Annotated in this window: 41 protein-coding genes and 2 pseudogenes; 20 read left to right on the forward strand and 23 right to left on the reverse strand. The window is 71.7% G+C overall.

Features of this window, described 5'->3' with window-relative positions; translation table 11 throughout:
- The 3 genes and pseudogenes from ABZW32_RS00005 to ABZW32_RS00015 form a co-directional block, all read right to left on the reverse strand.
- Window positions 1-296: pseudogene (locus tag ABZW32_RS00005) on the reverse strand (hypothetical protein); the annotation flags it as partial.
- Window positions 293-1,114, reverse strand: coding sequence for an ATP-binding cassette domain-containing protein (locus ABZW32_RS00010; protein ID WP_356209518.1), 822 nt, complete (start codon window positions 1,112-1,114; stop codon window positions 293-295). The gene ABZW32_RS00010 and the pseudogene ABZW32_RS00005, both read right to left, overlap by 4 nt.
- Window positions 1,111-1,785 carry an AIM24 family protein gene (locus tag ABZW32_RS00015; protein WP_356209042.1) on the reverse strand — a complete coding sequence of 225 codons (675 nt, stop codon included), beginning with the start codon at window positions 1,783-1,785 and terminating at the stop codon, window positions 1,111-1,113. Before ABZW32_RS00015 ends, ABZW32_RS00010 begins: the two co-directional genes overlap by 4 nt.
- 71 nt (window positions 1,786-1,856) lie before the next feature.
- On the opposite strand from ABZW32_RS00015, the gene ABZW32_RS00020 reads away from it, so the two are divergent.
- From ABZW32_RS00020 to ABZW32_RS00035, 4 genes are all read left to right on the forward strand, one after another.
- Complete coding sequence (locus ABZW32_RS00020) at window positions 1,857-2,606, forward strand: aminoacyl-tRNA hydrolase (protein ID WP_356209044.1); 750 nt, start codon at window positions 1,857-1,859, stop codon at window positions 2,604-2,606.
- 204 nt (window positions 2,607-2,810) lie between these two features.
- Entirely contained in the window at window positions 2,811-4,136 is a 1,326-nt protein-coding gene (locus ABZW32_RS00025; RefSeq protein WP_356209521.1) for a DUF692 domain-containing protein, read from the forward strand.
- Entirely contained in the window at window positions 4,133-5,242 is a 1,110-nt protein-coding gene (locus tag ABZW32_RS00030; RefSeq protein WP_356209045.1) for a TIGR04222 domain-containing membrane protein, read from the forward strand. The genes ABZW32_RS00025 and ABZW32_RS00030 overlap by 4 nt, the downstream gene beginning before the upstream one ends.
- Before the next feature lie 109 nt (window positions 5,243-5,351).
- Window positions 5,352-6,983: an alpha/beta hydrolase gene (locus ABZW32_RS00035; protein ID WP_356209048.1), complete on the forward strand. Its 1,632-nt coding sequence runs from the start codon at window positions 5,352-5,354 to the stop codon at window positions 6,981-6,983.
- Window positions 6,984-7,093: 110 nt separating this feature from the next.
- On the opposite strand, the gene hemQ is transcribed toward ABZW32_RS00035, so the two are convergent.
- Together hemQ and hemG are read right to left on the reverse strand one after the other, a co-directional pair.
- Window positions 7,094-7,807, reverse strand: a complete 714-nt coding sequence (hemQ, locus tag ABZW32_RS00040) for a hydrogen peroxide-dependent heme synthase (RefSeq protein WP_356209051.1) — start codon at window positions 7,805-7,807, stop codon at window positions 7,094-7,096.
- Window positions 7,808-7,830: 23 nt separating this feature from the next.
- Complete coding sequence (gene hemG / locus ABZW32_RS00045; protein ID WP_356209053.1) at window positions 7,831-9,303, reverse strand: protoporphyrinogen oxidase; 1,473 nt, start codon at window positions 9,301-9,303, stop codon at window positions 7,831-7,833.
- A 138-nt stretch (window positions 9,304-9,441) separates the two neighbouring features.
- Between hemG and ABZW32_RS00050 the strand changes: the two genes are divergently transcribed.
- Together ABZW32_RS00050 and ABZW32_RS00055 are read left to right on the forward strand one after the other, a co-directional pair.
- Entirely contained in the window at window positions 9,442-10,461 is a 1,020-nt protein-coding gene (locus tag ABZW32_RS00050) for a DUF4349 domain-containing protein (protein ID WP_356209055.1), read from the forward strand.
- 74 nt (window positions 10,462-10,535) lie between these two features.
- Window positions 10,536-11,918, forward strand: a complete 1,383-nt coding sequence (locus ABZW32_RS00055) for an FAD-dependent oxidoreductase (RefSeq protein ID WP_356209058.1) — start codon at window positions 10,536-10,538, stop codon at window positions 11,916-11,918.
- Here ABZW32_RS00055 and ABZW32_RS00060 read toward each other — a convergent pair.
- Window positions 11,831-13,048, reverse strand: coding sequence for an NADAR family protein (locus ABZW32_RS00060; protein WP_356209060.1), 1,218 nt, complete (start codon window positions 13,046-13,048; stop codon window positions 11,831-11,833). The two genes, ABZW32_RS00055 and ABZW32_RS00060, sit on opposite strands and share 88 nt — an antisense overlap.
- A gap of 40 nt (window positions 13,049-13,088) precedes the next feature.
- Complete coding sequence (gene hemE / locus ABZW32_RS00065; RefSeq protein ID WP_356209063.1) at window positions 13,089-14,153, reverse strand: uroporphyrinogen decarboxylase; 1,065 nt, start codon at window positions 14,151-14,153, stop codon at window positions 13,089-13,091.
- Between the two features lie 91 nt (window positions 14,154-14,244).
- Here hemE and ABZW32_RS00070 point away from each other — a divergent pair, with 91 nt between their 5' ends.
- The 3 genes from ABZW32_RS00070 to ABZW32_RS00080 all read left to right on the forward strand — a co-directional run bounded on the left by ABZW32_RS00070 (window position 14,245) and on the right by ABZW32_RS00080 (window position 17,365).
- Window positions 14,245-14,901 (forward strand): DUF3000 domain-containing protein, encoded by a 657-nt coding sequence (locus ABZW32_RS00070; protein WP_356209065.1) that lies wholly within the window; start codon window positions 14,245-14,247, stop codon window positions 14,899-14,901.
- Between the two features lie 396 nt (window positions 14,902-15,297).
- Window positions 15,298-15,960 (forward strand): response regulator transcription factor, encoded by a 663-nt coding sequence (locus ABZW32_RS00075; RefSeq protein ID WP_030234764.1) that lies wholly within the window; start codon window positions 15,298-15,300, stop codon window positions 15,958-15,960.
- Between the two features lie 124 nt (window positions 15,961-16,084).
- On the forward strand, window positions 16,085-17,365 hold the full coding sequence (locus tag ABZW32_RS00080; RefSeq protein ID WP_356209067.1) for a ribonuclease D: 1,281 nt from the start codon (window positions 16,085-16,087) through the stop codon (window positions 17,363-17,365).
- A 20-nt stretch (window positions 17,366-17,385) separates the two neighbouring features.
- On the opposite strand, the gene ABZW32_RS00085 is transcribed toward ABZW32_RS00080, so the two are convergent.
- Window positions 17,386-18,561, reverse strand: coding sequence for an alpha/beta fold hydrolase (locus ABZW32_RS00085; RefSeq protein WP_356209070.1), 1,176 nt, complete (start codon window positions 18,559-18,561; stop codon window positions 17,386-17,388).
- A gap of 332 nt (window positions 18,562-18,893) precedes the next feature.
- Between ABZW32_RS00085 and ABZW32_RS00090 the strand changes: the two genes are divergently transcribed.
- Window positions 18,894-20,120, forward strand: coding sequence for an acetyl-CoA C-acyltransferase (locus ABZW32_RS00090; RefSeq protein WP_030234769.1), 1,227 nt, complete (start codon window positions 18,894-18,896; stop codon window positions 20,118-20,120).
- Window positions 20,117-22,255 carry a 3-hydroxyacyl-CoA dehydrogenase NAD-binding domain-containing protein gene (locus ABZW32_RS00095; RefSeq protein ID WP_356209073.1) on the forward strand — a complete coding sequence of 713 codons (2,139 nt, stop codon included), beginning with the start codon at window positions 20,117-20,119 and terminating at the stop codon, window positions 22,253-22,255. The genes ABZW32_RS00090 and ABZW32_RS00095 overlap by 4 nt, the downstream gene beginning before the upstream one ends.
- A 100-nt stretch (window positions 22,256-22,355) precedes the next feature.
- Here the strand turns inward: ABZW32_RS00095 and ABZW32_RS00100 are convergent, their stop codons facing one another.
- Window positions 22,356-24,095 carry a polysialyltransferase family glycosyltransferase gene (locus ABZW32_RS00100; RefSeq protein WP_356209075.1) on the reverse strand — a complete coding sequence of 580 codons (1,740 nt, stop codon included), beginning with the start codon at window positions 24,093-24,095 and terminating at the stop codon, window positions 22,356-22,358.
- Window positions 24,092-25,069, reverse strand: a complete 978-nt coding sequence (locus ABZW32_RS00105) for a glycosyltransferase family 2 protein (protein WP_356209078.1) — start codon at window positions 25,067-25,069, stop codon at window positions 24,092-24,094. Before ABZW32_RS00105 ends, ABZW32_RS00100 begins: the two co-directional genes overlap by 4 nt.
- 308 nt (window positions 25,070-25,377) lie before the next feature.
- Here ABZW32_RS00105 and ABZW32_RS00110 point away from each other — a divergent pair, with 308 nt between their 5' ends.
- The 4 genes and pseudogenes from ABZW32_RS00110 to ABZW32_RS00125 all read left to right on the forward strand — a co-directional run bounded on the left by ABZW32_RS00110 (window position 25,378) and on the right by ABZW32_RS00125 (window position 29,451).
- Window positions 25,378-26,652: a DUF6716 putative glycosyltransferase gene (locus tag ABZW32_RS00110; RefSeq protein ID WP_356209080.1), complete on the forward strand. Its 1,275-nt coding sequence runs from the start codon at window positions 25,378-25,380 to the stop codon at window positions 26,650-26,652.
- Between the two features lie 73 nt (window positions 26,653-26,725).
- Window positions 26,726-27,415: pseudogene (locus ABZW32_RS00115) on the forward strand (acylneuraminate cytidylyltransferase family protein); the annotation flags it as partial.
- A 72-nt stretch (window positions 27,416-27,487) separates the two neighbouring features.
- On the forward strand, window positions 27,488-28,405 hold the full coding sequence (locus ABZW32_RS00120; protein ID WP_356209524.1) for an N-acetylneuraminate synthase family protein: 918 nt from the start codon (window positions 27,488-27,490) through the stop codon (window positions 28,403-28,405).
- Window positions 28,402-29,451: a hypothetical protein gene (locus ABZW32_RS00125; RefSeq protein ID WP_356209083.1), complete on the forward strand. Its 1,050-nt coding sequence runs from the start codon at window positions 28,402-28,404 to the stop codon at window positions 29,449-29,451. Before ABZW32_RS00120 ends, ABZW32_RS00125 begins: the two co-directional genes overlap by 4 nt.
- Before the next feature lie 5 nt (window positions 29,452-29,456).
- Here ABZW32_RS00125 and ABZW32_RS00130 read toward each other — a convergent pair whose 3' ends face one another.
- Window positions 29,457-30,587 (reverse strand): hypothetical protein, encoded by a 1,131-nt coding sequence (locus tag ABZW32_RS00130; protein ID WP_356209086.1) that lies wholly within the window; start codon window positions 30,585-30,587, stop codon window positions 29,457-29,459.
- Window positions 30,588-30,722: 135 nt separating this feature from the next.
- Here ABZW32_RS00130 and ABZW32_RS00135 point away from each other — a divergent pair, with 135 nt between their 5' ends.
- Complete coding sequence (locus tag ABZW32_RS00135) at window positions 30,723-31,817, forward strand: LCP family protein (RefSeq protein ID WP_356209088.1); 1,095 nt, start codon at window positions 30,723-30,725, stop codon at window positions 31,815-31,817.
- 64 nt (window positions 31,818-31,881) lie between these two features.
- Here the strand turns inward: ABZW32_RS00135 and ABZW32_RS00140 are convergent, their stop codons facing one another.
- From ABZW32_RS00140 to ABZW32_RS00165, 6 genes are all read right to left on the reverse strand, one after another.
- Window positions 31,882-33,378, reverse strand: a complete 1,497-nt coding sequence (locus ABZW32_RS00140; RefSeq protein WP_356209091.1) for an amino acid permease — start codon at window positions 33,376-33,378, stop codon at window positions 31,882-31,884.
- Between the two features lie 97 nt (window positions 33,379-33,475).
- Window positions 33,476-35,392 (reverse strand): 1-deoxy-D-xylulose-5-phosphate synthase, encoded by a 1,917-nt coding sequence (dxs, locus tag ABZW32_RS00145; protein WP_356209093.1) that lies wholly within the window; start codon window positions 35,390-35,392, stop codon window positions 33,476-33,478.
- Window positions 35,393-35,646: 254 nt separating this feature from the next.
- The gene (locus ABZW32_RS00150; RefSeq protein WP_356209527.1) at window positions 35,647-36,867 is read right to left on the reverse strand and encodes a sugar ABC transporter permease; all 1,221 of its coding nucleotides are present in this window, start codon (window positions 36,865-36,867) and stop codon (window positions 35,647-35,649) included.
- Window positions 36,868-36,953: 86 nt separating this feature from the next.
- Window positions 36,954-37,742 carry an ATP-binding cassette domain-containing protein gene (locus ABZW32_RS00155; protein WP_356209530.1) on the reverse strand — a complete coding sequence of 263 codons (789 nt, stop codon included), beginning with the start codon at window positions 37,740-37,742 and terminating at the stop codon, window positions 36,954-36,956.
- 239 nt (window positions 37,743-37,981) lie between these two features.
- Window positions 37,982-39,094 (reverse strand): substrate-binding domain-containing protein, encoded by a 1,113-nt coding sequence (locus ABZW32_RS00160; protein ID WP_356209095.1) that lies wholly within the window; start codon window positions 39,092-39,094, stop codon window positions 37,982-37,984.
- Window positions 39,095-39,212: 118 nt separating this feature from the next.
- Window positions 39,213-40,427: an ROK family transcriptional regulator gene (locus ABZW32_RS00165; protein ID WP_356209098.1), complete on the reverse strand. Its 1,215-nt coding sequence runs from the start codon at window positions 40,425-40,427 to the stop codon at window positions 39,213-39,215.
- A 555-nt stretch (window positions 40,428-40,982) separates the two neighbouring features.
- On the opposite strand from ABZW32_RS00165, the gene mgtA reads away from it, so the two are divergent.
- A complete protein-coding gene (gene mgtA / locus ABZW32_RS00170) occupies window positions 40,983-43,703 on the forward strand; it encodes a magnesium-translocating P-type ATPase (protein WP_356209100.1) in 2,721 nt (906 codons plus the stop codon).
- A gap of 16 nt (window positions 43,704-43,719) precedes the next feature.
- The gene (locus ABZW32_RS00175; RefSeq protein ID WP_356209102.1) at window positions 43,720-44,445 is read left to right on the forward strand and encodes an MgtC/SapB family protein; all 726 of its coding nucleotides are present in this window, start codon (window positions 43,720-43,722) and stop codon (window positions 44,443-44,445) included.
- A gap of 6 nt (window positions 44,446-44,451) precedes the next feature.
- Here the strand turns inward: ABZW32_RS00175 and ABZW32_RS00180 are convergent, their stop codons facing one another.
- The 5 genes from ABZW32_RS00180 to ABZW32_RS00200 form a co-directional block, all read right to left on the reverse strand.
- Window positions 44,452-45,381, reverse strand: coding sequence for a carbohydrate ABC transporter permease (locus tag ABZW32_RS00180; RefSeq protein WP_356209104.1), 930 nt, complete (start codon window positions 45,379-45,381; stop codon window positions 44,452-44,454).
- A 12-nt stretch (window positions 45,382-45,393) separates the two neighbouring features.
- Complete coding sequence (locus ABZW32_RS00185) at window positions 45,394-46,338, reverse strand: sugar ABC transporter permease (RefSeq protein WP_356209107.1); 945 nt, start codon at window positions 46,336-46,338, stop codon at window positions 45,394-45,396.
- Between the two features lie 25 nt (window positions 46,339-46,363).
- The gene (ngcE, locus tag ABZW32_RS00190) at window positions 46,364-47,797 is read right to left on the reverse strand and encodes an N-acetylglucosamine/diacetylchitobiose ABC transporter substrate-binding protein (protein ID WP_356209110.1); all 1,434 of its coding nucleotides are present in this window, start codon (window positions 47,795-47,797) and stop codon (window positions 46,364-46,366) included.
- A gap of 301 nt (window positions 47,798-48,098) precedes the next feature.
- The gene (gene acnA, locus ABZW32_RS00195) at window positions 48,099-50,813 is read right to left on the reverse strand and encodes an aconitate hydratase AcnA (protein ID WP_356209113.1); all 2,715 of its coding nucleotides are present in this window, start codon (window positions 50,811-50,813) and stop codon (window positions 48,099-48,101) included.
- 154 nt (window positions 50,814-50,967) lie between these two features.
- Entirely contained in the window at window positions 50,968-52,035 is a 1,068-nt protein-coding gene (locus ABZW32_RS00200; protein ID WP_356209115.1) for a LacI family DNA-binding transcriptional regulator, read from the reverse strand.
- A 92-nt stretch (window positions 52,036-52,127) separates the two neighbouring features.
- Here ABZW32_RS00200 and ABZW32_RS00205 point away from each other — a divergent pair, with 92 nt between their 5' ends.
- Complete coding sequence (locus tag ABZW32_RS00205) at window positions 52,128-54,086, forward strand: amidohydrolase (RefSeq protein ID WP_356209117.1); 1,959 nt, start codon at window positions 52,128-52,130, stop codon at window positions 54,084-54,086.
- Window positions 54,087-54,256: 170 nt separating this feature from the next.
- Window positions 54,257-55,786, forward strand: coding sequence for a UDP-N-acetylglucosamine 1-carboxyvinyltransferase (locus tag ABZW32_RS00210; RefSeq protein ID WP_030234828.1), 1,530 nt, complete (start codon window positions 54,257-54,259; stop codon window positions 55,784-55,786).
- A gap of 132 nt (window positions 55,787-55,918) precedes the next feature.
- Here ABZW32_RS00210 and ABZW32_RS00215 read toward each other — a convergent pair whose 3' ends face one another.
- Entirely contained in the window at window positions 55,919-57,415 is a 1,497-nt protein-coding gene (locus tag ABZW32_RS00215; RefSeq protein WP_356209120.1) for an IMP dehydrogenase, read from the reverse strand.
- Window positions 57,416-57,671: the final 256 nt, after the last annotated feature.

Genomic DNA, 57,671 nt, shown 5'->3' on the forward strand with positions numbered 1-57,671 from the left:
GCGGAGGCGAGGTGGAGGATGTCGCGGTGGCCGTGGTCGAGGAGGTGGGTGCAGATCTGGCGGACTCCGTCGGCCATGGCGAGGTTGACGTGGGCCGGGGGCTCGGCGCTCACGCAGATCCGCACCAGCCAGGCCGTCTGCGGGACCAGCCCGGCGGCGGCGTAGCCGAGGGAGTCCAGGGCGCGGTCGCCGGGCCGGATGCCGACGGCCACGAAGCCGGCGTAGACGACGAGCGGGGCGATCCAGCGCTGCGAGCGCAGCAGCAGCGCGGCCTGGTAACGCAGCAGGGCGGTCATCGCAGTTCCTCCACGGCGCGGATGTGCCAGGGCGGCCGGGCCGTGAGCAGCTCGCGCAGCACGGCGTCGGAACGGTCCGCGTCCACCGTCAGCACGACCCCGCCTCCGGGGGCGGGCGTGGCGGCGAGGCCGGGGGGCGGGACGGCGCCGGGCGGTCCGGCCGCGTGGATGCGGACGGACGGTGGACGCGCCGCCCCGCCCGGGACGGGGACCGGGACCAGGGCGGCGGCCTCGATCCGGTGGTGGGCGTCCGGCCGGCCCGCGAGGCGCGCCGGATCGTGGTCGACGAAGACCACCGTGCCTCCGGCCGCCGTGCGTTCGGTGACGGCCCGGTCCAGCTCGGCGCGGGCCGGGGCGTCCAGCCCGGTCCACGCCTCGTCGAGGACGAGCAGCCCCGGCCCGGCGAGCAGCGCCTGGGCGACGGCCACTTTCTGGCTGGTCCCCTTCGAGAGTTCGGACAGCGGGGTGCGGGCGTACGCGGCGGCGCCGAACCGCTCCAGTCCCGCGGCCGCCCGGCGGGCCGCCTCCGCGCCCGTCAGGCCGTGCACCCGGCCCAGGTGGGTCAGGTAGGAACCGGCCGTCAGGGGCAGGGCCGCCGGAAAGCGTTCGGGAACGTAGGCCGTCCGGTGCGGGCGGCCCGCGACGCGGCCCTCCGTGGGGGTGTCGACGCCGGCGAGGATCCGCAGCAGGGTGGACTTGCCGCCGCCGTTGCCGCCCTCGATCCGGACCAGGGCCCCGGGCGGGAGTTCCAGTGCGACCCCGCGCAGCACCCAGGGCCGCCGCCGTCCGTAGCGGCGGCCCACTCCGGTGAGTTTCAGTGACCCGCCGCCGTTTCGGTGACCTCGCTCGGCCGCACGACGACGAAGCCCTCACCGCTCAGCCTGAGCTGGACGGCCTCGCCGGAGCCGCCGCGGATCATCGAGCCGACCGACTGGGAGCGGTGCAGCCCGGTGTCCAGCGAGGCGCTCCAGCCGACGACCGCGTCCGTGTCCACGTACACCGGTGCCTGCGGGGTCACCGGGATGATGATCGGGTGGCCGTCGCAGACGACGGCGAGCTTGCCGGTGCCGGTGAAGAGGCTGTTGAAGAGGCCGCCGCCGGTCATCCCGGCGCCCTTCACCATCCTTATCTCGTAGGACAGCGTCGGGTCGAAGCACAGGACGTTGCGCCCGTTGATGGTGAAGGCGTCGCCCGGCTCGAAGTCGATGATGAAGCAGTTGCCCGCCTCGTGGGCGAACCAGGCCTCGCCCTGCCCGCGTACGGACATCAGCGCCAGCCCCTCGCCGGTGACGGCGCGCTTGAGCATGCCGCCTATGCCCTGGCCCTTGCGCTCGAAGCGGAGGTCGCCGCGGAAGGCGACCATCGAGCCCTGACGGGCCAGCATCTCGCCGTTGACGGCGTACTTGACGGACTTGGCGTTCTGAAGGGTCATGCCCGGTGCGGTGGCCGGTCGGGCCAGGTTCTCGGACGCGAAAAGATCACTCTGCATGGGCCCGATCCTCGCCCGGAGCACGTACCCGGGACATCCTCCTGAAGGCGGAGGCTGGCATCCTTGGGCGGATGAGCACGAAGGACGCACCCAAGACCTCAGACGTACCCGCCGTCGGCGCGGACAGCCCGTTCCGGCAGGAGCACGCGGCACGCGACGAGGCGCCGCAGTTCGTCCTGCCGCTGGTCGTACGGATCGAGAAGGCGGAGCCGCCGGCCCGGACCGACGCTCTGGAGACGGCGGCCCGCGCGGTCCTGGTGCTGCTGACGGACGAACGGGCGCACGGCGAGGGCGAGTGGGCCGAGGCCGTGCGCGACTGGCAGGACGCCCGGATCCGCAAGGTGGTGCGCAGGGCGCGCGGGGCGGAGTGGCGCAAGGCGGGGACCCTCCCGGGCGTCACGGTGCACGGCGAGCGGGCCGAGGTCCGGGTCTTCCCGCCGGTGCCGCTCGACGGGTGGCCCAAGGAGCTGGCCAAGCTCCAGGTGTCGGGCACCGACCTGGACGACCCGGAGCCGGCTGCGCCCGCCGCGGCGGAGCTGCCCGTGCTGTGGATGAACCCGGACCTCGGCATGTCGGCCGGGAAGGCGATGGCCCAGGCCGGGCACGCGGCGCAGCTGGCCTGGTGGGAGCTGACCCCGGCGGAGCGGGACGCGTGGCGGGAGTCCGGTTTCCGGCTGGCCGTGCGCACGGCCGCGCGCGAGCGGTGGGCGGAGCTGAGCGGGAGCGGACTGCCGGTGGTCCGGGACGCCGGGTTCACCGAGATCGCCCCCGGCTCCTGCACCGTGGTCTCGGACCACCCGGCACTGCGGGCCCGGCTGTGAGCGTCCGGCGCTGAGCATCCGGTCCTGAGCGCCCGGCCCCGGGCGTCCGGCTTCGGGCCGGGAACCTCAAATGTTGCTCTGAACGTCCCCTCCTCACGGTTGGCCGCGCGCCGTCCGGGCCATCACACGGTCATACGGACCGACGGGCACGGATGCGGGCCGGTGAGTACCGGCGGGGGCCGGCGGAAGGGGGGCGAGGTGACCATGAAGCCCATGGCACGCCTGGGGGTGGGCATCGGCTGGCGGCCGGAGATCGCGGAGGCCGTGGAGCGGCTCGAACACCTCGACTGGGTCGAGGTCGTCGCCGAGAACGTCTGCCCGGGCCATCTGCCCGAGTCGCTGCTGCGGCTGCGCGAGCGCGGGGTGCGGGTCGTCCCGCACGGGGTCTCGCTGGGCCTGGGCGGCGCCGACCGTCCCGACCCGGCGAAGCTGGCCGCGCTCGGGGAGCGGGCGGTGGCCCTGGGGGCGCCCCTGGTCACCGAGCACATCGCCTTCGTACGCACCTCCTCCCCCGTGCTGGAGGCCGGACACCTGCTGCCGGTGCCGCGCACCCGGGACGCGCTGGACGTGCTCTGCGAGAACGTCCGGATCGCGCAGGACGCGCTGCCGGTGCCGCTGGCTCTGGAGAACATCGCCGCGCTGGTCGCCTGGCCCGGGGAGGAACTGACGGAGGCCCGGTTCCTGACGGAGCTGGTGGAACGGACCGGCATACGGCTGCTCATCGACGTGGCCAACCTGCACACGAACCGGGTGAACCGCGGCGAGGACCCGTCGGCGGTACTGGACGGGATCCCGCTGGAGGCCCTCGCGTACGTGCACGTGGCCGGGGGCGTGGAGCGGGACGGCGTCTGGCACGACACCCACGCGCACCCGGTGCCGCCGGTGGTGCTCGACGTACTGGCGGCGCTGCGGGAGCGGGTGGACCCGCCGGGGGTCCTGCTGGAGCGGGACGACGACTTCCCGGCGGAGGCGGAACTGGCCGCCGAACTGGTCCGGATCCGCGAGGTGGTGACGGCCGGCGCCGGCGCCGGGCCCGCGTCCCGCGCGGAGGACCCCGAGGGAGCCCGTGGCGGCGACGGGGGCGGCGCGGATCCCGGTGTGCGGGGCGCGCCGGCCCTCGACGCCGCCCGGACCCGCGTGGGGCTCGGGCAGGCGGCCCTGCTGTCCGCGCTGGTCGCCGGTACCCCGGTGCCCGAGGGCTTCGACCGGCAGCGGATCCGGGTCCAGGCCCGGGCCCTGGCCGCCAAGCGGGCCTCGGTCGTGGCGAAGGTCGCGCCCGAGCTGCCGGGGATCCTGGGCGGGCCCGGCCCCTACCGCGAGGCCTTCCTCGGCTACGCCCGCAACCGCCCCATGACCTCCGGGTACCGCCGTGACGCCCTGGACTTCGCCGAGCACCTGCTGATCCAGGACCTGCCCGCCGACCCGGCCGCCCGCCGCCGGCTCACCGCCTGGTGGCGGGACCGGACCGGGGCGCGGCCACCGGGCCGCCTCGTGCGCTGGGCCCGCGCCCTGACGGGGAGAGCCGCGTGAACGCCGTCGCCATCGCCGTCTGGGTCGCCGTCCTCGGCTCCGGCGCGCTGCTGCTGCGCGCCCTGTTCCGGGCGAGGCCCCGGGTGCCCGGGACCTCGCCCACCCTGCACGACCTGTCGGAGGCCGCCCTCCTGGCGGGCGGTCCCGGCGCGGTCGTCGACGCCGCACTCGTCTCGCTGCTGGGCGACGGCCGGCTGGCGGGCGGCGGCCCCGGCATCGTCCAGGCGCGGCCCGGGGCTCAGGCCACGGACCCCGCCGAGCGCGCCGTGCTGCTGGCGCTGCGTCAGGCACCCTCGGGGTGGCTGTACCAGGTGCGCTACGCCGCCATGCTCGACCCGTCCGTCCAGGAGACCGGGGACGGGCTGGCGGCCCGCGGGCTGATCGCGCCGCCCGGCACGGGGCGCGGGCTGCGGCGGTGGGGGCTGGTCCAGGCCCTGGTGTGCGGGATGCTGGTGCCGGTGTCGCTGCCGCTGACCTTCGTGGCGTGGGCCCTGGATCCGGCCCCGCAGGTGCCGTTCATCGTCAAGGTGCTGCCCGCGCTGCTGGCCGGGATCGCCGTCGGCGTCCTGTGCGCGAAGCGGGCCGGGCGGCGGATCACCCCGGCGGGCCGGGCGGCGCTGGCCGGGATGCGGGCGCGGTACGCGGGCGACCCGGCCGATCACGTGCAGACGGCCCTGTTCGGGCTGCGCGGCCTGCGGGATCCGGACCTGCGGCGGCAGCTGCTGCCCGCCGCCCGGAGCACGCGGCTGGCCGCGGCCCAGTCGCGGGCCCGTACGCGCACCGGGTCCTCGCACGGCTCGCGCACGTCGTCGTCCGCCTCGTCCACCTCATCGGACTCGTCCGCCTCGTCCGCCGACCTCATCCCGGTGCTGTGGTGCGCCGCGAGCGACGGCGGCTCCTCCACCGGTTCGGGCGGCTGCGGTTCCTCGGGCAGCGGTTGCGGGGGGTCCTCCGGATCCGGCTGCGGGGGCGGCGGTTCGAGCTGCGGCAGCAGTGGTTCGAGCTGTGGCGGCAGCGGTTCCAGTTGTTCCGGCAGCAGTTCCAGCTGTGGCGGCAGCAGTTCCAGCTGTTCCAGCAGCAGCTCCAGCTGCGGCAGCAGTTCCTGATCCCGCGTACGGCAACCGGGGGTAGCGGCGGCGACACCCGGGCGCGGGCCTGTACAGCGGTACGGCCTTGACATCTCATCGGATCGGACGATGAGACGAAGGGGTCGCGATGCGGACGAGGCGTGCACACCGTTACGGAGCCGCCGCCGCGCTCCTCTCCCTCGCCCTGTGCCTCCCGGCCCCCGCCGCGACCGCCGCCCCCCGGGACGCCCGTACCGCCGCCGAGGACGCCGGGGCCGAACTGGCCGCCCGCCGGGCCGGAGCCGCCCGGCTCGGCTTCGGGCCCTGCCCCGCCGTCGAGGAACTGCCCGGGGCCGTGCGCTGCGCGGCGCTGCGGGTCCCGCTGGACTACGCCCGCCCGGGGGGCCCGCAGATCTCCCTCACCGTCAGCCGGATCCCGGCCACCGGCCGCGGGAACGCCGTCCGGCAGGGCGCGCTCGTGTACAACCCGGGCGGCCCCGGGGCGTCGGGTACCTACTTCCCGCTGCTCGGGGGCCGGCCCGCGTGGAGCCGGATCGCGGCCGCCTACGACCTCGTCGGCTACGCCCCGCGCGGAGTGGGCCGTTCGGCCCCGCTGTCCTGCCGGGACCCGGACGAACGGCCGAAGGGCCCCACCCAGGTCCCGGCCGTGCCCTCACCGGCCTACAAGCGGGAGCGGCTCGCCGCCGCACGGGCCTACGCGCGGGGCTGTGCCCGGCACGCCGGGGCCGCGCTCGCGCACTACACGACCCTGAACAACGTCCGTGACCTGTACGTGCTGCGGGCCGCGCTCGGCGAGCGCCGGCTGACCTTCGTGGGGGCCTCGTACGGGACCTACCTGGGAGCCGTGTACGCGACGCGGTACCCGGAGCACGTGCGCCGCATGGTGTTCGACTCGGCCGTCGACCCCGATCCGCGCCGCATCTGGTACCTCGGCAACCTCGCCCAGGCGCCCGCCTTCGAGCGCCGCTGGGCCGACTTCCTCGCCTGGACCGCCCGGCACCACGCCGTGTACGGGCTGGGTGCCACGCCCGGGGCGGTACGGGCGGCTTACGAGCGGGTCCGCGCGACGGTGGCCCGCACTCCCGCGGGCGGGGTGGTGGGGACCGGCGAACTGCACGCCGCGTACCTCCAGACTGCGTACTACGACGACGTCTGGCCGGAGCGGGCCGCGGCCCTGGCGGCCTTCCTGCGCGGGGACGCGGAGCCGTTGACGCGTCAGGCCGCGCGCGATCCGCGGACGGCGGCGGAGGCGGAGAACGCGACCGCCGTGTACACGGCGGTGCTGTGCAACGACGCCCCGTGGCCCGCCGACTGGGAGACCTGGGACCGCGACAACACCGAACTGGCCCGCCGCGCGCCCTTCGAGACCTGGGCCAACGCCTTCCTGAACCTGCCGTGCGCCTCCTGGCCGGTGGCCGGGCGGCAACGGCCCGCCGACGTCGGGGCGGGTCCGGGGCGGCTGCCCCCCACGCTGATCGTGGCGGCGGAACGGGACGGGGCGACCCCCTACCCGGGGGCGCTGGAGCTGCAACGGCGGCTCGGCGGCGGGGCCTCGCTGGTCACGGAGGAGGGAGCGGGCACCCACGGGGTGGCCGGCGGACGCAACGGCTGCGTGGACCGGCGGGTGGAGCGGTACCTGCTCACGGGCGCCACCCCGGGGTGGCGCGTCACGTGCGCGCCGCATCCGGAGCCCGCACCGGTGTCGCTGGACGACCGGGCAGCAAGCGCTCCCAGGGCGCTGCTGCCGCCAGTCGTCTGAACTTCCGGGCGGGGTCTCCGGCTGCGTCGATTCGGGGGCAGGGCCTCCCGATCCCCGGAGGCCGCTCTTGTGTCACGAGCGGTCCCCCGGACCTTCCCCCCAGGGGAGGTCTAGGCGAGTCCGGCCACCAGATCGGCGACGGACTTGCGGCGCCCGGTGTAGAAGGGCACCTCTTCGCGGACGTGCATCCGGGCCTCGGAGGCACGCAGGTGACGCATGAGGTCGACGATGCGGTGGAGCTCGTCCGCCTCGAAGGCCAGCAGCCACTCGTAGTCGCCCAGCGAGAACGAGGCGACGGTGTTGGCGCGGACGTCCGGGTAACCGCGGGCCATCTTGCCGTGGTCGGCGAGCATGCGGCGGCGGTCCTCGTCGGGCAGCAGGTACCAGTCGTACGAGCGCACGAAGGGGTAGACGCTGACGTAGTCGCGGGCGACCTCGTCGGCCAGGAAGGCCGGGATGTGGGACTTGTTGAACTCGGCCGGGCGGTGCAGGGCCATGTTCGACCACACCGGCTCCAGGGCGCGGCCCAGCCTGGTGCGGCGGAAGAGGTTGTACGCGGTCTGCAGCTCGTCCGCGGTCTCCGCGTGCCACCAGACCATGATGTCGGCATCGGCGCGCAGGCCGGAGAGGTCGTAGGTGCCGCGGACGGTGATGTCCTTGGCGGCCAGCTGGTCGAAGAGCTCCTGGACCTCGTCGGCGAAGCCGGTGCGGTCCTCCGGGAGGACGTCCTTCAGCTTGAAGACGGACCACAGGGTGTAACGGATGACCTCGTTGAGGTCCTTCGCCTTCTTCCCCGCGTTGGGGATCTTCTCTGGTGCAGTCATGTGTCCATTGTCCCGTGTGCTGATCAGTGGTCCGTGCCAGGGGTGGCCATCGCCGCCATCCCGGCCGTCACCGCGTCGGCGGCCTTCCCGGCGCTCGCGACGCAGGCCGGGATCCCGACCCCGTCGTAGACGGCTCCGCAGACGGCGAGACCCGGCAGCTCGGCCACGGCGGCCCGGATCCGGGCGACGCGGGCGAGGTGGCCCACGGGGTACTGGGGCAGTCCGCCGTCCCAGCGGGTGACGGTGGAGGCCACCGGCCGGGCCGCGAGGCCGACGGCCTCGCCCAGGTCGGCGAGGGAGACGTCGACCAGCTCGCCGTCCTCCCGCCCGAGGTCGCCCTCGTCGCCGTGCCGGCCGACGGAGGTGCGCAGGAGGAACAGGTCCGGATCGGCTGCGGCCCAGGCCCACTTGTTGCTGGAGAAGGTGGAGGCCTTGATCGTCCGCCCGTCGACGGGCGGTACGAGGAACCCGCTGGCGCCGCCCCCGGCGATCGGGGCGGGCAGGTCGGAGCGCCGGAAGGCCATCGTGACCAGGGCCATGGAGGCGTACTCGACCTCGTGCAGCTCGGCGGCCGCGGCCGGGACGAGCGCGCCGAGCAGCCGGGCGGCGGGCCCGGCCGGGACGGCGAGGACCACCCCGTCGGCGTCGAGGACCTCGTCGGCGGTCGTGACCCGCCAGCCCCCGGGCGTCCTGCCGATCCCGCTCACGGCGGCGCCGGTCAGGATCCGCGCCCCGGCGGCCCGGCAGGCGTCGGCGACGGCGATCGGCAGCCGGCCGATGCCGCCGGAGATCCCGGCGAAGAAGGCACCGGTGGCCGCCGCGCCGGTGACGGTGGTCCGCTCCGCTGCCGCCGCCTGGACCGCGCGGACGCTCCCGGTCAGCGTGGGGTGGGTGCGCACGGCCTCGAAGAGCGCGGGGACGGCGGCGCGCATCGAGATCCGGTAGGCGTCGCCCGCGTAGACCCCGCCGAGGAGCGGTTCGACCAGCCGGTCCACGACCTCGCGGCCCATCCGGGCGGCGACGTACGCGCCGACGGCCACGTCGTCGCCGACCTCCGTGGGCGGCAGGCCGGTGTCTTCGGCGATGCGGGCGAGGCCCTCGGCGGACAGGACGCCGGATGCGGCGAGCGGGGCCGTGTCGCCGGGCACGCCCATGACGTGGCCGCGCGGCATCGGGCGCAGCGCGCCCCGGGTCCACAGGTGGGCGGTCGCGGTGGCGGGCGGCTGGAGCGCGTCGCCGAGGCCCACGGCCCGGGCCAGGTCCACGGCTTCGGGGCGGCGGGCCAGGACGGACTCGGCGCCGAGGTCGACCGGGACCCCGGCGAGCTCGCCCGCGTACAGCTTGCCGCCGAGGCGCGGGCCGGCCTCCAGGAGGGTGACGCGGACGCCGTCGGCGAGCAGCCGGTGGGCGGCCGCGAGGCCCGCGATGCCGCCGCCGATGACGACGACGTGGCGGGTGGGGGCCTGCCGGTCCGTACGCATGTCCGCTTCGTGCATGGACACATGGTCTCAGACCCCCCGGCGAGGCCGGAACGTGACCGCATCGGGACCGCTCCGGAACCGTGCGTACGAAACCCGCGGCGCCACCCTGAACGTCGAAGCGGCGACATCAGCCGATCCCGGGGGGTACTGACGATGAGCTCGACCCACACGTTCGACACCGGACGCCGTACGGCGGCGGCGCTGGCCGCGCTGTCGCTGGCCGGCGTCCTCCTGCTCACCGGCTGCGGGGCCGCCGGCTCCGGCGGGTCCGGCGCGTCCTCCGACAAGGCGGCCGTGGCCCCGGCGGCGCGGGGCGAGGGCGCGCCGGGCGGCCAGGCCCCGGCGGCGGCCCCGGCGGCGGCCGATGCCAAGGGCGCCGCCCAGCCGTCGGCGCCGGCGGCGGTCCGCCCGAACGTGATCCGTACGGGATCCCTGTCGATCGAGACGGCCGAACCGCAGAAGGTCCTCACCGCGGCCCGTACGGCGGCCGACGGCGCGGGCGGGTACGTGGGCAACGAGTCCACCCAGCGCGCCGCGGACGGCCGGCTCACCTCGACGCTGACCCTGCGGGTGCCGGGCGAACGCTTCGACGCGGTGATCGGCGCCCTGGAGGGCAGCGGAAAGCTGCTGGGGCGGAAGGTCGAGGCGCAGGACGTGACCCAGAAGGTCGCCGACGTCGACAGCCGGGTGGCGTCGCAGCGGGCCAGCGTCGCCCGGGTGCGGGAGATGATGGACAAGGCCTCGGCGCTCTCCGACGTGGTCATGCTGGAGGGCGAGCTGAGCCGGCGCCAGTCGGACCTGGAGTCGCTGATCGCGCAGCAGACCGCCCTGAAGGACCAGACCTCCCTCGGGACGATCACGGTGTCGGTCTCGGAGCCGGCCGCGGTGGAGCGCGGGACGGAGGAGAAGGGGGATCCCTCCTTCGGGGACGCCCTGCGCGGCGGCTGGTCGGTGTTCACCACGGTGGTGCGGTACCTGGCGCTGGCCGTCGCCGTGGTCCTGCCGTTCGCGGTGACGGCCGCCGCGGCCCTGTTCGGGTTCCGCCTGTACCGCCGGCTGCGCCCCGCCCCGGCGAAGCCGGGCCGCGTCCCGGCGCAGGTGCCCCGCCGGCCGGTCTCAGCCGGGACCGGCGGACCGGCCTCCGACGGGGCTGTGGCCGATCCTGAGGGCTGAGCGCGCACGCGCCCGTAGCGTGGACCCCGGTGGACGACGACCGCGGGACGAAACGGAACGGGACGGGGCGGACGATGGCGAAGGAACGACTGGTGGTGGTCGGCGGCGACGCGGCGGGGATGTCCGCCGCGTCGCAGGCCCGGCGGCTGAGGGGCCCGGCGGAGCTGGAGATCACCGCCTTCGAGCGCGGGCACTTCACCTCGTACTCGGCGTGCGGGATCCCGTACTGGATCGGCGGGCAGGTGGCCGACCGGGACGACCTGATCGCCCGTACGCCCGAGGAGCACCGGGCCCGGGACATCGACCTGCGCACCCGGACGGAGGTCGTGGAGCTGGACCTGGCCGGCCGGCGGGTGCGCGCCCGGGACCTGGAGAGCGGTGCGGAGTCCTGGACGGCCTACGACAAGCTGGTCCTGGCGACCGGCGCCCGCCCCGTGCGCCCCCGTCTGCCGGGCATCGGCGCCCACGGGGTGCACGGGGTGCAGACCCTGGACGACGGCCGCCGGCTGATGGAGACCCTGGAACGCACGCCGGGCCGCCGGGCGGTGGTGGTCGGCGCGGGGTACATCGGCGTGGAGATGGCGGAGGCCCTGGTGCGCCGGGGCTACGGGGTCACCGTCCTGCACCGGGGCGAGCAGCCGATGGCCACGCTGGACCCGGACATGGGCGGGCTCGTGCACGGCGCGATGAACCGCATGGGGATCGTCACGGTCTCCCGCGCCGAGGTGACGAAGGTCCTCACGGACGAGGAGGGCCGGGCCGTCGCGGTGGCCACGGCGGCCGGCGACGAGTATCCGGCGGACGTGGTGGTCCTCGGCCTCGGCGTGGAGCCCCGGACCGCCCTGGCCCGCGCGGCGGGCCTGGCCCTGGGCCCGTCGGGCGGCCTGCTCACGGACCTGTCGATGCGGGTGCGCGGCCACGAGGAGGTCTGGGCGGGCGGCGACTGCGTGGAGGTGCTGGACCTGGTCGCGGGCCGCACCCGGCACATCCCGCTGGGCACGCACGCCAACAAGCACGGCCAGGTGATCGGCTCGAACGTGGGCGGCGGCTACGCGACCTTCCCCGGGGTGGTCGGCACGGCCGTCAGCAAGGTCTGCGACCTGGAGATCGCCCGCACGGGGCTGCGCGAACGGGACGCCCTGGAGGCGGGCCTGCGCTTCGTGACGGCCACCATCAGCTCGACGAACACGGCCGGCTACTACCCGGGGGCGGAGCCGATGACGGTCAAGATGCTGGCGGAGCGCCGCACGGGCCGCCTCCTCGGCGTCCAGATCGTCGGCGGCGCCGGGGCCGCGAAGCGCGTGGACGTGGCGGCGGTCGCGCTCACGGCGGGGATGACGGTGGACCAGGTCGTCTCCCTGGACCTGGGCTACGCCCCGCCCTTCTCCCCGGTCTGGGACCCGGTACTGGTGGCCGCCCGCAAGGCGGTCTCGGCGGTCCGGGCGGCGGGGGTCTGACGCGGGGCCGCGGCACGCAGCTCGGAGCGGACCAGTTCCAGGAGGCGGCCCATCCAGTTGCGGCCGCCGCGGCGGCCCTCCTCCCGCCAGAACGGGGCGTCGGAGAGCCCGGTGTAGAGGATGCCCGCGTCGCCGGTGGCGAGCAAGACCTCGGCGAGGCGGGGGTGCTGGTCGAACTTGGCGCGCAGCAGGGCGGCCATGACGGCGAGCCGTACGGCGGGCCAGTCGGCCCGCCGGATCGCGAGGCCGCCCGCCTCGTGCGCCTCGCCGGCGGTGGTGGCGGCGCGGATCCGGTCGTGGTCGGCGGGGTCCGCGGCCGAGAGGGCCCAGTAGGCGTGGGCCACGCTGGGATAGGCCACCCCGGCGTGGACGAAGGGGGCTTCGTGGTCGTTGCGCAGGACGAAGGGGCCCGGCTCGGCGGGCGGGCCGCCGGGGTACACCGTCTCGTAGAGGACGACCGGGGGCCCGGGGGCCTCGTCCGGTTCGTCGGCGTACCGCAGGGCCAGCCACTTCTCGTGGCGGGCCTCGCCGTCCACCGCGTCGTCGAAGTAGGCGCGGGCCCAGCGGTGGCCCTCTTCCGTCGCCACCGGACCGTCGCCGTCCACGGGCTGCCCGAGGTCGGTCAGCAGCATCCGCAGCGGCCGGTCCTGGTGGTCCATGTCGCCGAGGACGTACACCCTGAGGTGGGCGGGGACGGCGAGGTAGGCGTCCCGGAGCCGGGCCCGGTGGGCCTCGGTCGGCTCCCGCCGGTGGTCGCGTATGGCGTCCCAGAGCCGGTCGCCGGCCCCCGGGCGGCCCGCCAGCCGGGTGATCTCGTCGGCGACCTCCAGGAGGAAGCCCTCCCGGGTCAGCGGCTCGGGGTTGCGCGACTCCCACTTCGTGGGCTCGGCCACGGGCCACTCCCGCGCGTCCGGCCGGTCCGGCTCGATCTTCCCGGCGGCCAGCCGCTCGCGCAGCCCGTCCAGGTCGGTGGGCCCGTACCCGCCGACGGTGATCCGGCCGTCCGCGTAGACGAAGAGGTGATCGGGGTAGTGCCCGCCGTCGAGCTCGTGGCGGCGCCAGACGAGGCGCCAGACCCCGTTGACGGTTTCCCCGTCGGATATGCGAAACGTCGGCCCGTGCCATGTCATGCACAGCACAGTACCGACGTCTCGGTGTACGGAAGCGGGATCAGCGCCGGGTCTTGGTGTGGACGTACTCCACCAGGCGGGTCAGCGCGTCGGGGTCCGTCGTCGGGAGGACGCCGTGGCCCAGGTTGAAGACGTGGCCCTCCAGGCCCGCCGCGGCGGCCAGGACCTCGTCGGTCTTGGCCTCGACGGCCTCGGTGGTGGAGAAGAGGACGGCGGGGTCCAGGTTGCCCTGGAGCGCCTTGCCGGGGCCGACGCGGCGGACGGCCTCGTCCAGCGAGACCCGGTAGTCGACGCCCATGACGTCCGCACCGGCCTCGCCCATGAGGCCGAGGAGCTCGCCCGTGCCCACACCGAAGTGGATGCGCGGGACCCCGTACGAGGCGACGGATTCGAGGACCTTCGCCGAGGCGGGCATCACCGAGCGCCGGTAGTCCGCCGGGGCGAGGGCGCCGACCCAGGAGTCGAAGAGCTGGACCGCGGAGGCGCCGGCCTCGATCTGGACCTTGAGGAAGGCCGAGGTGATCTCGGCGAGGCGGTCCAGCAGGTCGGCCCACAGCTGCGGGTCCCCGTACATGAGGGCCTTGGTGTGCTCGTGGTTCTTGGACGGACCGCCCTCGACGAGGTAGCTCGCGAGGGTGAAAGGCGCGCCCGCGAACCCGATCAACGGCGTGCCGCCGAGTTCACCCGTGAGCATGCCGATCGCCTCGGTGACGTACGGGACGTCCTCCGGGGTGAGGTCGCGCAGCTGTGCGAGGTCCTCGCGGCGGCGGATCGGGTTGGCGACGACGGGGCCGATGCCCGGCTTGATGTCCAGGTCGACGCCGATGGCCTTCAGCGGCACCACGATGTCGGAGAAGAAGATCGCCGCGTCGACGCCGTGGCGCCGCACGGGCTGCAGGGTGATCTCGGTGACCAGGTCGGGGCGCATGCAGGACTCCAGCATGGCCGTGCCCTCGCGCACCTTGCGGTACTCGGGGAGTGAGCGGCCCGCCTGCCGCATGAACCACACGGGGGTGTGGGGGACCGGCTCCCGCCGGCACGCCTTCAGGAAGGCGGAATCGTACGTCTGACTCGGCTGGCCCGTGGGGCGGGTAGTGGCGCTCACGCGGCAAATCTTCGCACGTATGAAGAAGTGCCCGACCCGGCGCGGGTGTCCCTGCGCCGTCGGGGCGCTCGTTCCGCCTAGTCTTCCCGGCATGGCTGCGGCTCAGGGACGATTTTCAGATGGCGCTGACGGTACGGACAGCGCGAAGGAGAGCTCGGTCCCGCTCCCTTTCCGCCGGGCGGTCGACGGCTTGAAGAAGGCACGGCTGCGGTCCGGGATCGAGATCGACCCCACGAAGCCGCCCCAGAGACTGGCCCCCTACGCGTACGCGCTGGAGGCGGCGGTCGTGGAGGGCGAGGACGACCTGGCCGACGGCCGGCTGATCCTGCTCCACGATCCCGCCGGGCACGACGCCTGGCAGGGCACCTTCCGGCTGGTGACGCTGGTACGGGCGGAGCTGGAGCCGGAGATGGCGGCCGACCCCCTCCTCCCGGAGGTGTGCTGGTCCTGGCTGACCGGGGCGCTGGAGGCCCGCGGGCTGGCGTACGGGGAGGCGAGCGGCACCGTGACGATGGCGAGCTCGCACTACTTCGGCGGGCTCAGAGAGCGGCGTCCGGCGACCCAGATCGAGATCAGGGCCTCGTGGACCCCCCGTGAGGGGGTGGGCGGGGTGCCGGACACCCCGGCGCACCTGTCGGCCTGGTGCGAGCTGCTGTGCCAGATCGCGGGACTGCCCCCGGTCGGGCCGACGGACACCGCCACGGGCGTGGTGTCCCTGCCACAGCGGCGCGGTCCGCACCACCCGTAGGAAGCGGTCCCCCCGCGCGGTCGGACGGGGCCGTCCGACCGCGCTCCGGAGGCGCTCCGGCTGAGTTCCGACGGGGTTCCGACGGGGTTCCGGCGGGGGTTCCGTAGTCGCTCCGGCGGCGGCTGGCGGCTTCCGGCGGCGCTCCCGTGGCGCTCCGGTGCCGGGAGCGACCGATCGCGTGCGCAACGGGCTGTCGAAACGGTGCGCGGATTGCGGCCTTCTGATCATCCCTTGATCGATCGTGCGTCCGAATTGCCCGAATTGTTACTCACCAAATCGTGATCATTCCCTAAAGCCGGGCGGGTGACGTGCCGAAGGAGTCAGTGACCATCCGCACGGTTCGCACCGGCTTCCTTCCCCGAGCCGGCCGTCCCGCCACTCCCCCAGGAGGCCTAGGTGTCCGTTCTTCTTGAGCAGCCCGCAAGCCTGGTCGCCTACCGCCCGACCAAGCCGACGGCCATGGTCGTCGTGGCCGACCCGCGCGTCCGTTCCACCGTGACCCGCCATCTGTGGGCCCTCGGAGTCCGTGACGTGATCGAGGCGTCGTCCATCGCGGAGGCCCGCCCCCGCGTCGGCAGCCCGCGCGACATCTGCGTGGCCGACGTCCACCTGCCCGACGGCTCCGGTCTCACCCTGCTCTCCGAGACCCGCGCCGCCGGCTGGCCGAACGGCCTGGCCCTGTCCGCCGCCGACGACATCGGCGCCGTGCGCAACGCCCTCGCGGGCGGCGTGAAGGGCTACGTCGTCACCGGTACGCGGACCAACATCGGGCTCCCCACCCGGCCCGGCGCCGCCCCCATCGGTGCCGCCGCCGCCCGTATGCACCGCCGCCCCCCGGGTGCCCCGAGCCACCCGGGCGGCTACCGAGAGCTCTCCGGCCGCGAGGTCGAGGTCCTGCGCCTCGTCGCGGAGGGCCAGTCCAACAAGGCCATCGGCGTCTCGATGGGCCTGTCCGCCCTGACCGTCAAGTCCCACCTCGCCCGCATCGCCCGCAAGCTGGGCACCGGCGACCGGGCCGGCATGGTCGCCGTCGCCCTGCGGACCGGAATCATCCACTGATCCTGCCCCGAAGCCCCCGGACACCGCTCCCGGAACCCCTGGAGCCGCCCGGCCCCTCCTCCTCGCGCCCGTCGACGGAACGTTCCGGCGACGGGCGCGTCACATCCACGGATACCCTTGACCGGTGACCGACGCCCAAGAGACCGCAGCAGGCCTGCGCACCACCACCGGGGGCGGCCCCCCGGACGAAGAGGTTTCGTCCGATGGGCTGCCTGTTCCGTTGCTAGAACCCCGCGAGGGGATCCCCCCGGTCGTGGCCGACGCGGACGGGCTGGCCCGGGTCGTCGCGGCCTTCGCCGCGGGCACCGGACCGGTGGCCGTGGACGCCGAACGCGCCTCCGGATACCGCTACGGGCAGCGCGCCTACCTGGTGCAACTGCGCCGCGAGGGTGCCGGATCCGCGCTGATCGACCCGGTCGGGTGCCCGGACCTCTCCTCCCTGGGGGAGGCGCTGTCCGGCACCGAGTGGATCCTGCACGCCGCCACCCAGGACCTGCCCTGCCTGCGCGAAATAGGCATGGCCCCCACCTCCCTCTTCGACACCGAGCTGGCCGGCCGGCTGGCCGGGTTCCCCCGGGTCGGCCTCGGGGCGATGGTCGAGAGCGTGCTGGGCTACGTACTGGAGAAGGGCCACTCCGCCGTCGACTGGTCCACCCGCCCCCTGCCCGAGCCGTGGCTGCGCTACGCCGCGCTCGACGTGGAACTGCTGGTGGACCTGCGGGACGCGCTGGAGAAGGAGCTCGACCGGCAGGGCAAGCTGGAGTGGGCCCGCCAGGAGTTCGACGCGATCGCCTCCGCGCCGCCCGCCCCGCCGCGCAAGGACCCCTGGCGGCGCACCTCCGGCATGCACAAGGTGCGCCGTCGCCGGCAGATGGCGGTCGTCCGGGAGCTGTGGGAGTCCCGCGACCGGATCGCGCAGCGCCGGGACGTGTCCCCCGGCAAGGTGCTCGGCGACGCGGCGATCGTGGAGGCGGCCCTGGCCCTCCCCGCGAACGTCCACGCCCTGTCGGCCCTGCCCGGCTACGGACAGCGCATGGGCAGGCGCCAGCTGGACCAGTGGATGGCCGCGGTGGACCGGGCCAGGGCCCTGCCCGAGAACGAGCTGCCGCAGCCGGGGGCGACCCCCGCCGGCCCGCCGCCGCCCCGCTCCTGGGCGGACAAGGACCCGGCCGCCGCCGCGCGCCTGTCCGCCGCCCGCAGTGCCGTCTCGGCACTGGCCGAGGGGCTGAACCTGCCCCAGGAGAACCTGATCACTCCGGACACCGTGCGCCGGCTGTGCTGGGAGCCCCCGCAGCGGCTGGAGCCCGGCACGGTCGCCGAGGCCCTCGCCGGCTACGGCGCCCGCCCCTGGCAGATCGAACAGGTCACCGCGGCCCTGGTCACCGCCCTCGCCGCGACCGCCTGACCGAAGCGGGCCCGGGGCCCTCACTCCAGGGGAGTGAGGGCCCCGTCCGCGTCCCGGTAGTAGCTCCCCGAGGTCGCGCCGTCGACCTTGCCCTGCTTGAGCCAGTGCTCGGACATGGTGTGCACGTCGTTCGCCACCCGCTCCCAGGGTGCCTGGTGCCCCGCGCAGGCGATCCGGAACATCAGCTTCTTCGGCCCGGGGACGGCCTTGTACAGCTCGGGGACCGAGAAGTAGAGCAGGCCCAGGTCCGGCGTGGTGTTCACGATCGAGTCGTGCTCCCCGTACACGATGCACACGGGCACCGTCCCGCCGAGCGTCCCGTGCAGCGGCACGGTGGTGGAGTTCCAGCCCCACCAGTACGAGTTCCGGATGCGGTTCAGCCCCTGCGGGGGCCCCGCGGGTCCTCCCCAGCCGGCGCCGACCGGGTCGACGGCCATGATCGCCTTCCACACCTCGTCGACCATCCCGGGCTCGCGCTGATCGGGGCACTTCAGGTCGTTGCCCCACGACGCGTCGAGGCCGCCCTTCGTACCGACGGTCATCGGGAAGCCGAAGGCCGCCGCCGGGAGGGAGACGGGCAGCGGCACCGGCGCGCCGAAGTCGGTCCCGGGCGCGCTCGCCCTGCCGTTCGGCGGGAAGATCGGCGCCAGCAGGAAGAGGCTGCGGACCTTGCCGGGGTGCTGGATGGCGTACGGCCCGAACTGCTGGGCGGCCGCCGACCAGCCGATGAGGTCGACCTTGGAGGCGCCCGTCTCCCCGAGGATGAAGTCGACCACCCTGTCGACCTCGTCCCAGTCGCTCTGGGAGTTGTTGAGCTGGGAGGCGTAGGTCACCGGGCCCGTGTACGGGGTCGCGTTCGGGTGGGGCGAGAGGAGTGCCCGCTGCGCCACGGCGGGGCTGACGTTCCTGTGGTCGTCCATCTTCGGACGGGTGGACAGCCCGGAGCCCTGGAGCTCCATGACGAAGACGTCGAAGTCCTTCTTCGCCAGCTCCTCGGCCCAGCTGTACTTCTTGTACTGCAGGTCGAAGCCCGCCACGGCCGGGACGCTCCTTCCGTGCAGCATCAGGACGGGCCTGGGCGGACCGCCGTGCGTGCCGTTGCGCCTTCGCACGAAGAGCTTGACGAGGTCGCCGGCGTTCGCCGGGATCGTCGACTTGTGGTCCACGTAGTAGTCGGTGAGGACAGGTGCGGCCATCGCGGGGGTCCGTTCCGTCGGTCGGTTCCGGGCAGGTGCCCTGGACCGGGCCAGAATCCGCAAAGACGTGCGACCGGGGCCGCCGACGCGGCCGCCGGGCCGCGAGTGCGACCCCTTCGGGTAGCCCGGGGCGCTCCGATCGGCCGGGCGCACGACGGGGGCGTGAGGGGGCTCGGGGCGCGCGGGCCGGTGTGACCTTCGCCGCTGTTCGGGGAGGGGGTGTGCACATGGGTTACCCGCAAGTAGCATGGGCCGGGTGAGCGGGCGCTCAGCCACATCGGCCGGGCCGCCCCCGCGCAGCAGTGCACACCCGCACCTGGAGGAGAGCCAACGTGCCTCGTACCGTCAGGGACGTCGTCTTCGTCGACGGCGTCCGCACCCCGTTCGGCAAGGCGGGCCCGAAGGGCATCTACCACGAGACCCGCGCCGACGACCTCGTCGTGAAGGCGATCCGGGAGCTGCTGCGCCGCAACCCGGACCTGGACCCCAAGAAGATCGACGAGGTCGCCATCGCCGCGACCACGCAGATCGGCGACCAGGGCCTGACGCTGGGCCGCACGGCCGGCATCCTCGCGGGCCTCCCGCAGTCGGTCCCGGGATACTCCATCGACCGCATGTGCGCCGGCGCGCTGACCGCCGTGACCGCCGTCGCGGGCGGTGTGGCCTTCGGTGCCTACGACGTCGCCCTCGCCGGCGGTGTCGAGCACATGGGCCGCCACCCCATGGGCGAGGGCGTCGACCCGAACCCGCGCTTCGTCTCCGAGAAGCTGGTCGACGAGTCCGCCCTGTTCATGGGCATGACCGCCGAGAACCTGCACGACCGGTACCCGACGATCACCAAGCTCCGCGCCGACGAGTACGCCGTGCGCTCGCAGGAGAAGGCCGCCAAGGCGTACGCCGACGGCAAGATCCAGCAGGACCTGGTCCCGATCTCGGTGCGCAACACCAACGAGGCGGCCGGTGAGACGGGCTGGGGCCTGGTCACCACCGACGAGCCGATGCGCCCGGGCACCACCCTGGAGAACCTGGCCGGCCTGAAGACCCCGTTCCGTACGCACGGCCGGGTCACCGCGGGCAACGCCGCCGGTCTCAACGACGGTGCCACCGCCGCGATCATCGCGTCCGAGGACTTCGCCCGGGAGAACAACCTCCCGGTCAAGATGCGCCTGGTCTCGTACTCCTTCGCGGGTGTCGAGCCGGAGGTCATGGGCTACGGCCCGATCCCGGCCACCGAGAAGGCCCTCGCCCAGGCCGGCCTGTCCATCGAGGACATAGGCCTCTTCGAGATCAACGAGGCGTTCGCGGTCCAGGTCCTCGCGTTCCTGGAGCACTACGGCATCGCCGACGACGACGCCCGCGTCAACCAGTACGGCGGCGCGATCGCGTTCGGCCACCCGCTGGCCTCCTCCGGCGTCCGCCTGATGACGCAGCTGGCCCGCCAGTTCGAGGAGCAGCCGCACGTCCGCTACGGCCTGACCACCATGTGCGTCGGCTTCGGCATGGGTGCCACGGTCATCTGGGAGAACCCGAACTTCAACGCCGAGGGAGACTCCAAGTGAGCACCACCGCTGAGCTCCTGAAGGGCGCGGCCGAGCTGTTCCCGGACGAGGTCGTCACGTCCGCGCACGTCCGTCACCTGGACCTGCCGTTCGGCGCCGGGCGCTTCGCGCTCGTCACGCTGGACAACGGCTTCGACCACACCAAGCCGACCACCTTCGGCCCGCAGTCCCTCGCCAACCTGAACGCGGCGATCGACCAGGTCGAGCAGGAGGCCACCGCCGGCACCATCGTCGGCGCGGGCATCACCGGCAAGCCGTTCATCTTCGCGGTCGGCGCCGACCTCAAGGGCGTCGAGCTGCTGAAGAAGCACGACGAGGCGCTCGCCATCGGCAAGGGCGGCCACGACGTCTTCAAGCGCCTCGCGGCGCTGGCCGTCCCCACCTTCGCGTACTACAACGGCGCGGCGATGGGCGGCGGTGTCGAGGTCGGTCTGCACTGCACCTACCGCACCGTCTCCAAGGCCATCCCGGCCTTCTCGCTGCCCGAGGTCTTCCTCGGCCTGGTCCCGGGCTGGGGCGGCTGCGCCCTCCTGCCGAACCTGATCGGCGCGGAGCGCGCGGTCTCGGTCATCATCGAGAACTCGCTGAACCAGAACCGCCAGCTCAAGGGCAAGCAGGTCTTCGAGCTCGGGATCGCCGACGCGCTGTTCGAGGGTGCGGACTTCCTGGAGCAGTCGCTCCTGTGGACCGCGAACGTCCTGAACGGCACGACCGAGGTCGTCCGCGCCGAGATCGACCGCGGCGAGGGCTGGGACGCGGCCGTCGCCAAGGGCCGCGCCATCGCGGACTCCAAGGTGCACGGCGCCGCTCCGGCCGCCTACCGCGCGCTGGACATCATCGCCGCCGCCAAGTCCGGCGACCTCCAGGCCGGCTTCGACGCCGAGGACACGGCCCTGGCCGACCTCATCATGGGCGGCGAGCTGCGCTCGGGCATCTACGCCTTCAACCTGGTCCAGAAGCGCGCCAAGCGCCCGGCCGGTGCCCCGGACAAGTCACTGGCCCGTCCGGTCACCAAGGTCGGCGTCGTCGGCGCGGGCCTGATGGCCTCGCAGCTGGCGCTGCTCTTCCTGCGCCGCCTGGAGGTGCCGGTGGTCCTCACCGACATCGACCAGGAGCGCGTGGACAAGGGCGTGGGCTACGTCCACGCCGAGATCCAGAAGCTGCTCGGCAAGGGCCGCATCAACCAGGACAAGGCGAACCGCCTGACCGCCCTGGTGACCGGTGTGCTCGACAAGGCCGAGGGCTTCGCGGACGCGGACTTCATCATCGAGGCCGTGTTCGAGGAGATGTCCGTCAAGCAGAAGGTGTTCGCGGAGGTCGAGGCGGTCGCCCCGGCGCACGCGATCCTCGCCACCAACACCTCCTCGCTGTCGGTGTCGGAGATGGCCTCCAAGCTCCAGCACCCGGAGCGCGTGGTCGGCTTCCACTTCTTCAACCCGGTCGCGATCCTCCCGCTGCTGGAGATCGTCCGCGGTGAGCAGACCGACGACGCCTCGCTGGCCACGGCCTTCGGTGTCGCCAAGAAGCTGAAGAAGACCGCGGTGCTCACCAAGGACGCCCCGGCGTTCGTCGTGAACCGCATCCTGACCCGCTTCATGGGCGAGATCCAGAACGTCATCGACGAGGGCACCCCGGTCGTCACGGCGGAGAAGGCCATCGAGCCGCTCGGCCTGCCGATGTCCCCGCTGGTGCTGCTGGAGCTCGTGGGCCCGGCGATCGGTCTGCACGTCTCCGAGACCCTGAACCGCGCCTTCCCGGAGCGCTTCACCGTCTCCCCGAACCTGGCGGCCGTGGTCAAGGCCGGCAAGCGCGGCTTCTACGTCTACAACGCGGAGAACGGCTTCAAGCCGGAGCTCGACCCCGAGGTCGCCGCGCTCCTGGTCCAGGGCGACTCCGTCCTGACCGAGGAGCAGGTCCGCGACCGCGTCCTGGACGCGGTGGCGCAGGAGATCGGCCTGATGCTGGAGGAGGGTGTCGTGGCCGAGGCCCAGGACATCGACCTCTGCCTCATCACGGGTGCCGGCTGGCCCTTCCACCTGGGCGGCATCACGCCGTACCTGGACCGTGAGGGCGTCTCGGAGCGGGTGAACGGCAAGAAGTTCCTCGCCCCGGGTGTCGCCAGCGTCCCGGCGTAACCCACGGCGCTACGCGCAACGGCCCGTCCGCACCCGGTGCGGACGGGCCGTTCGCGTGCCCGGGGCCGTTCCCGGTGTCCCGGGAGCGGCCCCGGGGCCGTCAGCGGCGGCCGAGGCGGCCGCTCTTGACCAGCCGCTGGGCCGCGGGCGACGCGGGGTTGATGCTCAGCGCCCGCTGTCCCGCCCGGCGGCGCAGGTCGTCGCCGGGCTTGCCGAGCTTGGCCGCGGTCTCCGCGATCCTCAGCCAGACCAGCGCGCGCCCGCTGTCCTCGGAGATCTCCACGGCCCGCTCGATCCGCCGCTTGGCCTGGTCGGTCTCCTTGCGGCGGATGTGGGCCTGGGCCATGCCGATGAGCAGGTCGAGGTTCTCGTGCTCGGCGAGCAGCCGCGCGCCCACCTCCAGGACGCCCCGGTCGTCCTTGGCCTCCACGAGGGAGGCGAACCCGCCGAGGGTGATGTCGGTGAAGGGCACGTCGTCGGGCCCGGTGGGCTCTCCGGTGGCGCGCAGGGTCCAGCCCTTGCCCCGGCGCCACTTCCAGGTGCGCGGGCCGGGCAGGTCCAGCCGGGTCCGGGTGCGCTCGTTGAAGTGCATGGAGAGCTCGGGGCGGCCCTCCCACTGGTCGACGGCGGCGGCGACGTACGCCTCGGCGACCGGGCGCAGGAAGGCGTACCGCTTGGGCTGCATGCAGTAGCCGACGGCCTGGACGTACGGGGTGACCTCGGTGCGGATGTGCTCGACGTCCAGCACCCGGTCGGCCGCGGCGCCGGTGGGCGCGTCCAGGTCGGGGAGCAGGGCGTGGGTGAGGGTGGCGGGGATGCGGTTGCTGTTGGCGTAGGGGCGCATCCGCCGGATCACCTCCAGGGCGCCGATCTGGGCGACGGGGATCCCGTACAGGGCGCGGGCGGTGAACAGGCCGGTGGAGAAGCAGCCGATGACCTGGCGGGGGCGCAGGTACTCGAAGACCGTCTCGGCCAGTACCGGGACGTCCAGGACGAGGAAGGGCACGCCCGACTCGCGGGCCGCCTCGCCGAGGGTGTCGGCGAGGCTGGAGGGGGCGCTGGGGTGCGGTTTGAAGACGATGGCGCCGTGGCCGAGGGCGAGGGCGTGCCGGAACATGCGCAGGTGCAGTTCCTCCTCTTCCTCCTCGGTGAGGATGCCGAGCGGGGAGAGGTACTGGCCGAGGAGGAGGGCGCTGTCCGGGCCGAGCCGCGCCAGCGGGGGCGGGATCACCCGGTCGAGGATCGGCGCGCACTCGCGGGTGACCTCGGCGATCAGCTTGAGGACGGCGCCGGTGTGCACGGGCTGCGAGGGGATCCCGTACTCGGTGAGGAGCATGGGCAGCAGGGTGGGGACGAGGTCCAGGTAGAGGACCTGCGCGATCCGGCCGTGGAGGGAGCGGGGCAGGTCGTTGCGGGTCGGGCCGTAGCTCATGACCCCGTCGGCGTAGACGGCGAGGGTGGCGTCCGAGAAGATCTTGCAGAGGGTCTGGGCGGGTTTGACCTGGATGGATTCGACCACGAGTTCCAGGGGGCCCGGCCGGATGCCGATCTTCTCCGCCATGACCGTGCGCCACAGCGGGGCGTCCTCGTCCCGGGGGGACCACAGTGCGGGGTGGAAGGGGTAGATGAGGTCGTTCCAGTAGACGACCCGGTGGAAGCGCGCGAGCACGGCGGCGGCGCCGGGCATCCGGTGCAGCGGGGTGGCGACCTCGGGGATGTCGACGTTGTTGCACACGAGCAGGATGCGCTCGCGGTCGTCCTGGCCGAGCTGGCCCGCTTCGATGGCGGCGGCCACCGTCATGGCGCCGTAGAGGGTGGAGGCGGCGAATATCCGGGTCATCGGGCGGCGGCGCCCTGGTGCCGGGACATCAGTGCCCTGAGCTTGTTCACGCGTGCGGAGTCCATTCCTGACAGCGTCCCCTCCAGGACGTCCTGGGGGAGGTCCCGGAGGATCTGCGCGCTGCGTTCCAGCAGCAGGCCCCGGATGAGTTCCTCGTACGACTCGGCGCGGTCCATGTGAATCACGATGAGTGCGCAGAGAGTTCGCATCGCCTTGAACGACAGTTCATATCCGCGCGGGTGCCGGTCGAGCTCGTCGAAAATCAGCCGGAAGGCGGGAAGGAAGTCGAGCTGCCGTTCGTCCGGCACCTTGGTGAGTGAAGTGGACACATCACGGCGGTAGAAGATGCCGTGGAGGTCGACGACTCCGAAGGAGCGGGTCCGCAGGTGCAGCTTGTAGAACCACGGGCGGTCCTCGGCGGTGCGCAGGCTCTCGTCGAAGAAGAGCGCGTCGACCTCCCGGAGGCGCTCGCGGTCGTAGATGCCGGCCCAGGACTGCGGGTAGTCCATGAAGGTCGAGGCGTCCACGGGGCCGATGTAATCCGCGGGATTCAACGGAAGGGCCCTGGGGGCGAGCGGCGCCATGACTATCTTGCGTTTCCTGCCATAGACCCGGACATGGCCGGTGCGCAGGAAATCGACCCCGGACTCGCCCATCCAGCCGACGAGTTGCGCGAGATATCCGGGGGCGTACCAGTCATCCCCGTCGAGGAAGGTGAAGAAACGCCCGCGCGCCGCCGAGAGGCCGATGTTCCGGGTGGCCGAGATCCCCAGGTTGTACTGATTGCGGATCAGTACGGCACCGGGGACCCGAGGCACCATTTCCCGGAGGATCTCTGATGTCCCGTCAACGGACCCGTCGTCCACGACGATGAACTCGAAATCCTCCCTGGCATTCAGCGCCAAGGACTTGAGTGCCGTCCGACAGTAGTCCCGCACGTCACACATGGCAACGATTACCGAAAGGGTCACCATCGAAAGTACTCACCTCATTCCCATTTCTTTCACACACCCCCGTGAGGCGACCGGGACCGGCCGGCCGTACGCCCCCTCCAGCCTACGGTCAAGTAACGCGCCGCCATCATGACAGAACCACTCGAAGCCCCCGTACAATCACCCCGGTGTGACGTACAACTCCCCTGCCGGTCGAGGCCTTTTCGTGACACGTAAGGATCGGATCAGCAGGTAAGGTCTAACGGGCCGCGCGGCAACCCGCCGGCAAGTGCCCAGCCGCGGTCGTGTCGACGGCAGTTGGACACCACCCACCGACCCGGGAATCACCAGTGCGCATCCACGTGCTCGCAGACTCCGACACCCGCTGGAAATGGGGTGCGGGGCTGGCGGTGGGCCTGGCTCCCGGCAGCGAGGTGCACGCGCACATGCTGCGCGGCAGGAGCACTCCGACGGCGCGGCAGCTGGCCGAGGTCGGCATCACCCCCGCCTCCATCACCGAGTCCACGCTCCCCGAGTTCGCGGCGGCCCCGGAACTGGACGCGGCGGACCTCGTCATCCTGGGTACGGTCGGCGGCTCGACCCACGCCGCCCTGCACGCGCTGGCCGCCCGGTTCCGCGGCGCCGCCCGCCGGCCGGTCCTCATGACCGGATACGTCGGCGTCGTCTACGAGAAAATGGCCGACGGTCTGCTGCTGCGCGCCGGAGCCGATATCGTCCTCGCCAACAGCCCTTTCGACCGGCGCCGGTTCGGCGAGGTCTACGAACCCCTCGGAATTCCGGGCTCCTGCATCGTCCAGACCGCCCTCCCCTTCCTCGACCAAAGGCCCTACGACCCGAACCGGACGCACGCCCGGCACCCTTATACGGTGTGCTTCGCCGTGCAGCCCTCGGTGCCCGCCGACCGCAATGGACGCCTCTACATGCTGCGCCGGGCGATATCCCACGCGCGGCTGCGCCCCGGACGCGACGTCCTCGTGAAACTCCGCAGCAAGCCGGGCGAGGCCACCACCCACGTCGAAGCACACCACTACCAGGTCCTCGCGGAGCAGCTGGAAGAACCACTGCCCCGCAACCTGCATTTCGTATACGGCAACATGTCGGAAACCCTGGACCGTACCGACCTGTTGGTGACGGTCAGTTCCACGGCCGCCCTCGAATCGATGCACCGCGGCATGCCCACCGCGATCCTGAGTGATCTGGGAGTGCGGGAAATACACGGGAACCACTATTTCGCCGGTTCCGGCTGCGTCACCGACTGGTCCGCGATAGACGAGGGCGCCGCCCCGCTCGCGTACGAGTCCTGGACCGTCGACCAGGGAATCCGCGCCGTGGACCCGTTCGGGGAACTGCGGGCGCGGATCGGGGAATTGCTCGACCGTCCGCTGCCCCCGATATCCCCCTACTACACGGCCGACAGCGCCCCCGATTACGTCGGCGCGCTGCTGCGCCGCCGGGGTCTGAACCCGGACGGCTCCCCCGGAGCGGGCGCCGCGGCCCGCTCCGCCGGGCCGATGCGGCGCACCTCGCGCCGCGTCCTGAAGGTCGCCTACCAGTTCGGCGTCCAGCGCGTGGCACCGAAGATCCAGCAGTGGGGCGGCGTGTGAGCGCCCCGCGCCCCGAACAGCACCCCGAGCAGCACCCGAAACGCACCCCGAACCGGCCCCCGGAGGCAACCCCGTGAACGTCACCGCCGTCATCCCCGCCCGGGGCGGCTCCAAGGGCATTCCCGGGAAGAACGTCGCCGAGGTCGGCGGGGTCCCCCTCGTCGCCCGCGCCGTGCGCGCCTGCCTCGGCGCGGCCCACGTGACCCGGGTCGCGGTGTCCACCGACGACGCGGCGATCGCCGCCGCGGCCCGCGCCGCCGGCGCGGAGGTGGTCGACCGGCCCGCCGAGCTGGGCTCCGACGAGGCCTCCAGCGAGTCGGCGCTGCTGCACGCGCTGGACCGGCTGGAGGAAGCGCACGGGGATCGCGTGGACGTCCTGGTCTTCGTCCAGTGCACCAGCCCCTTCGTCACCGCGGAGGAGGTGGACGAGACGGTCCTCGCGGTGGTGCGCGACGGCGCCGACTCCGCGTTCACCGCCGTCCCCTTCCACGGCTTCCTGTGGACCGCCTCGCCCGGCGCCGGGCCCGGCCACCGCGCGCACGGCGTCAACCACGACAGCGCCGTCCGCCAGCGCCGCCAGGACCGTACGCCCGAGTACCTGGAGTCGGGGGCCGTCTACGCGATGCGCGCCGACGGCTTCCGCCGCCACGGCCACCGCTTCTTCGGCCGGACCCAGCTCGTCCCCACCGCCCCGGAACGGGCCGTGGAGATCGACGAGCCCGGCGACCTCGACCGGGCCCGCGCGCTCGCGCCCCTCCTCGACCCGCAGCAGACCCCGGCGGCCCCGTCGTCGCCGGTCCCCTCGCAGTACCTCGGAAAGGAACTCTGAACAGTGGTGCACAGCAACCGGATCCGCCGGATCGGGAACAAGGAGGTCGGCACGGGCCGGCCCACCTATGTGATCGGCGAGATCGGGATCAACCACAACGGTGAGCTCGCCAACGCCCTGGCGCTCATCGACGCGGCCGCCGACGCGGGCTGTGACGCGGTGAAGTTCCAGAAGCGCACGCCCGAGATATGCACCCCGCGCGACCAGTGGGACATCGAGCGCGACACCCCCTGGGGCCGGATGACGTACATCGACTACCGCCACCGCGTGGAGTTCGGCGAGGACGAGTACCGCGCCGTGGACGAGCACTGCCGCGAGCGCGGCATCGCCTGGTTCGCCTCCCCCTGGGACACCGAGGCCGTCACCTTCCTGGAGAAGTTCGACGTCCCCGCCCACAAGGTGGCCTCCGCCTCGCTGACGGACGACGAGCTGCTGCTCGCCCTGCGCGCCACCGGCAAGACGGTCATCCTGTCCACCGGCATGTCCACTCCGCAGCAGATCCGGCACGCGGTCGAGGTGCTCGGCAGCGAGAACATCGTCCTGCTGCACGCCACCTCCACCTACCCGGCCAAGGCCGAGGAGCTGAACCTGCGGGTCATCAACAGCCTGGAGGCGGCCTACCCGAACGTACCCGTCGGCTACTCCGGCCACGAGACCGGACTGCAGACCACGGTGGCCGCCGTCGCCATGGGCGCCTGCGCCGTCGAGCGGCACATCACCCTCGACCGCGCCATGTGGGGCTCCGACCAGGCCGCCTCCGTGGAACCCGGCGGCCTCGCCCGCCTCGTGCGCGACATCCGCACCATCGAGACCGCACTCGGCGACGGCGTCAAGAAGGTCTACGCCTCCGAGCTCGGCCCCATGAAGAAGCTCCGCCGCGTCCAGAGCCCCCTCCCCGCCGAGGGCGTGACGACCTCGGCATGAGCGACACCCTCGCCCTGGTGGAGAGCCCGGCTCAACTACTGAACGTCCTGGAGTGGGCCCACGTCCACCCGGGCGAGGCAGCGTCCCTCACCGTCGCCGTCCTCCAGCCGACGGACCCGCGCTCGCGCGCGCAGGTCCGCCGGCTGTGCCGGTTCGCCTCCCAGGCCAAGGTGGTCTGGCGGCGCTACGAGGTCCGCGCGGGCTACCTGGAACGGGCGGGCGAACTGATGCGCCTGGGCCGGGCGGTGGCGGCAGCCGAGCGGCTGGTCATCGGAGACCTGTTCTCCCGCACCATCCAGCTCCTGCTGCCCCGCTCCAAGGCCCGCGAGGTCGTCGTCGTGGACGACGGCACCGCCACCACCGAACTGGTCAGCCTGCTGACGTACGGGCAGCAGCTGAGCCGATGGCACCAGGGCGACCTCAAGCCCTCCGCCGCCAAGGGCGGCCCCGTCAACCGCTGGCTGGCCCGCGACGGGCTGGAGCGCGCCGTCTTCTTCACCTGCATGCCCGTGTCCGCTCCCCCGGGCACCGAGGTGCGCCCGAACGACTACGCCTGGAGCCGGGAGACCTTCGGCCCCGTCCGGGTGCGCGCCGGAGCCGACCTGGCGGGCAGCTCCCTCGTGGAGACCGGGGTCGTCGACCAGGACCTGTACGTCGACGCCGTCGGCTGGATCGCCCGCTCCCGCTCGGCCGGCCGCTATCTGGCGCACCGCCGGGAGAGCCCACGGAAGCTGGAGCGGATCGCGGCGGCCACGGGCCTGGAGATCGTCCACCCCGAACTGCCGCTGGAACTGACCGCGCTGACCGAGCCCATCGGGCAGTCCGTGCTGACCTTCGCGTCCACCGTCGCGTACACCCTCCCGATCGTGCTGGGGAGTTCGCCGGTACGGGTGGAGCTGTGCGAGATGGACGACGCCTGGATCACCCCCGACACGGCGGAGCGCTCGGTGGACTTCCTGCGGCGGATCTCCGCGCTGGCGGTGGACCGGCACGGCCTGGCCCGGATCCCGCCGCAGCCGCGCGACCGGGCGAGGACGCCCTCGTAACGGCGTCAGAACCGCTGCCAGCGGCCCAGGGAGAGCGACGAGCCGTCCTTCTGACGGTTGACCAGCAGCTCGCCGCAGGCGCTGATCGAGGCGATGACGACCAGGCCGTACGCGTCGACGGCGAGGGCCGGGGACTCCAGGCACTCCTCGCCGATCTCGGTCCACCACAGTCCGGCGGCCTCGTGCTCCGTGGGGTACGCGGCGAGGGCGGTGCGGCCGCCGGCGGTGCGGTGGGCCAGCACCGTGCAGTCGTAGCCGTCGACCACCGCGCGGGCGGCGGCGACGCTCCCGTAGCCCGGTCCGCCGCCGAGGGCCAGCACCCCGGCGCCCTCGCGGTAGCCGAACACCCCGCTGCCGTCGGCCGCGTGCCAGAAGTGGGTGACCCGGCCCGGGGAGGTCTCCAGCACGCAGAGCGAGCCGTCCTGGGCCAGGCAGGGAACGTCCTCCCCCTTCACCAGCGGACCGCCGGGCGCGCTCTGGGCCCACAGCGAGATGCCCTTCTCACCCGGGGCGGCGAACCGGACGCGGCCCTCGGCGGTCGAGGCGGCGCAGGCCCCCTCGAAGGTCTTGCTGCCGCGCAGGTCGTCCCACGCTCCCCAGCCGCCCTTCTTGTCCTGGCGCCGTACGTGGACCCCGCGCCCGGCGTTGCGCACGAACACGTGCGGTGCGCCCTGGGCGTCCACGGCGAGGGCCGGCGGGCCGCCGCGGTGGGACATGTCGGGCTTGCGGTAGAGGGTGCCCAGCGATTCCCAGGGGCCCATCGGACGGCCGCTCTGGTACTGCACCGCGTGGTGGTAGGTGACGGTGTCCACCTCCCCGGTCCGCCGCCTGCGCCGGCCCACGAAGTGGGCGTAGCCGTCGGGGCCCTGGCCCACGGCGAGGTCGGTCAGCTCCTCTGCGGGGAAGGGTTCGGGGCCGCTCCAGCCGGGGCCGCCGGGGGCGCGCTCGGTCCAGCGCAGCAGTCCGTCCTCGGTGCGCGCGTAGGCGGTGAGCCGTCCGTCCTTGCCGGCGAGGAGCCAGCGGCCGCGCAGGGGGCCCAGTGCGACGGTGTTCCAGTCACGCGCGGGGGCCGGTGCGGGTGGTCCGGCGGGGCGGCGGGTGGATGTGGGCGAATTGCGCCTGGATCGCGTCGCCATGGACCGCCAGCAACCCTTCCCCTTCACCATTCGAACGGAATCAGGATACCCCGGGGGTCCTCTGGCGTGATCCTGCGTTTATGTTGTTGCCCGCGAGATTCCCCCCGCATCCCGTTCGGAAGGCCGGTCCCGGGCATGACCTCAGACACCACCGCCACGACGACCCCGACCGAGGGCGACGCGTCCGGCGGACCCGCCCCGCGCCCGGCCCGTTCGCGCGGCAGCCGGATCCGGCGCGGGCTGGCCTGGACGGCGGCCGTCCTGGTCCTCGGCGGGGCCGGATCGGGATGGTGGCTCTACAGCCACCTCAACGGGAACATCGCGAGCGTCGACCTGGACAAGGCGATCGGCACCGACAACCGGCCGGCCAAGGTCGTCGAGAACGCGCAGAACATCCTGGTCCTGGGCTCCGATTCGCGTGCCGGGGCCAACGGGGAGCTCGACCACGGCGACGTCAGCGGAGCCCGTTCGGACACCGCGATGGTGGTGCACATACCCGAGGGCCGCGCGAGGGCCACCGCGGTGAGCATCCCGCGCGACACCCTCATCTCCCGGCCCGAATGCAAGGACAAGGACGGCAGAAACGTTCCTGCGGCGAACCGGGTGATGTTCAACTCCGTCTACTCGGTGGCCGGTCCGGCCTGCGTGGTCAAGACGGTGGAGCAGCTGTCCGGGATCCGCGTGGACCACTTCGTCGAGGTGGACTTCGCCGGGTTCAAGGGCCTGGTGGACGCGCTCGGCGGGGTCACCGTCACCCTGGACAAGCCGATGAGCGGGGCCAAGGGCGGGCTCAAGCTCGACGCGGGCACGCACCGGCTGAACGGCACCGACTCGCTCAAGTTCGTCCGTACCCGCTACGGCTACGGGGACGGCAGCGACCTCGGGCGCATAGGACTCCAGCAGCAGTTCATGCTCGCGATGCTGTCCGAGATCAAGAAGCAGGACGCGCTCGGCAACCCGGCCCGGCTCTACAAGCTGGCCGACGCCGGCACCAAGTCGCTGACCACCGACTCCGATCTGGCCTCGCTCACCGCGCTGTCCGACTTCGCGCGGAGCATGAAGGGCGTGGACCCGTCCACCATGGAGACCATCATGCTGCCGGTGGACTACGACAAGGTGGACCGCAACCGCGTGATCGTGGCGGAGCCGCAGGCGGGCCTGTTGTGGGAGGCCCTGCGCACCGACCAGAAGATCCCGGCGGAGGCGAAGAAGTCCCCGGCCAAGGGCTGACGGGCCGCGTACGCGGAGCCGGCCGTACGGGTGTCCCGTACGGCCGGCTCCCGTCGTCGCACCGCTAGAACTCCGCGTCGGCGCCGACCTTGCCGAGGCGGCTGTGCGAGCGTCCGTAGAGGAAGTAGACGACGACGCCGATCGCCATCCAGACGACGAAGCGGATCCAGGTCTCGGCCGGCAGGTTGAGCATCAGCCAGAGCGAGGCCGCGATCGACAGGATCGGGATCAACGGCACCCAGGGGGTGCGGAAGGCCCGGTGCAGGTCGGGGCGGGTCTTGCGCAGGATGATCACGCCGAGGGCGACGAGCACGAAGGCGAACAGGGTGCCGATGTTCACCAGTTCCGCGAGCTTCTCCAGGCTGGTGAAGCCCGCGACGATGGCGATGATCCCGCCGAGCAGGATGGTCGCCCGGTACGGGGTCCGGTACTTGGGGTGGGTGACGGAGAAGACGCGCGGCAGCAGTCCGTCACGGCTCATCGCGAAGAACACGCGGGTCTGCCCGAGCAGCAGGATCATGCACACGGTGATCAGGCCGACCGCCGCACCGAGACTGATGGCACCGGAGAAGAAGGGCTGGTTCACCGACTTGAAGGCTTCGGCCAGTGGCGCCGTCGCCGACATCTCCGAGTACTTCTGCATACCGGTGACCACCAGCGTCACCGCGACGTAGAGCACGGTGCAGACCAGCAGCGAGCCGAGGATGCCGCGGGGCATGTCCCGCTGGGGGTTCTTGGTCTCCTCGGCGGCGGTGGCCACGACGTCGAAGCCGATGAAGGCGAAGAAGATGAGGGAGGCCGCGGTGAAGATGCCCATGACGCCGAAATTGGTCGGCGCGTAGCCGAAGAGCAGCTGGACCAGTGGCGTGTGCAGACCGCTGCCCGCCTCCTGCGGCTGGGCCGGAGGGATGAACGGCGAGTAGTTGTCGGCCTTGATGAAGAACAGGCCCGCGACGATGACCAGCAGGACCACGAAGACCTTGATGGCGACCACGACCGCGGTGATCCGCGCCGAGAGCTTCGTCCCGACGACCAGGATCACGGTCAGCACCAGGACCAGCAGGAAGGCCAGCAGGTCGAAGCTTCCGCCCGCGTCCGGCCCCTCCAGTGCCCTGGGCAGGTCCCAGCCGAGGTTGGTGTGCATGAGGTGGCGCACGTACCCGGACCAGCCGACCGCCACGACGGCGGTGCCGAGTGCGAACTCCAGCACCAGGTCCCAGCCGATGATCCAGGCGGGCAGCTCACCGATCGAGGCGTAGGAGAAGGTGTACGCCGAACCGGCCACCGGCACGGTGGAGGCGAACTCGGCGTAGCAGAGCGCTGCGAGAGCGCAGACGATGCCCGCCGCGACGAAGGCGAGGGCAGTGGCGGGTCCGGCATTGTTGCGTGCTGCGATGCCCGTGAGCACGAAGATGCCGGTGCCGATGATGACGCCCACACCGAAGACCGTCAGGTCCCAGGCGGAGAGCGACTTGCGGAGCGCGTGTTCCGGCTCCTCCGTGTCGCGGATGGACTGCTCCACCGTCTTGGTGCGGAAGACGCTGTTCAGATCCTTGCTCACCGACGCACCTCCGAAAGGTGACGACGCACGAACGGGCCGGGAGGCCCACCCCTTCAAGGGTGATCTCCCGGCCCGTGACGTGCAACCGCGCGGCGATCTAGTCGACGGTGGCGGCGGGCTCGCTGTCGAAGCGCCCGTCCAGCTTCGCCACCAGTCCGGTGACCTGGCGGGCGATGTCCGGAGCGGTCAGGCCGATCTCGGCCATGATCTCCTTGCGCAGCGCGTGGTCGAGGAAGCGCTGCGGGATGCCGAAGTCGCGCAGCGGCACGTCCACGCCCGCGTCGCGCAGGGCCTGCGCGACGGCGGCGCCGACGCCGCCGGTACGGCCGTTGTCCTCGACGGTGACGACCACCCGGTGGCGCTCGGCGAGCGGGGCCATGGCCTCGTCCACCGGCTTCACCCAGCGGGGGTCGACCACGGTCGTCGAGATGCCCTGCTTGTCGAGCAGGTCGGCGATCTCCAGGCACATCGGGGCGAGGGCGCCGACCGAGACGAGGAGTACGTCCGGCCGGGTGACCTCGGCGCCGGGGGCGCGCAGCACGTCCATGCCGCCGATCCGGCCGACGGCCGGGACGGCCGGTCCGACGACGCCCTTGGAGTAGCGCACGACGGTGGGGGCGTCCTTGACCTCGACGGCCTCGCGCAGCTGCGCGCGCAGCTGCTCGGCGTCGCGCGGGGCGGCCAGCCGCAGGCCCGGGACGACCTGGAGGATGGACATGTCCCACATGCCGTTGTGGGAGGCGCCGTCGTCACCGGTGACGCCGGCCCGGTCCAGGACGAAGGTGACCCCGCACTTGTGCAGGGCGACGTCCATCAGGACCTGGTCGAAGGCGCGGTTGAGGAAGGTCGCGTAGACGGCGAAGACCGGGTGGACGCCGCCGCTGGCCAGGCCGGCCGCGGACGTGGCGCCGTGCTGTTCGGCGATGCCCACGTCGTAGATGCGGTTCGGGAAGGCCTCGGCGAACTTGTGGAGTCCGACCGGGTGGAGCATGGCGGCGGTGATGCCGACGATGTCCTCGCGCTCGTGGCCGAGCTTGACCATCTCGTCGGCGAAGACGGAGGTCCAGCTGGCCGCGGCCGTCTTCACGGGCAGGCCGGTGTCCGGGTGGATCACGCCGACCGCGTGGAAACGATCCGCCTCGTGCTCCAGGGCCGGGGTGTAGCCCCGGCCCTTCTGGGTGAGGCAGTGCACGATGACCGGGCCGCTGAAGCGCTTGGCGCGCGTCAGGGCGGACTCCAGGGCCTCGATGTCGTGGCCGTCGATGGGGCCGATGTACTTCAGGCCGAGGTCCTCGAACATGCCCTGCGGGGCGATGAAGTCCTTGAGGCCCTTCTTGGCGCCGTGCAGGGTCTCGTACAGCGGCTTCCCGACGACCGGGGTGCGCTCCAGGAGGTCCTTGCCGCGGGCCAGGAAGCGCTCGTAGCCGTCCGTGGTGCGCAGGGTCGCGAGGTGGTTCGCGAGGCCGCCGATGGTGGGGCCGTACGAACGCTCGTTGTCGTTGACGACGATGACCAGCGGGCGGTCCTTGGCGGCGGCGATGTTGTTCAGCGCCTCCCAGGCCATGCCGCCCGTCAGCGCGCCGTCGCCGATGACGGCGGCGACGTGGTGGTCCTCGCGGCCGAGCACCTCGTTGGCCTTGGCGAAGCCGTCGGCCCAGCCCAGCACCGTGGAGGCGTGCGAGTTCTCGATCACGTCGTGCTCGGACTCGGCGCGGGAGGGGTAGCCGGACAGGCCGCCCTTGCTGCGCAGGTCGGAGAAGTCCTGGCGGCCCGTGAGCAGCTTGTGGACGTAGGCCTGGTGGCCGGTGTCGAAGAGGACCTTGTCCTTGGGCGATTCGAAGACCCGGTGCAGGGCGATCGTCAGTTCGACCACGCCGAGGTTGGGGCCGAGGTGCCCGCCGGTCTTGGAGACGGCGTCGACGAGGAAGGACCTGATCTCGGCCGCGAGCTGGTTGAGCTCCTCCTGGCCGAGCCGGTCCAGATCGCGCGGTCCCTTGATGCGGGTCAGCAGCACCCGTGCCTCCTTGCAGTTGCTTGCCGGGCTGTCGAGTCTAATGTTCCGCCCGCGAGGGCGGTCATCGGGCGGTACCGCAAGGGTCACGCCTTTGTCATACCTGTACACCTCATCTGGGAATCACACCTCCCAAACGGGCGTATATCCGCACAGTCGTGCGTATCGATCTACGCACAGGTGCCCGGTACCACACGAAGTGGCACCGGGCACTGTGACGGGTCTTACCGTCCCGCGTGGCCCCGGGGGGCCCGCGGTCAGGCGCGTCCTGCGGTCTTCTGGGTCTTGCGCGTCACCGAGTCGATGACGACCGTCGCCAGCAGTACGGCGCCGGTGATCATGTACTGGATGGGCGTCGCGATCCCCTCCAGGGCCAGACCGTACTGGATGGAGGTGATGACCATGACGCCGAGGAGGGCGTTCCAGGTCCGGCCCCGGCCGCCGAAGAGGCTGGTGCCGCCGATGACGGCCGCCGCGATGACGTTCATCAGCAGGTCACCGGCACCGGCGCTCTGGTTGGCCGCCGCGATCTTGGAGGCCCAGAAGAGCCCGCCGACGGCGGCGAAGGTGCCGGCGATGGAGAACACCGCGATGCGGATTCCGGCCACGTTGATGCCCGCGCGGCGGGAGGCCTCGACGCTGCCGCCGAGGGCGAAGACGTTGCGACCGAAGGTGGTGCGGCGCAGCAGGAAGTCCGTGCCGACCAGCGCCACCACGAAGAGCACCACCGCGAGCGGCAGGCCCTTGTACTGGTTGAACACGACGGCGGGCCCGAAGGTGAAGAGCGCGAGCACGCCGGTGCGCAGCAGGATCTCGGTCAGCGGCCGCGAGGGGACCCCGGCGGCCTCCCGTCGGCGGTTGTCGAAGAAGGCGGCCAGGAAGTACCCCGCCACGGCGAGCGCCGCCAGGCCGTAGCCGGCCGCCACGTCCGAGAAGTAGTACGTGGTCAGCTGGCCGACGACGCCGTCGGGGTCGAGGTTGATGGTGCCGTTGCTGCCGAGGATCTGCAGCATGGCGCCCGACCAGAACAGCAGGCCGGACAGGGTGACCGCGAAGGCCGGGGCGCCGATCTTGGCGAAGAAGAAGCCGTGGACGGCGCCGATGAGGGCGCCGCCGGCGACGGCGGCGAGGATCGCGAGCCATTCGTTCACGCCGTGGGTGACGGCGAGGACGGCGACGATCGCGCCCGAGACACCGCTGACGGAGCCGACGGAGAGGTCGATCTCGCCGAGCAGCAGCACGAAGATGATGCCGACGGCCATCATGCCGGTGGCGACCATCGTGATCGCGATGTTGGTGAGGTTCTCCGGGGAGAGGAAGTTCGAGTTCAGGCTCTGGAAGATGCTCCAGATGACGATCAGGCCGAGGACGACCGGGAGGGAGCCCAGGTCGCCGGCCTTCAGCTTGCGCCCGAACTCGTTGAGGTAGCCGCTCAGGCCCTGCTCGCGCACGAGCAGGCGGGGGTCCACGGCGGGAATGGCGTCCGCCGCCGCTGCCGGGTTGACCGGGTCGACGTGCTGCTGCGTCCCCTTGTCGAGGGGATCGGCGGCAGGCTGGTGGGTGCTCACTTGCGGGCCTCCCCGGTACGGGCCGCCCGGCGGGTCACGGCGTTGTCCGTGGCCCCGGTGATGGCGGAGATGATCTCTTCCTGCGAGGTGTCGGCGACGTTGAAGACACCGTTGTTGCGGCCCAGTCGCAGCACCGCCACCTTGTCGGCGACGGCCTTCACATCGGCCATGTTGTGGCTGATGAGGATGACGGCGTGGCCGCGCTCGCGCAGCCGCTCCACCAGGTCGAGGACCTGTGCGGTCTGCTCGACGCCGAGGGCGGCGGTGGGCTCGTCGAGGATGACGAGCTTGGGCTCGCCGAGCATCGAACGGGCGATCGCCACGGTCTGGCGCTGGCCGCCCGAGAGCGAGGCGATGGGGATCCGGACACTGGGGATCCGGATGGACAGGGTGGTCAGGAGCTCGCGGGCGCGGCGCTCCATCTCCACCTCGTCGAGGATGCCGAAGCGCTTGAGCTCACGGCCGAGGAAGAGGTTGCCGACGACGTCGATGTTGTCGCACAGCGCGAGGTCCTGGTAGACCGTCGCGATGCCCAGGTTCTGGGCGTCGTGGGGCTTGCCGATGGAGACCGGGCGGCCCTCCCACTCGATGACGCCGTCATCGATGGGGTGCACGCCGGCGATCGTCTTGACCAGCGTGGACTTGCCGGCGCCGTTGTCGCCGACCAGGGCGACCACCTCACCGGAGTGGATTTCGAGTTCTACGTCGGTCAGGGCCTGTACGGCACCGAACCGCTTCGAAACCCCTCGCAACGCCAGCACGGGCGCAGCGGACACATGAACCATCTCCTTCGCCGCCTGACCGGCGGGGATGTCGTGCAAAAGAGCAGGAGCGGGGCGGATGGGGGACACGGCAAGAAGGTGAATCGTTTCTGCCCGGCGCCCCGCGGGTGGCGGGATGAAGGCGCGGGGCGCCGGGCAGGCGCGGGGCGTCTCGCGGGAGGAGACGTTTCTTCACGGGGGCGTCCGCTCGCGGGGCCCCGGAGGGCCACCTCGGGGCCCCTCGGGGGGCCCGGCGGACGGTCCTACTTCAGGCCGAGGGTGGCGCAGGCGGCCGCGTACTTGTCGGTGCAGATCTCTTCGACCGTGTAGACGCCGTCCTTGACGACGGTGTCCTTGATGTTGGTCTTGGTGAGCGAGACGACCGGGATCAGCACGGACGGCACGGCCTTGGTGGTCGGGCTGTCGATGTTGTTGTTGATGATCCCGTCGATCTTCTCGCCCTTGGCGAGGGCGACGGCCATCTCGGCGGCGGCCGAGGCCTCCGGGGCGTACGGCTTGTAGACGCTCATGAACTGCTCGCCCGCCACGATGCGCTGCACACCGGCGAGTTCGGCGTCCTGGCCGGTGACCGGGGGCAGCGGGGAGAGCCCGGCGGCCTTGAGGGCGGTGATGATGCCGCCGGCCATGCCGTCGTTGGCGGAGTAGACGCCGATCACCTTGTCCTTGCCGAGAGCCGAGAGCGCTCCCGCCATGTTGGTGTTGGCGTTCTCCGGCTTCCACTCCTTGGTGTCGTACTCCTTGCCGATGGTCACCTTGCCGTCGAGGACGGAGTGCGCGCCCTTCTTGAACAGCGCGGCGTTCGGGTCGGTGACGGAGCCGTTCATCATGACGATCTGGCCGTCCTTGGCCTTGTCGCCCAGGGCCTCCAGGAGCGCCTTGCCCTGGACCTTGCCGACCTCTTCGTTGTCGAAGGAGGTGTAGGCGTCGATCGGGCCCTCGGCCAGGCGGTCGTAGGCGACGACCGGGATGCCGGCGTCCTTGGCCTTCTTGACCGCTCCGGCTATGGCCTTGGCGTCGACCGCGTCGACGATCAGGACGTTCACCTTGTTGGTGATCATCGTGTCGACCTGGGAGTTCTGCGTGGTCGCGTCCTGCTTGGCGTTGGCGTAGACGACCTCGGCCTTGCCGCCGGTCAGGTCCGCGACCTTCTTCTCGATCAGCGGCTTGTCGAACTTCTCGTAGCGCGCGGTCTGGTTCTCCGGCAGGAGCAGACCGACCTTGATCGCGTCACCGGCGGCGGCACCCGTGGGCTTCTTCTCCCCGCCCGCTTCCTTGGCACTGCCACAGGCGGCCAACGAGACGGCCATGGCGCCGGCGACTACGGCTACGGCGGCTCTGCGCGTACGCGTGTTCATTGGTTGAACCTCCCTGACGAGGCCGCAACACCGCGGCCGAGGTGGGTGTGAGTCAACCCCGGCCGCGAGTTTGCCGTCAAGGAGTGAATCCTTAACGAGATGACAACGGTGCCATCCGTTATCTAACTGAAGACATGACCGCGGGGGCGCGCATTCCGACCCCGTTTTCTGCCAAAAGCGTCGAATCGCCCATCTCGCTGAGTACGAGGGCCAGTGCGCCCAGCACTTCCGCACGGCCGCCCAGCGAGCCCGTCAGCACCGACAACTGCCGGGCCGCGCTGGGGATCGCGTACCTGCCCACGGACTCGCGGATCGGGGCCAGCACGAGCTCGCCCGCCTCGGCCAGCGAGCCCCCCAGCACCACCCTGCTCGGGTTCAGGAGGTTGCAGAGGCTGGCCACCCCGCTGCCCACGTGCCGGCCGACGTCGCTGATGACCCGGCGGCAGCCCGGGTCCCCCTCGCGGGCCAGCTCGACCACCCGCTCCATCGTCAACTCCGGGCCGTGGCTGCCCTGGAGCAGGGGCAGCACGTAGCGGGCGGCGGCGAAGGTCTCCAGGCAGCCGCGGTTGCCGCAGCGGCAGACCGGACCGGACTCGTCCAGGGTGATGTGCCCGATCTCCCCGGCGGTGCCGCCCGGCCCCCGGTAGATCTGCCCGTTGATCACCAGGCCCGCGCCCACCCCGCTGGCCACCTTGATGTACGCCAGGTCCTTGACCCCCCGGCCGCTCCCCCACACGAGTTCGCCGAGCGCCCCGAGGTTCGCGTCGTTGTCCACGTAGACGGGCACGCCGAGGCGCTGCGAGAGTTCCCGGCGCGGGTTGATCCCGGCCCAGCCCGGCAGGATCGCGGTCGACCCCAGGGTGCCGGACTCCACGTCGATGGGACCGGGGACGCCGAGCCCGACGCCGATGACCTTGTCCCGGCCCACGCCCACGCCCTCGATCAGCCGGCCGACCAGCGCCTCCGCCCGGTCGAACCCGTCCACCCAGGAGGCGTCCACGTCCAGCGGCTCGGTCTCCTCGGCCAGGACCTGGTGCGCGAGGTTGCCGACGGCCACCCGCAGGTGGGTGTGGCCGAAGTCCACGCCGATCACGATGCCCGCGTCCCCGCTGAGCGAGACGCTGCGGGCCCGGCGGCCACCGGCCGAGGTGTCCGTGACCTCGACGGTCCCGGCCTCTTTGAGCTCACGGACGATGTTGGAGACCGTGGCCGCCGACAGTCCGGTGGTGCGGGCGATCTCCGCCTGGGTCAGCGAACCCGCGAGGCGCACGGCCCGCACGACGCGTTCGAGGTTCGCGCGATGCAGCGAGGACTGCGATCCGGGAGTCTGCACGACTCATCCACTCCTGCCCTTAAGCGACGGCCAGCCGTCGCCCCCCGGCCGGTCGTCGCGGCTGCGCGCTCCGAGACCCCGGCGTCTCTCCAACTTGTGAACCTTAAGTCGAGCCTTTGGGTATCCAGACGTCAAGAGGCTCACGCAGCACGAATCGGACACCGATGGCCAAAAGGAGGAACAGGGGCCTCCTGGATCGTGCTACGGTCGCTGAGGCGCCGGTCCTCTGCGGCCTTTCCGGCCGGACCTGGCGCCCTGTGATGACGGCGCTACGCAAGGAGGTGTTCGGGATGAGTCCCGATCGAAGTCTTTGCAGCGCTCGTGTCCGCTGACCCGTTGATCAGCTGACCTCCACCTGAACGCGCACGGCGGTACTCCGCCGTCTGCGTGCATCCTTTCACTTCTTCCGCATGCCCTGCACCTCGTGACGGGCTGCGTCACCCATGCCCTGCGGCGCGCCCGCGGCCTTCCGCGCCCCCGTGCGCCGCACCACGACCACTCCACGTGACCGACCGGCTCCGCGCCGCCCGGACAGCGTGGAGGGAGGTATTCGTCATGACCATGCTCACCCCTCGCTCCCCCACGAAGCTCGCCCCGCCGGGCCGCTCCCGCCGCGAGCGCAAGGCCGCCGAGCTCGAAGCCGCGACCCGCCTCGTCGGCGAGCGGCTCGCCGGCGTCAGCTCCCGCCCCGTCGTCCGGGTCCTCCAGGACGCGGACACCTCGTACAACGGCCTCACCCACGCCGAGGCGGCGCTGCGCCTGGAGCGGCACGGCGCCAACACCGTCGCCCACGAGCGCGCCCCGCACTGGTCCGCCCAGCTCGCGAAGGCGTTCTGGAACCCCTTCATCGGCGTACTGGTCTTCCTGGCCGCCGTCATGTTCTGGCAGGACCCCGCGGACCCCGGCGTCATCATCCTCTCCGTGATGGTGGGGCTCAGCGGACTGCTGCGCTTCTGGCAGGAGTACCGCTCGGGCCGGGCCGCCGAGGCGCTGAAGAAGCTCGTCACCACCACCTGCGCGGTGCAGCGCCGGGCCGGCACCGGCTCGGGCCCCACCACCTTCGAGGTACCCATGGGCCAGGTGGTCCCGGGTGACCTGGTCAAACTGGCCGCCGGCGACCTGATCCCGGCCGACCTGCGGATCCTCACCTCGAAGGACCTGATGGTCTCCCAGGCGGCGCTCTCCGGCGAGTCGCTGCCGGTGGCCAAGGCCGACACCCGCGCCGAGGACCTCGGCCAGCACGCCACCACCGACCCGGTCGAGGCCGACAACCTCTGCCTGATGGGCACCTCCGTCACCTCCGGCACCGCGACCGGGGTGGTCGTCGCCACCGGCGCCGACACCTACTTCGGCTCGATGGCGGGCTCGCTGGTCGGCGAGCGCCCGCAGACCAACTTCGACAACGGCGTGCGCCGGGTCAGCTTCCTGCTGATCCGGTTCATGCTGGTGATGGTCCCCGTCGTCTTCATGATCAACGGCTTCACCAAGGGCGACTGGAACGAGGCCTTCCTCTTCGGTATCGCCGTCGCGGTGGGCCTGACCCCCGAGATGCTGCCGATGGTGGTCTCCGCCAACCTGGCGCGCGGCGCGGTCGCCATGTCCAAGCGCAAGGTCGTCGTCAAGCGGCTCAACGCGATCCAGAACCTGGGCGCGATGGACGTCCTGTGCACCGACAAGACCGGCACCCTCACCGAGGACCGGATCGTCCTGGACCGCTACCTGGACGTCCACGGCAACGAGGATGACGAGGTCCTGGAGTACGGCTACCTCAACGCCCACTTCCAGACCGGCCTGAGGAACCTGATGGACCGGGCGGTCATCAACCGCGTGGACGAGGCCGAGGAGGTTGTCGTCGACGCACGGTTCTCGATGGTCGACGAGATCCCCTTCGACTTCGCCCGGCGCCGGATGTCCGTGGTCCTCAACCGCAACAGCGCGCTCGGCGCGGGCGGCCGCCCCGAGCACGTGATGATCACCAAGGGTGCGGTCGAGGAGGTCCTCGACCTGTGCACCCACATGAGGGACCGCGGCCGCAAGGTCGAACTGTCCGAGCAGCTGCGGTGGCACGTCACCCGGATCGCCGAGGACAACAACCGGCGGGGCCTGCGGGTCCTGGCCGTCGCCACCCGCACGGTCGCCGCCCCGCGCGACACCTACTCCGTCGCCGACGAGGACGGCCTGACCCTGATCGGCTTCCTCGCCTTCCTCGACCCGCCGAAGGCCTCCGCGGCCGCGGCCCTGCGCGGCCTGGCCGACAAGGGCATCGCCGTCAAGGTGGTCACCGGCGACAACGAGCTGGTGGCGGCCCGGGTCTGCGCCGACGTCGGCATCGAGGTGGGCCACGTGGTCGCGGGCGCCGAGCTGGACGGCCTCGACGAGGAGGAGCTGCGCGCGCTGGCCGCCCGTACGACGGTCTTCGCCAAGGTCAACCCCGTCCAGAAGGCCCGTATCGTGCGGGCCCTGCAGGCCGAGGGGCACACCGTCGGCTTCCTCGGGGACGGGATCAACGACGCGGCGGCGCTGCGCGACGCCGACGTCGGCATCTCGGTCGACACCGCCGTCGACATCGCCAAGGAGTCGGCGGACATCATCCTGCTGGAGAAGGACCTGACCGTCCTGGAGCAGGGTGTCGTCCAGGGCCGGACCACCTTCGGCAACACCATCAAGTACATCAAGATGACGGCCTCGTCGAACTTCGGCAACGTCTTCTCGGTACTGGTGGCCAGCGCCTTCATCCCCTTCCAGCCGATGCTCGCGATCATGCTGCTGGTGCAGAACCTGGTCTACGACATCGCCCAGCTGGCCACCCCGTGGGACCGGATGGACGAGGAGTACCTGCGCAAGCCCCGGAACTGGGACGCCAAGGGCATCTTCCGTTTCATGGTGACCATCGGGCCCATCAGCTCGATCTTCGACATCGCCATGTTCGTGATCATGTGGAACGTCTTCTCCGCCAACAGCGAGGCCGCCCAGTCGCTCTTCCAGTCCGGCTGGTTCATCGAGGGCCTGCTCTCGCAGACCCTGGTCGTCCACATGATCCGCACCCGCAAGATCCCCTTCCTCCAGTCGCGCGCCTCCTGGCCGGTGATGGTGATGACCGTCCTCGCGGTGCTGACCGGGCTCTGGCTGCCCTTCTCCCCGCTGGCTCCCTCGCTGGGCTTCGTGGCCCTGCCGGCGAGCTACTTCCCCTGGCTGATCGTCGTGCTCCTCGCCTACTGCACGCTCACCCAGCTGGTGAAGACCTGGTACATCCGCACCTTCAAGACCTGGCTGTAGGAAGGGGGACGGGCCGATGACCCTGCTCACGGAGTGGGAGATGGCGGGCCACCTGGCGGCCGCGCTCGGATTCGGGGCGGTCATCGGCCTGGAACGGCAGTGGCGGGCCCGGTTGGCGGGCCTGCGCACCAACGCCCTGGTGGCGGGCGGAGCCGCACTGTTCGTGCTGCTCTCGCAGTACGGGTTCCTCAGCACGGTCTCCGAGGTGAACTACGACGGCTCGCGGGTCGCCGCCCAGATCGTCTCCGGGATCGGCTTCCTGGGCGCCGGAGTGATCATGCGGGACGGGCTGAGCGTCCGGGGCCTGAACACGGCCGCCACCCTGTGGTGCTCGGCGGCCGTGGGCTGCCTGGCCGGGGTGGGCCTGTTCGTGCTGGCCGCCTGCGGCACGGCGGGCGTGGTGGGGGCGAACCTCCTGCTGCGCCCGCTGGGCCGGCGGCTCGACCGGGAGCCGCGCGGCGGGGCCGAGGTCGCCGTCGACTACCACTTCGAGGCGGTCTGCCTGGAGGCGGAGGAGGCCCACATCCGTCACCGGCTGGTCGACGCGCTCGGCCGGCCCGGCTACCTGCTGCGGGAGATCCGCAGCCAGGACGGCCCGGTGGCGGGGCGGGTGACGGTGTCGGCGCTGCTGACCGCCGAGGGCGAGGGGTGCCGGGCGCTGGAGGAAGCGGTCAGCAACCTCTCGCTCGACCCCTCGGTCTCGGCGGTCAGCTGGTCGGTGGTACCCGATCCCGCACTCTGACGGGGGCTACTTGAGCGTGGCGGAGGTCAATCCGGCCTGGATCTGGCGCTGGAAGGACAGGTAGACCACCACCATCGGGATGATCGCGATGGTCACGCCGGCGAACAGCACCGGCAGGTCCGTCTCGTACCCCATCTGCTGCTGGAGCTGGATCAGACCCTGGGTGAGCAGGTAGCGCTCGGGGTCCGAACCGCTCTGGGGCTGCATCAGCACGGAGGGCAGGATGTACTGGTTCCACTGCCCCAGGACATTGAATATCCCGACGCTGATCAGGCCGGGCTTGGCCATCGGCAGCATCACCTGGAAGAAGATCCGGGTGTCGGAGGCCCCGTCGATCACCGCCGCCTCGTGCACCGCCGTCGGCAGGGTGCGGAAGAAGGAGTGCATGAAGAAGACCGTGAACGGCATCGAGTAGGCGACGTACACCAGGATCAGCCCCTGGTAGCTGTTGAGCATGTCGAGCCGCTTGACCATGAAGAACAGCGGTACGAGCGCCAGGAAGACGGGGAACATCGCCCCGCTGACGAAGAAGTAGTAGATGAGGCGGTTCCCCCGGAAGGGGTACCGGGCCAGCACGTACGCGGCCATCGAGCCGAACAGCATCGTCAACGGGACCGAGAACACCATCACGATCACCGTGTGGGCGAAGTAGTCGCCGATGCCCTTGTCCCAGGCACGGGCGAAGGCGTCGAAGTGCCAGTTGGAGGGCCAGCTGAGGGCCGATCCGCCGATCTGGGCGTCGGTCTTGAAGGAGCCGAGCATCAGCCAGAACAGCGGCAGGACGATCAGTATCGCCCAGACGGCCAGGAAGCCGTGGGAGAAGACGTTGAGCGCCGTGCCGTCGGAGCGGCGGTTCCCGCCCTCCCCGGTGCGGCGGCCGTTGCCGCCGGAACGCTCCGCCGCGGCCTCGCCGGGCGCCTTGATCACTGTGGTCATCGTGTCTCCCGCTCAGAACTCGATGCGCTCGCGGCGGGTGGCGCGCAGCGTGACAAGGGAAAGGATCATGGTGAGGACCAGCATGACCACGCCCATGGCGCAGGCGTATCCGCTCTTGCCGAAGTAGAGGAAGTTGCGCATCAGCACGGTCGCCATGACCTCGCTGTGGTGGTCCGGTCCCCCGCCGAACCCGCCGGAGGTCATGGTCGACACCAGGACGAACATGTCCATCGCGGCGATGCCCAGGTAGACCGCCGAGGTCTGTACGGAGTCCCAGAGCAGGGGCAGCGTGACCTTGACGAAGGTCTGGGCCCGGCCGGCGCCGTCGAGCAGGGCGGCCTCGTAGATGTCCTTGGGCACGGACTGCATGGCCGCGGAGAAGAGCACCAGGTAGAAGCCGACGCCGTGCCAGACGACCACGAGCAGCAGGCACCAGAGCACCAGGTTCGGCTCGTTGAGCCATTCGACCGGGTGCGCCGGATCGACCAGCCCGAGCCTGATGAGGAAGCCGTTGAGCAGGCCGCCCGCGTCGCTGCGGTACACGGCGCCGAAGAGCACCGCGAGGATGGCGAGGGAGAGGACCTGCGGGAAGAAGTAGACGATCTTGTAGAAGGCGGAGCCCCGGACGCCCCGGACACCGCCCGCCCCGCTGCGCCCTCCCGCGTTCACCATGAAGGCGAAGAAGAGGGCGAGCAGGATGGTCAGCGCCGGGACGAACACCAGGAGCAGCAGGTTGTGCCACAGGGCGCCGAGGAAGACCTCGTCCTTCATCAGGGCCGTGTAGTTGTCCAGACCGACGAAGCCGAACGTCGGCGACTGGCCGGACCAGTTGGTGAAGGAGTAGCCGAACGTCTGGATGTACGGCCAGATGACGAAGGTCAGGTACAGCGCGAGGGGCAGGACGAGGAAACCGGCGATGAAGCCGACCCGCCGTCCGCTCGTGGCTACTTGGCTCATGGGTGTCCGTCCCTGGGACGCGGTGTCAGCTGCGGTGGTTGTTCTTGGCGCTCGGGTCCTTGGCGGCTTTGTCCACCGCGGCCTGGGCCCGCTTGATCCACTCCTTCGGCTGGATGCGCTTGGCCATCAGCTCGTTGGACGCGTCCTGGATCTCGGTGTCCATCGCGCTGTACCAGTCGGGGTACAGGAAGTTGAAGGTGTTGTCCCCGGCCGCCTTGAGCGCCGTCACCGCCGACTGGGTGCCCGGCCGCAGCTTGACGTTCGGGTCCACGCCGTCCTTGACCACGGTGAGCGAGTTGGCCTGCTGGGCGAAGAGCGTGGACCACTCGCGGGAGAGCATCGAACGGACGAACTCCAGGCCGCCGGCCTTGTTGGCGGCCTTCTCCGGAACGATGAAGGGCTCGCCCGCACCCGCCCGGATGGCCTCGAAGGGCAGCTTGCTGTCGGCCAGCAGCGGCACCGGCAGGAACTGCATGTCGAAGTCGGGGGGCGTCTGCTTGAGCTGCTCGTTCTCCAGCCAGGAGCCCGAGGGGATGAAGGCCGCCTTGTACTGGTTCCAGGCGGTCTGCGACTCCGTATGGGTGAGGCCGTTGGTGCCCGGCATCAGCAGTTCCTTCTCGACCACCTCGTACACGGCCTCGACCGCGGCGAGGGCGGCGGCGCTGCCCTCGAAGGCGTTCGGCTCCAGGTTGTCGATGGCCTTCATGGCCTCCAGACCGCCCTTCTTGGCGATCAGGTCCATGATGACGACGTTGATGTAGTACGGGTACTTGCCCTGGTGGGCGAGGCCGCCGAGGCCGGCGTCCTTGGCCTTCTTGCAGACGTCGAGGAACTCGTCCCAGGTCTTGGGCGCCGTCCAGCCCTTGTCCTTGAAGAGCTTGCCGGAGTACCAGAAGCCGAACACGGTGTACACGTAGTTGAGCGCGACGAACTTGCCGCCCTGCATCCCCTGCTCGACGGTGCCCGCGATCAGCGTGTCCCGGACCTTCTTGGAGGGGTCGTCGAGCGAGGGGGCGTCGAGCACCGGGGCCAGGTCGGCGAGCTGGCCGGCCTTGGCGAGGACGTCCAGCTTGATCTTCTGTGCGCCGGAGTTGTCGACGACGTCCGGGGGGTTGCCGCCGTTGAAGCGCGTCTGCAGCTTTCCGGTGATCTCCTGGGTGCCCAGGTGTTCGCTGGTGGTGCCCCACTTCTTGTCGAAGGCGGCCTCCCAGGCCTTCGCGTAGTCGTCGCCGAAACCGCCCTTGAAGACGACGACGTCGAGCTTGCCGCCCTTGGCGACGCCGAAGGGGTTCTCCTTGGTCACCGGAGCCTTGTCCGGACCCTTCGTGGAGCCGTCCCCACCGCCGGAGGCGCAGGCGGACAGGAAGCTCATCGTCGGTACCGTGATCAGTCCGAGTGCCGCGGAGCGCTTGATCAGATCGCGACGGCCGAGGCCCTCACCAGTGGATCCCATGCTCATGTCCTCGCCTTCGTCAGAAGTGTGAAGGAGGCCGGAAAACACGGCCGTTGCCGTGCATGCGGACGCACCGCAGGTCCCCGCCCGTCCCCCGGTCCGGAGCCGCTCGTGCCGCGGTGGGCCGGACGCGCACAGGTATAGTCCACTTCCGTTCATGTGAGCAAGATCATGCACACGGTTGTCCGTCAGCTTTTCCGAGTTGAGACCTCCCCGAAACCTGGCTTCCGGCCAAATAAGCGAAAGGGCCGTACCCCCTCGTCGGGGATACGGCCCTTCGGTGCCGCCGGAATCAGCGGCCGCGGGTTCAGCCGCGGATGAGGTTCCGCAGGACGTACTGCATGATGCCGCCGTTGCGGTAGTAGTCGGCCTCACCCGGCGTGTCGATGCGGACGACCGCGTCGAACTCCACACCGGTGTCGGTGGTGACCTTGACCGTGCGCGGGGTGGTGCCGGCGTTCAGCTCCTCCACACCGGTGAAGGAGAAGGTCTCCTCGCCGGTGAGGCCCAGGGAGGCCGCGGTGGCGCCCTCGGGGAACTGCAGGGGCAGGACGCCCATGCCGATCAGGTTCGAGCGGTGGATGCGCTCGTAGGACTCGGCGATGACGGCCTTGACGCCGAGCAGCGCGGTGCCCTTGGCGGCCCAGTCGCGGGACGAGCCCGAGCCGTACTCCTTGCCCGCCAGGATGACCAGCGGGATGCCGGCGGCCTGGTAGTTCTGGGAGGCGTCGTAGATGAAGGAGACCGGCGCGCCCTCGACGGTGAAGTCGCGGGTGAAGCCGCCCTCGGTGCCCGGCGCGATCTGGTTGCGCAGGCGGATGTTGGCGAAGGTACCGCGGATCATGACCTCGTGGTTGCCGCGGCGGGAACCGTACGAGTTGAAGTCGCGGCGCTCGACGCCGTGCTCCGTGAGGTACTTGCCGGCCGGGGTGTCGGCCTTGATCGCACCGGCCGGGGAGATGTGGTCGGTGGTGACCGAGTCGCCCAGCTTCGCCAGCACGCGCGCGCCGGCGATGTCGGAGACCGGGGTGGTCTCCATCGTCATGCCCTCGAAGTAAGGGGGCTTGCGGACGTAGGTGGACTGCGGGTCCCACTCGAAGGTGTTGCCGGTCGGGATCGACAGCGCCTGCCACTGGGCGTCGCCCGCGAAGACGTCCTGGTAGGACTTGCTGAACATGTCCTCGCCGATGGCGTTCGCCACGACGTCGTTGACCTCGGCCTCGGACGGCCAGATGTCCTGGAGGAAGACCGGCTTGCCCTCGGTGTCGGTGCCGATGGCGTCCTTGGTGATGTCCACCTTCATGGAGCCCGCGATGGCGTACGCGACGACCAGCGGCGGGGAGGCCAGGTAGTTCATCTTGACGTCGGGGTTGATGCGGCCCTCGAAGTTGCGGTTGCCCGAGAGGACCGAGGTGACCGCGAGGTCGTGCTCGTTGATCGCCTTCGAGATCTCCTCGTCCAGCGGACCGGAGTTGCCGATGCAGGTGGTGCAGCCGTACCCGACGAGGTTGAAGCCCATCTTGTCGAGGTACGGGGTCAGGCCGGCCTTGTCGAAGTAGTCGGTGACGACCTTCGAGCCCGGGGCCAGGGTGGTCTTGACCCACGGCTTGCGGGACAGGCCCTTCTCGACCGCCTTCTTGGCCACGAGCGCCGCGGCGACCATGACGTAGGGGTTCGAGGTGTTGGTGCAGGACGTGATCGCGGCGACGGTGACGGCGCCGTGGTCGATCTCGAAGGAGGTGCCGTCGGCCAGGGTGACCTGGGTCGGACGGGTCGGCACGCCGTTGAGGGCGGCCGGGGCGTCGGACGCCGGGAAGGACTCCTTGCCGGCCTCCTCGTCGTCGGAGACGTAGTTGCGCACGTCGACGGCGAACTGCTCGGCGGCGTTGGCGAGGACGATGCGGTCCTGCGGGCGCTTCGGGCCGGCGATGGAGGGGACGACCGTGGAGAGGTCGAGCTCCAGCTTCTCGGAGAAGTCCGGCTCGGCGGCCGGGTCCAGCCACAGGCCCTGCTCCTTGGCGTACGCCTCGACGAGCGCGACCTGCTGCGCGTCGCGGCCGGTCAGGCGCAGGTACTTCAGGGTCTCGCCGTCGATCGGGAAGATCGCGGCGGTGGAGCCGAACTCCGGCGACATGTTGCCGATGGTGGCGCGGTTCGCCAGGGAGGTGGCGGCGACGCCCTCACCGTAGAACTCGACGAACTTGCCGACGACGCCGTGCTTGCGCAGCATCTCGGTGATGGTCAGCACGAGGTCGGTCGCGGTGGTGCCGGTCGGCAGCTCGCCGGTCAGCTTGAAGCCCACGACGCGCGGGATCAGCATGGAGACCGGCTGGCCGAGCATCGCGGCCTCGGCCTCGATGCCGCCGACGCCCCAGCCCAGCACGCCCAGGCCGTTGACCATGGTGGTGTGCGAGTCGGTGCCGACGAGGGTGTCGGGGTACGCCTGGCCGCCCCGAACCATGACCGTGCGGGCCAGGTGCTCGATGTTGACCTGGTGGACGATGCCGGTGCCCGGCGGGACGACCTTGAAGTCGTCGAAGGCGGTCTGGCCCCAGCGCAGGAACTGGTAGCGCTCCTTGTTGCGGCCGTACTCCAGCTCGACGTTCTGCGCGAAGGCGTCCTTCGTACCGAACTTGTCGGCGATGACCGAGTGGTCGATGACCATCTCGGCGGGCGAGAGCGGGTTGATCTTCGCCGGGTCGCCGCCGAGCTCCTTCACGGCCTCGCGCATGGTGGCGAGGTCCACGACGCAGGGGACGCCGGTGAAGTCCTGCATGATCACGCGGGCCGGCGTGAACTGGATCTCCTCGCTGGGCTGGGCCTGCGAGTCCCAGTTCCCGAGCGACCGGATGTGGTCGGCGGTGATGTTCGCGCCGTCCTCGGTGCGGAGCAGGTTCTCCAGAAGGACCTTCAGGCTGTAGGGAAGGCGGGCGGCGCCTTCGACCTTGTCCAGCCGGAAGATCTCGTACGACTCGTCGCCCACCTGCAGCGTGCTGCGGGCGTCGAAGCTGTTCGCCGACACGACAGTCTCCTTCATGCATGATTTCGCGCGTATTACCGCAATCCTGCCGCGAGGCACTCTGGCCAATCCGCTAAGGTAAGGCTAAGTTAGGTAACCCTTACCGGCGGGACGGCTGCGGTACGTCTTGGGCAGATATCTCGATGTCGAGATAACTCTAGTACATGAGAGGGGCCCGGGACGAGGCACGCACCCTCAGCCCCGCCGGGACCGTCAGTCGGCCAGGCGATTCCGCCTGTCCGGATTCGATCAACTTGACCAGGGACGAAACCGCCGATTCAGCGATCCGCTCCGGATCGAAGGTGACGGTGGTCACGGAGGGTTCGTTCTCGGCGTACCCCGGATCCTCGCTGGCGCACACCAGCAGCAGCCCGCCCTCCGCCGGGCCTCCACCGGGAATCCGGATGCCGTGGCGCGCGGCGGCGGCCAGCACCTGCCGACCCCCCGGGTCGTACACGCAGTAGATGGCGTCGGGCCGGTCCGGCCCGGCGAACGCGGAGTCGAAGGCGTGCCCGGCGGCGTCATTGGGGTCGAAGGCGACGACGAGCGGGACCCGCCCCCGCTCGGCGCACCAGTGCTCATAGGCCGAGGTGACGGCCCCGGTGTAGAACTCCCGGCCGTAGCCCGCGTGCAGCGCGATCCGCCGGGCGCCGGAGGCCGCGAGGTGGTCCAGCACCTCGCGGGTGGTGGCGGTGTGGTCGTTGTCCACCCACACGTCCCCCGGGCGGGGATCGCAGGGGGGCCCGTCGAAGACCACCGGCAGGCCGCGCGCCCGCAGTGCCCGCAGCACCGGATCGTCGGCCGGGCTGTCGAGCAGCAGCAGCCCGTCGACCGCCAGGGTGTGCCACAGCGGCTCGGCGCCCCGGTCGGCGGGGAACGTGGTCAGGGCGTATCCGTGGGCGTGCGCGGCCGAGGTGGCGGCGATGAGCAGCCGGGAGAAGTAGGCGATCCGGGCGAAGTCCCAGGCGAACCCCGCGTACGTGGTCACCGCGATGCCGATGCTGCGGCCGTGCGGGCCGCGCCGGGCCCCGTACCCGAGGGCCCCCGCCACCTCGCGCACCCGGCGGCGGGTGGACTCGCCGAGACGGCCGGTGCCGTTGAGCGCGTGCGAGACGGTCGCGGTGGAGACCTCGGCGGCGCGGGCGATGTCGGCGAGGGTCGGACCGGGAACGGGCGCGGGTGCGGGCATCGGGGAGGACGCGGGGCCCGGAAAGGGGATGGGCACGCGGCCATCGTACGGATTTCGTCGCCCGGGACGGGTTCTGGTTAAGCCCTTAATCAAACAGCGTCCTGGCCACACCAACGTTTGGAGTGTGCATGCTGTCTTCTCCCGCGCCCCGCTCTCCGCAGTCCCCGCGCCCTCCCTCGTCCGCGCCGTCCCCCCTGTCCCGTCGGGGGCTGCTCGCCGCCGCCGGGGCCGCCGGCGCGGCGGGGCTGCTGGGCGCGGGGCCCGCCGCGGCCGCGTCCGCCGCTCCTTCCGGCGGGCGGGGCTCGGCCGCCCTGGTGGTCCGCAACGCCTCGGTGTTCACCGGGACCGCTCGCCGGGGGCCCGTACAGGCCGTCGCGGTCGGACGGGACGGAAGGATCCTGGCCACCGGGACCGATGCCGCGCTGCGGCGGTACGTGGGCCGCGACACCGAGGTGGTCGACGCCCGCGGCAACACCGTGATGAGCGGCATCCACGACGGCCACGTCCACCCGCTCGCAGCCGGGGAACGCTCGCTGTCCCCCTCGCTGGACGGCGCGGAGACCACCCGGGAGCAGCTCCTGGAGATCCTGACCGGCTTCCTCGCCGACACCGGCGGCCCCGCGGCCGAGCCCGACGGCTGGCTGGTGGTGGAGGACTGGAACCCGGTCGGGCTGCTGCCCGCCGGCACCGATCCGCACCACTCGGTGCTGGACGCCCTCCCGACGCGCCGGCCGATCGCCCTCGTCGGCGGCGACGGGCACAACCTGTGGGCCAATCAGCGGGCCCTGGACATCGCCGGGATCACGGCGGCCACGCCCGACCCGGTCGGCGGCAAGGTGGTCAAGGGGGCCGACGGGAAGCCCACCGGCGTGCTCAAGGACGACGCGCAGGCGCTGGTGAAGCGGCTGATACCGGAACACACCCGGGCAGAACTGACCGCGGCCTGCGCGAAGGTACTGGAGCTGGCGGCCGCGTCCGGGGTCACGACGATGATGGACGCCCTGGTGGGACGGCACGAGCTGGAGCTCTACCGGGCGCTCTCGGCGGCGGGCGCACTGCCGCAGCGGATCGTGCCCGCGATCCGGCTCTCGGCGGAGCAGGCCAAGGACCCGGCGGGCTCGCTGGCGTACGCGCGCGGCCTGCGGCGGGAGTTCGAGGGCGTGCCGGGGCTCCGGTTCGGGATGATCAAGGTCTTCCTGGACGGGGTCATCGAGTACCCGGCGCAGACGGCCGCCCTGCTGGACCCGTACCTCGACGGGCACGGGAAGCCGACCACGAACCGGGGCGAGCTCTACACCTCGGCGGCGGACTACGGCCGGCTCAGCGCCGCCTTCAACCGGGCGGGCTGGCAGATGCACGCCCACGGACTCGGAGACCGGGCGGTACGCGCCGCTTTGGACGGATACGCGTACGCCCGTCAGGTGACGGGACACCGGGACGCCCGCAACGCGGTGGCCCACCTGCAGATCGTGAACCCGGCGGACCTGCGGCGCTTCGCGCAACTGGGCGTCGCGGCGTGCCTGCAGCTCCAGTGGGCGACGAGGGACATCTGGACGCAGGAGGCACTGCTCCCCTACATCGGGCCCGAGCGGCACCGGTGGATGTACCCGGCACGCAGCCTGGAGAAGGCGGGCGCGCGGCTCACCGGCGGCTCCGACTGGCCCGTGGACGCCCTCCAGGCGTGGAACCAGCTGCGGACGGCGATCGACCGGCAGGGCGCCTCGGGGGCGGGCGAGCTGTACCGGGACCTGGAGGGGCTGAGCCGGGACTCGGCGCTGCGCATGCACACGTCGGGAACGGCGTGGCAGCTGCGCCAGGAGGAGCTGACCGGCACCGTCGAGGAGGGCAAGGCCGCGGACCTGGTGGTACTGGACCGGGACGTGACGCGCTGTCCGGTGGCCGACATCAGCGGGACGGGCGTACGGATGACCCTGGTCGGAGGCCGTGTGGTGCACGACGCCGACTCGCAGGCGGGGCGGGCGGCTTCGGCGCGCGCGGCCCGCGCCGCGGCGGCGGCGGCGCGGCCGGACGCGTACGCGACGGTCCACGGGGGCGGCAGGGGCCGGCACCACTCCTGCGGGCACTGAGGCGCGGACGGAGCCGGCCGGCGCGGGACCGATGACCCGTCCGGCCGACTCCGCGCGCACGGCGCGCGTTCCGGCCCCACCATGGGAGTCGGGCGGAAGCTGACGGTGGGTTACACCCGTCCGCCACACCCGGCGCGAGCCGAATCTCATATCTGAGATACGGTGCACCCATGGCAGACGACTACCTCGTACGCATCGGCAAGCTCATCCGTGACGCCCGGCAGCACCGCGGCTGGACGCAGAGTCAGCTCGCCGACGCACTCGGCACCAGCCAGAGCGCCGTGAACCGCATCGAACGCGGCAACCAGAACATCAGCCTTGAGATGATCGCCCGCATCGGGGAAGCCCTCGACAGCGAGATCGTCTCTCTGGGCTACGCCGGACCGATGCACCTGCGCGTCGTGGGCGGCCGCCGCCTGTCCGGTGCCATCGACGTCAAGACGAGCAAGAACGCGTGCGTCGCCCTGCTGTGCGCCTCGCTCCTCAACAAGGGCCGTACGGTGCTGCGCCGGGTGGCACGCATCGAGGAGGTCTACCGCCTCCTCGAAGTCCTGAACTCCATCGGCGTCCGCACCCGCTGGATCAACGAGGGCGTGGACCTGGAGATCGTCCCGCCGGCCCGTCTCGACATGGACGCCATGGACGCGGACGCGGCCCGCCGCACCCGCAGCATCATCATGTTCCTGGGCCCGCTGCTGCACCGGATGGACCACTTCCGCCTGCCGTACGCCGGCGGCTGCGACCTCGGCACCCGCACCATCGAGCCGCACATGATCGCCCTGCGCCGCTTCGGCCTGGACATCACCGCGACCGAGGGCATCTACCACGCGCAGGTCGAGGCCGGGGTCTCCCCCGACCGCCCGATCGTGCTGACCGAGCGCGGGGACACGGTCACCGAGAACGCCCTGCTGGCCGCGGCCCGCCACGACGGCGTCTCGGTCATCCGCAACGCCTCCTCCAACTACATGGTCCAGGACCTCTGCTTCTTCCTGGAGGCGCTGGGCGTCAAGGTCGAGGGCATCGGCACCACCACCCTCACCGTCCACGGCGTCCCCGTCATCGACGTCGACGTGGACTACTCCCCCTCCGAGGACCCGGTCGAGGCGATGAGCCTGCTCGCCGCCGCCGTCGTCACCGAGTCGGAGCTGACGATCCGCCGGGTGCCGATCGAGTTCATGGAGATCGAGCTCGCGGTGCTGGAGGAGATGGGCCTCGACCACGACCGCTCGGCGGAGTACGTGGCCGACAACGGCCGCACCCGCCTGGTCGACCTCACGGTCCGCCCCTCGAAGCTCGAAGCCCCGATCGACAAGATCCACCCGATGCCCTTCCCCGGGCTGAACATCGACAACGTCCCGTTCTTCGCCGCCATCGCCGCCGTCGCCCAGGGCCAGACCCTGATCCACGACTGGGTGTACGACAACCGGGCCATCTACCTGACCGACCTCAACCGCCTCGGCGGCCGCCTCCAGCTCCTGGACCCGCACCGCGTCCTGGTCGAGGGCCCCACCCGCTGGCGCGCGGCCGAGATGATGTGCCCGCCGGCCCTGCGCCCGGCGGTGGTCGTCCTCCTCGCCATGATGGCGGCCGAGGGCACCTCGGTGCTGCGCAACGTCTACGTCATCAACCGCGGCTACGAGGAACTCGCCGAGCGCCTCAACTCGGTGGGCGCCCAGATCGAGATCTTCCGGGACATCTGAGACACAGGACGTACCGGGACCGACCGGGACACGGTTGGTCGCCACGGACGAGGCCCCCTCGCTCTTCGCGGAGAGCGAGGGGGCCCCGTGCCGTTCGGGAGGGGACCGGTGCGCGAGCCGTAGCCGTACGGCCTACGCCACGGTCGCCGGGGTGTCCCGCAGGGTGACGTTGGCGTGGCTCTCCTGGAAGCTCTGGTCGGAGACCAGGGTCAGCCGAGCCGTGGACTGGAGCTCCGCGAGGGTGGTGGAGCCGCAGGACACCATCGTGGTCTTGAGCTTGGCGATGGTCAGGGCGAGTCCTTCGTTCAGGTCGCCGGCGTAGGGGACGTAGCCGTCGACGCCCTCCTCGAAGATCAGGCCCTGGCCGCCCTGGCCGTAGCGCTGCCAGTTGCGGGCCCGGTTCGATCCCTCGCCCCAGTACTCCTTCACGAAGCCGTCCCGGGTGGGGAGCTTCGCGCCGGCGGCCTGGTCGAAGCGGGCGAAGTAGCGCCCCATCATGACGAAGTCGGCTCCCATCGCCAGCGCCAGGGCCACGTGGTAGTCGTGCACCAGACCGCCGTCGGAGCAGATCGGCACGTACTCTCCGGTGCGCTCGCGGAAGGCGTCCCTGGCCGCCGCGACGTCCAGGACCGCGCTGGCCTGGCCGCGGCCGATGCCCTTCTGGTCGCGGGTGATGCAGATGGAGCCGCCGCCGACGCCGACCTTGACGAAGTCCGCTCCGGCCTCGGCGAGGAAGGTGAACGCCTCCCCGTCGACGACGTTGCCGCCGCCGACCGGGATCTCCGGGTAGTTCTTCTTCACCCAGGTCAGGGCTTGCGCCTGCCAGTCGCTGTAGCCGTCGGAGGAGTCGAAGCACAGGGCGTCCGCGCCCGCCTCCAGCAGGGCGGGGACGCGCTCCCGGTAGTCGTGGGTGTTGATGCCCGCGCCCACGCGCAGGCGCTTGGCGCTGTCCACGGCCTGGGTCGGGAAGCGCTTGTTGTCCGCGTAGTCGGACCGGAACACCAGGTACTGCAGGTGGCCTTCGGCGTCCACCACGGGGAGGCAGTCCAGCCGCTGGTCCCACAGCCGGGCGTTGGCCTCGGAGAGCGTGGTGTCGGCCCCGGCATGGGGCAGGTCGGCGACGGCGGTCATCCGGCCGCCCACCGGACCGTCGAGGTCATGGCGCCGGGGGTGGAAGTCGCGGGAGGTGACCAGGCCGAGCAGGCGCCCGGTGGCGCTGCCGTCGTGGGTGACCGCGGCGGTGCTGTGACCGGTGCGTTCCATGACGGCGACCAGGTGGCTCAGGCTGTCGTCGGGGCGGACGTTGGTGTCGCTGGTGACGAACCCGGCCTTGAAGTTCTTCACCTGGCGGACGGCCGCGGCCTGGTCCCGTATCGACTGGTTGTGGTGCAGGAAGCTCAGACCGCCGTTGCGCGCGAGCGCGATCGCGAGTTCCGGTGTGCTGACCGCCTGCATGATCGCTGACGTGAACGGGGAGCCGAGTTCGATCGCCGACCGCTCGCCCACGACGTGCCGCACCAGGGGCGTGTGCAGGTCGACCGTCGCCGACGAGCAGTCGGTGCGGGTCCTGTTCGGCAAGAGCAGGAACTCGTTGAACGTCCTCGAGACCTCGGCGATGATCTGTGCCACTCGTTCCTCCTGGCCCGTCGACCGGGACCCGATCGCCCGGCCGTGAAGACCGCCCCGGTTTCACGGGACGCGGGCAGGAGGTGCCGGCATGGCGGCCGTAGAGGTGCCACGGGTGGTGACAGAGCCCTGACCCGCCCGTGGTTCGAACCGGGTGCGGTCGTGACCCGAGACTCTATCGATCATCGCGTCGCCACACGAATCCCGACCGGCCTCCCCCTCACCGCCAATCGCCTTTCCCGGGCGGCTCGTTCGGGCC

The organism is Streptomyces sp. NPDC004667, assembly GCF_040609475.1.
GTDB lineage: Bacteria > Actinomycetota > Actinomycetes > Streptomycetales > Streptomycetaceae > Streptomyces.

What these genes read in the sequence shown, in the direction of transcription:
- ABZW32_RS00210 (WP_030234828.1), top strand. Translation starts at nt 54,257, where the DNA reads ATGGCAGACGACTACCTCGTACGCATCGGCAAGCTCATCCGTGACGCC.
- ABZW32_RS00035 (WP_356209048.1), top strand. Translation starts at nt 5,352, where the DNA reads ATGCGGACGAGGCGTGCACACCGTTACGGAGCCGCCGCCGCGCTCCTC.
- ABZW32_RS00135 (WP_356209088.1), top strand. Translation starts at nt 30,723, where the DNA reads ATGACCTCAGACACCACCGCCACGACGACCCCGACCGAGGGCGACGCG.
- ABZW32_RS00175 (WP_356209102.1), top strand. Translation starts at nt 43,720, where the DNA reads ATGACCCTGCTCACGGAGTGGGAGATGGCGGGCCACCTGGCGGCCGCG.
- ABZW32_RS00100 (WP_356209075.1), bottom strand. Translation starts at nt 24,095, where the DNA reads ATGACCCGGATATTCGCCGCCTCCACCCTCTACGGCGCCATGACGGTG.
- ABZW32_RS00085 (WP_356209070.1), bottom strand. Translation starts at nt 18,561, where the DNA reads ATGGCCGCACCTGTCCTCACCGACTACTACGTGGACCACAAGTCGACG.
- ABZW32_RS00020 (WP_356209044.1), top strand. Translation starts at nt 1,857, where the DNA reads ATGAGCACGAAGGACGCACCCAAGACCTCAGACGTACCCGCCGTCGGC.
- ABZW32_RS00050 (WP_356209055.1), top strand. Translation starts at nt 9,442, where the DNA reads ATGAGCTCGACCCACACGTTCGACACCGGACGCCGTACGGCGGCGGCG.
- ABZW32_RS00160 (WP_356209095.1), bottom strand. Translation starts at nt 39,094, where the DNA reads ATGAACACGCGTACGCGCAGAGCCGCCGTAGCCGTAGTCGCCGGCGCC.
- ABZW32_RS00105 (WP_356209078.1), bottom strand. Translation starts at nt 25,069, where the DNA reads ATGGTGACCCTTTCGGTAATCGTTGCCATGTGTGACGTGCGGGACTAC.
- ABZW32_RS00180 (WP_356209104.1), bottom strand. Translation starts at nt 45,381, where the DNA reads ATGACCACAGTGATCAAGGCGCCCGGCGAGGCCGCGGCGGAGCGTTCC.
- ABZW32_RS00205 (WP_356209117.1), top strand. Translation starts at nt 52,128, where the DNA reads ATGCTGTCTTCTCCCGCGCCCCGCTCTCCGCAGTCCCCGCGCCCTCCC.
- ABZW32_RS00060 (WP_356209060.1), bottom strand. Translation starts at nt 13,048, where the DNA reads ATGACATGGCACGGGCCGACGTTTCGCATATCCGACGGGGAAACCGTC.
- ABZW32_RS00185 (WP_356209107.1), bottom strand. Translation starts at nt 46,338, where the DNA reads ATGAGCCAAGTAGCCACGAGCGGACGGCGGGTCGGCTTCATCGCCGGT.
- hemQ (WP_356209051.1), bottom strand. Translation starts at nt 7,807, where the DNA reads ATGACTGCACCAGAGAAGATCCCCAACGCGGGGAAGAAGGCGAAGGAC.
- ABZW32_RS00070 (WP_356209065.1), top strand. Translation starts at nt 14,245, where the DNA reads ATGGCTGCGGCTCAGGGACGATTTTCAGATGGCGCTGACGGTACGGAC.
- ABZW32_RS00155 (WP_356209530.1), bottom strand. Translation starts at nt 37,742, where the DNA reads ATGGTTCATGTGTCCGCTGCGCCCGTGCTGGCGTTGCGAGGGGTTTCG.
- ABZW32_RS00025 (WP_356209521.1), top strand. Translation starts at nt 2,811, where the DNA reads ATGAAGCCCATGGCACGCCTGGGGGTGGGCATCGGCTGGCGGCCGGAG.
- ABZW32_RS00125 (WP_356209083.1), top strand. Translation starts at nt 28,402, where the DNA reads ATGAGCGACACCCTCGCCCTGGTGGAGAGCCCGGCTCAACTACTGAAC.
- ngcE (WP_356209110.1), bottom strand. Translation starts at nt 47,797, where the DNA reads ATGAGCATGGGATCCACTGGTGAGGGCCTCGGCCGTCGCGATCTGATC.
- ABZW32_RS00055 (WP_356209058.1), top strand. Translation starts at nt 10,536, where the DNA reads ATGGCGAAGGAACGACTGGTGGTGGTCGGCGGCGACGCGGCGGGGATG.
- ABZW32_RS00130 (WP_356209086.1), bottom strand. Translation starts at nt 30,587, where the DNA reads ATGGCGACGCGATCCAGGCGCAATTCGCCCACATCCACCCGCCGCCCC.
- ABZW32_RS00015 (WP_356209042.1), bottom strand. Translation starts at nt 1,785, where the DNA reads ATGCAGAGTGATCTTTTCGCGTCCGAGAACCTGGCCCGACCGGCCACC.
- hemG (WP_356209053.1), bottom strand. Translation starts at nt 9,303, where the DNA reads ATGCACGAAGCGGACATGCGTACGGACCGGCAGGCCCCCACCCGCCAC.
- mgtA (WP_356209100.1), top strand. Translation starts at nt 40,983, where the DNA reads ATGACCATGCTCACCCCTCGCTCCCCCACGAAGCTCGCCCCGCCGGGC.